Raw genomic sequence first — 53,783 nt, 5'->3', positions numbered from 1 at the left:
GGTGTTGCGGTGCAGGTGCAGTTCGTCGGCCGTGCGATGGCGGTTGTGGTCGCTGTTGATGAACGTCCGCAGCGTGTGCACCAGGTCGGGATGCTCGGAGAGCCGGTCCATCACCCGTGCCAAGCGCTTGCGGCCGGGGCCGGGGCGGCAGAGCTGGTACTCGAGCAGCACGTCGTCGAGGACGTACGCGCCGGGCTGGCGGCCGAGGCGCTGGGCGAGTTCGGCGATGTCAGCGGCCTGCCGGGCCGCCGCGGGAATGTCCTCCCTGCTCTCCGCCCCCGCGATCCCGCCGATCAGGCCGGTGCCGGCGGCGGTGTGCAGGGCGCGGACCAGGTTGGCGGAGTCCTCCAGTTCCTGGTCGAGGCCGTCCTCGGTCGTCGGCAGCAGCACCGTGCCGCCGTCGTGGTCCAACGCGGAGAGGGCGTGCTTGGGCAACTCGGCCCGTAGCCGTCGCACGAGCCCATGAACGGCGAGGCGCGCGTCAGCACCATCGGCCACCGACGGTGCCTCGACGCGCACGGCGACGACGACGTGATGGCCGGACAGCTCCAGCCCGATCCGTTCGGCGAGTGGCTCGGCCTCCCGGCCGGTCAGCAGGGCCGCGACCAGCGCACGACCGGCTTCACGGCGTTCGGCGTGCAGGGCCTGCTGCTCGGCGAGGTACGACCCTGCCACGGCCGGCACCGCGATACTCAGGTACCGCAGCAGCGCCGGCACCGTCGCCAGCAGGTCGGGAACCTCCTCGGGCTCCGCGACGGCGGCCATCGCCTCCCAGCCCACGGTCGCCGCGACGTGGTAGGTGCTGAGCACGATGTCGAGCGGAACGCCCTGCTGGGCGCGCCGCACCGCCGTGGCGATCTGCATGTCCAGCTCCTCGGGCGCGGGCGGGCGCTGTTCCCGGAGCGCGTGCAGGAATACCTGCAGGTGACGGGTCACCGCCTCGGTGATCTCGCGGTCGACCAGTTGGTGCGGCAGCTGCCGGTAAGTCGCGGATCCGGCGAAGAACGCCTCCAGCACCTTCTCGGCGATGTGCGGGATCTGGGTCGCGACACGGTCGTAGAGCGGTGCGGCGGGATCAGGTACGGGGATGTCGACCACCGCCAGAGGCTTGCGCATCCGCCCGTCATAGGCGATAGCCCGATCGAGTCCTTCTCGGCTGGTTGTCTGCACGAAAGTGGGACGCCCGCGTTGTGCACGTGCCTCAAACACTTGACCCTATCGAGTGACGGGTGATGAGGATGACCGCCGTTCACAGCCACAATCGGGTGTTGTGAGCAGCGTCGAAGAATGCATGAAGTTATTGCTGCGCAGCGGGTTCCGGCGGACTGTCGTGCGTGATCACTTCACGTGCGTCAACGCCGTGATGTTCAGGCGCGTGTGGCGTGGCACCAACGAGACGGTGCTCGCGTACTCGGAGTCGGAGGCCCTGGCCTATCGCATGGCCGAGGGCGACGCGGACCCCACGGACCCGTTCGTCGTCGATCCCGATCTGACGATGTGGCAGTGCGGGGGTGAGTTCCTCGACGTCGCGGGCCAGTTGCTGGAGTTACCGGCCGCGCCTGGTCACTCGGCGTTCGAGGCGAAGTAGTAATCTCGGCTGGTGGGTGAGACCGACCGGATCGGAGTGTTCTACGACGGCACGTGGTTCGCCTACCTGAGTGACTTCTACGCGACAGCGCACCCCAGGGGAGCGCGCGTTTCTCTCGACGGCCTGCACGACGCGTTGCGCTGGTACGTCCACACCGAGACGGGTCGTCCGCTGGACGAGTGCGTGGTCGCGGAGGCGCATTACGTCCGCGGTCGCATCGACACGCCTGCCGAGTCCTTCGACCGGGTGCTGGCCGCCGCCGGCATCACGCGGCACGACCTGCCGCTGCACAACGGCAAGGAGAAGGGTGTCGACGTCCTGCTCGCGCTGGAGGCGTGGGACCGGGCGACGACGGTGCCGCTGCAGTGGGTCGTCCTGCTGACCGGTGACTCGGACTTCACGCCTCTCGCGGAGCGGCTGACGGCGCGGGGCGTGCACGTGATCGTGCCGGTGGTGGACATCATGACGGTCAACGCGCCACCTGCCTGGACTCCGCGCACCGCCGCGCCGCTGCGTGCCGCGACGCCCTTCACACCCGGTTTCGACCAGCTGTTCGCGCCCGGTGACCAGGCCGACTACCCGCTGCGGCGGGCCTTCGTGCGGTCGTCGCAGGTGGCGGCGTCGCCGGTCGGAGCACCGCGCGGGCGCCGGAAGGGCACCGTGGCGACCTGGAAGACCGGTCAGGCGCACGGGTTCATCACGGACACGCGCGGCGGGTCGTGGTTCGTCTCGCGCGACGAGCTGCCGAACGGACTGACGCTGCTGCTCGCGGGCACGCCGGTGTCGTTCACCGGGTCGCCCGCGCCGATGCCCGGCCGCAAGTATCCGAGGGCGCAGGCCGTCCGGCCCGAATGACTTTTGTCATCCCGAGGTCGTGACGCTGCCGCACTACTGACGAGCGCCGGTTCCGACCAGGCTCGACGCCATGGAAACGGTGCTCGGAGTACGAGGGGCGCGGCACCACTACGGTGCCACGCAGGCGCTGGACGGCGTTGATCTCGACGTCGGCGCGGGGGAGTGCGTGGCACTGCTCGGGCCGAACGGCGCGGGCAAGACGACGCTGGTGAACCAGGTGATCGGGCTGCTGCCCGCCAAGGCCGGTTCGGTGCGCGTGTGCGGTGGCGATCCCCGCGTCGCGTCGACCCGCCGGCAGCTCGGGGTGGTGCAGCAGTCGCTCGGGTTCCCGAACACGCTGAAGGTGTCCGAGCTGGTCGTCGGGGCCGCGGTGCGCGCGGGGAAGCCCCGTGCGGCGGCCGGGCCGGTGATGGCCGAGCTCGACCTGACCGAGCTGGCCGGGCGGCGTGCGTCGAAGCTCTCCGGCGGCCAGAAGCAACGGCTGCAGCTCGCCATGGCCCTGGTCGCCGATCCGGCGCTCCTGGTGCTGGACGAACCGACGGCGGGTCTGGACGTGCCCACTCGCAGGCGGTTCTGGCAGATCCTCGCCGAACGGCGTGAGCGCGGCGCCGGCGTCCTGCTCACCACGCACCTCATCGAGGAGTCCTCGGCCGTCGCCGATCGCGTCGTCGTGCTCGACCGGGGCCGCGTGCTCGCCGAGGGCACGCCGGGCGAACTGGTCGCGCGGCTGCCCGACCGCACGGTGATCGCCCGAACGGTCCTCGGCTTGGAGCGCCTCCAAGCGCTGCCCGGTGTCGTGTCGCTGCGCAACGACGGTGAGCACGTCCGTCTCGGCACGCGTGCGCCGGAGGCGTTGTTGCGGGTGCTGCTCGCGCAGGACCCCGGCCTGACTGATCTGCGGGTCGAGGGTGCGGGGCTGGAAGAGGCAGTGGCGGGTCTGATCGAGAGGGGTGCGGCGTGACCGTGCACATGTCCGGGAAGGTCTTCGGTGTGGAGCTCGCGGACGAGCTGAGGGGTATCGTCCGCGAACCGGCCGCCCTGTTCTTCTCGATCATCATGCCGGTGGGGTTCTTCGCGCTCTTCGTGTCGCTGTTCGGGAAGTTCAGCGCCGGCGGGGTGTCCGCGGGCACCACGATGATCGCCACGTTCGGCGCGTTCGGCGTGATCTCGGTCGTGCTGCTGAACCCCGGCATCGGCGTCGCGTCCGACCGGGAACGCGGCTGGCTGCGGGCGAAGCAGGTGTCGGCGGTGCCGATCAGCGTGACGCTCGCGGCGAAGGTGGTGGCGGCACTGCCCTACGCGGCCGGGGTGCTGGTCGCGATGACGGCGACCGCGGCCGTCACCGGTTCGTTGACCGCGCCTCTGCCCGCGCTGCTGCGGGTGCTGGCGGTGCTGGTGGTGGGCGCGCTGCCGTTCGCGTTGCTGAGCCTCGCGATCGGGTTCCAGGTCGGCGCGGGTGCCGCGGCCGCCGTGCTCAACGCGATCCTCATCCCGGCGTCCGTCCTTTCCGGACTGTGGATGCCGCTGGAGATCATGCCCGCGTTCTTCGGTGACGTCGCGCGGTTCCTGCCGACCTACCACCTGTCGGAGCTCGCCCGTGCCCAGCTGACCGGTGGGCCCGTCCTCACGCACGTGCTCGTGCTGCTGGGCTTCGCGCTGGTGGCTGCGGTGCTCGCGGCCGTGTCGTATCGTCATGCGCGGTCATGAAAAAAGTCGCTGGGCTTTCCCACTGGTTGCACCTGATCTACCTGGGGAACCTGCTGTGGGCACCGATCTTCGACCCGGCCACGGACTGGGTGGACTGGGCGCTCGTCGCCGTCGTCGCCGTGGCCTTCGTCCCGATGTACGTGCTGGCCCGGCAGCGGCCGGATCGCGTCCGCTGGTGGTGCCTGGTGCCGACGGTGGTGCTCGGCTCCCTGACGACGCCGTTCAACACCGGCGCCGCCGTGCTGTTCGTCTACGCGGCGGTGTTCGCGGGCCTCTCGGAGTCGCGGCGGGTGGCGATGCGGTGGTTCGTCGCGCTGACCGCGCTGATCTGCCTGTTCGGTGTGGTGTCGGTGGTCGAGATGCCGTACCGGCTGTGGGGGCTGCTGCCGTCGCTGATCTTCCTCTGGCTGATCGGCATCCTCGAGGTCGAGTGGTCCGAACGGAGTCGCGAGGCCGCCGAGCTGCGCATCCGCACCGCGCGGATCGAGCATCTCGCCACCCTCGCCGAACGCGAGCGCATCGCCCGCGACCTGCACGACCTGCTCGGCCACACGCTGACCGCGATCGTCCTGCGCGCCCAGCTCGTCGCCGCGGATCCCGCACGAGCCAAGGAAGAGGCGGCGGAGATCGAACGGACGGCCCGCGCGGCGCTGGGCGAGATCCGCGACGCCGTCACCGGGTGGCGCAGCGCGTCACTGGAGACCGAACTGGAGGCGGCGCGTGCCGCGTTGTCGAGCCTCGGCGTCGAGGTGACCGTGCGCAGGGATCCGGGGCTGGTGATCGTCAGCTCGACCGAGCACGAACTGGCGCTCGCGTTGCGGGAGGCTGTCACCAACGTGGCCCGGCACGCACACGCCAGGACGTGCCACATCGGCGTCGAGGCCCGCGACGGTGAGCTGCGGCTGGTGGTCGCCGACGACGGTGTCGGCGGGCACGCGCCGGAGGGCAACGGGCTGACGGGCATGCGCGAGCGGATCGCCGCGCTGGGCGGCCTGGTCGCGCGGACGGTCTCGGCGGGCACCACCGTCACGATCGCCGTCCCGCTGAAGGTGGCCACGTGATCAGGGTCGTGCTGGCGGAGGACCAGGCGATGGTGCGCGGCGCGTTCGCCCAGCTGCTCGACCTGCAGCCCGACGTCACGGTCGTCGCGACGGCGGGGGACGGCGACGAGGCGCTCGCGGCCGTGGCGGAACACCGGCCCGACGTGCTGCTGACCGACATCGAGATGCCCGGCCGGACCGGACTGGACGTCGCCCAGGCGCTGAGCGAGCGAGGCGACCCCACCCGCGTCCTGATCATCACGACGTTCGCCCGCAGCGGGTACCTGAGGCGCGCGATGGACGCCGGGGTCGCGGGATACGTGCTGAAGGACGCGCCGATCGCGGACCTCGTCTCGGCGCTGCGCCGCGTGCACGCCGGCGAACGGGTCGTCGCCGCCGAGCTCGCAATGGCCGCGTGGGACAGCGCCGATCCCCTGACACCGCGCGAACGCGAGCTGTTGCAGGAGGTCACGACGGGCGCGAGCAACGCCGACATCGCGGCACGGCTCAACCTCGCCGAGGGTACGGTCCGCAACTACCTGTCGACCGCGATGGCGAAATTGGGCGCGCGCAACCGTTCCGAGGCGGCGAACACCGCGCGCGAACGGGGCTGGCTTTAGGGTCTGTACAGACCCTAACCCTTGCGCCGCACCAATTCGTTGATCCAGATCGGCGCGAACGGTGACGTGCAGCCCGGCGGCGTCGGGTAGTCCTTGAGGACCTCCAGGCGTTCGCCGATCTCGATCGCACGGGCGCGCAGTGAGGGGTGCTCGATCCCGATCTGCGCCAGGCAGTGGTTCATCGCCCACTGCAGACGTTGCGGGGCGTCCTTCATGTCCTTCTCGACGATGTCGAGCAGACCGTCGAGGTCGAGCCCCTCCGGCTGCTTCGCCACCCGGTCGACGGTCAGCGCCCAGCCCGCGCTCGCGACCACCGGATCAGGATCGGCGAACCACAGCACGCGCAGCTCTTCGGTGTGCGGGTTCTTCTTCACCACGTAGTTCACGAGCCAGTCGTGCACCTTGGGGCGCATGGCCTCGCGCAGCATGATGTCGAGCTCGTCGCGCCCGAACGCCTTGGGGCGGCAGATCAGCAACGCCAGCAGCCGGGCCGCGGTGTCGCCCGTCGCCCACAGTTCGAGTGAGAGGTCCTGCTGGGTCTTCAGGCGCTTCGCGATCGCGCGGAGCTTGCCGAGGTTCACGCCGTGGTCGTCGCCGTGCTTCTCGTTCACCGCGCGCGCTTTGGGGTCGTCGAGCGCGGCCAGTTCGGCCATCAGCCCGGTCACCGGGTCGTCCGCCACCGCTCGACCTCCCGTTCGTCACCGACAGCTTACGAGCTGGAACGCCTCAGTCGCTCAGCGCCGCGACCACCGGGCACTGGTCCCGGACGCCGTTCTCGGCGACGTCGAGCAACGCGAGCCGTACCCGGTCCAGGTCGTTGATCCGCTGCTCGATCTCGGCGACCTTGCCGGTGACCACGTCACCCACGTCGGGCGTGGCAGAGGCGGAGAGGAGCTGCTCGACCTCGGTGAGCGTGAACCCGAGCCGGGCCGCGCGGCGGATGAACCTCAGCCGCTTCAACGCCTCCTGGTCGTAGTGGCGGTAGCCGCCGTGGGACCGGGCCGTCGGGACGACGAGGCCGCGGCGCTCGTAGAACCGCACGGTGCTGATGCCCACCCCGGCGGCGCGGGCCAGTTCGGATATGCGCACCACCGGAAACTACCTCCGCAGCAACGCGCGGAGCTGGGCCGCGCCCCAGAACAGTTCCAGCGCCAGGAAGCCCGCCAGCGCCGGACTGTGCCCCTGCCACAACGCCCAGGCGAACCAGAGGCTGAACAGAGCACGCCCGGCCGTGTCTGCGGTGATCAGCACCCGTTCCGGCCGCAGCCACCGGACGATCGACCACATCACCACTACCGTGCCGAACAGCGTGGAGAACAGGAGCGTCTGCCCGGTGTGGGGCGTGCCGAGTAGATCCAGCACCAGTGCTCCGGTCCAGGGCGTGACGAACGCGATGCTCGCCACGAGGTCGTACGCCGCGCCGGCTTTGCCCCATCGGGCCACGTGATCTCGGGTCATGCCGATCACGATGGACTCTGCACCGTGGTGCAGAGTCAAGCCCGCTTCCCGCCGCTAACGTGGTCAGGCGAGCGTTCGTTGAGCCGAGGGAGGCGCGTGACCGGGCAGATCGTGCGTCACGCCGGCCGGATCGAGGCCGTGCGCGTGCGGTTCGCGGCCGTGCACAAGGCCAGCGCGGTCGTCGTCGGCGACGAGACCGTGTACGGGCGGCTGTGCCGGTGGATCATCCACGCCGTCCTGGAGAAGCACGCCCGGCAGGACGAACTGGTCTCCTACGTCGAGGAGAACCTGCGCCTGATCGTGGCCGGGCTGTACGACCTCTACGGCGTGCGGGCACCTGATCCCGACCTCGTGCGCGAGGCCGCCGTGCCCTCGCTGGTCGAGCCGGTCGAGGACTCCGCGCGGGCCGCGATGGAGCAGATCAGGCCGTTGCGGGACGTGCTGGACGACCTCACCGGGCTGCCGGACGTCATCGCCGCGCATGCGATGACCTGGTACAACATCGCGGCCGAGCAGCAGGACATGGCCGACGAGCTCGAGGACCTCCTGGAGCAGGACGCCCCGCGGTGGAGCGGCGCCGAGGAGCACCTACGGCTGATGGGCCACAACATCGACGCGATCCGGGGGCTGAGCTCGGTGTCGGCGGCGTTCGGGGAGATCACCGAGAGCGTCGGGGTGCTGGTCGCGCAGACCCGGCGGCTCGTGCGGGAGCTCGTGATCAGTCTGGCCGTGGCACCGACGGACGCGACGCTGTGGCGGCTGGCCTGTCGGATCGCGGTGTACGGGGTGGCGCTGGAGGCCACCCTCACGCACCTGGAGGACCGGCTCAGCGGCTAGCGCGGCGGCGGGCGAGCTGCGGCAGGAACCACATGTAGACGCCCGTTCCCATCAGGACGAACAGCGGCAGCAGCGGCACGTACGACACCCACACCACGGAGCTGTCGACAGTCAGGGCGACCGCCGTGAAGACGACGGTGGCCATGAAGACCATGCTCACCACGCGGTGGAACTGACGGATTCCCTTGCTGCGGGCCATTTCTCGGTCCTCCCGGTCGTTGTTGGATGCAACGGTAGGAGCGGCGGCCCGGCCGTGCTTCTCGATTCCTGACCAGCTTCGGAGGGCGTGGCGCAAAATCTCCTGCGCGAGATGTCGATCCCGGCGTCTACCGTTCGACACACTTATGACAGCAAGCGCGAACACCGAGGAGAACCAGATGCGTACCGTGATCGCAACCGCTTTCGTCTCGCTCGACGGCGTCGTCGAGGCACCCGGCGGCGAACCCGGCCACCGCAGCGCCGGCTGGACCTTCGAGGACATCGAGTTCGACGAGGCCGCCTACGAGATCAAGGGCCGTGAGCAGGACGAGGCCGCGGCGATGATGATGGGCCGGGTCAGCTACGAGGTGTTCTCCCCGGTGTGGCCGACGCTCGACTACTTCCCGAAGTACAACGTGATGCCGAAGTACGTCGTGTCCAGCACGCTGAAGGACGACCAGCTGGTCGACAACTGGGGCGACATCACGATCCTGCGGACGCTGGACGACGTGGCCGCGCTGAAGGAGACCGAGGGCGGGCCGATCTCCATCCACGGCAGCGCGACGCTCAACCGCAACCTCTCCGACGCGGGCCTGATCGACCGCTACCACCTGCTGGTGTTCCCGGTGCTGCTCGGCGCGGGCAAGCGGCTGTTCAGCGAGACCGACAAGGCCAAGCAGATGCTGAAGGTCGTCGAGAGCGAGACGTACTCGAACGGCATCCAGAAGCTGGTCTACGACGTCGTGCGCTGACCTCAGGCGCACTCGCGCACGGCGGCCACGACCCCGGCGAACGAGTCGACCAGCCAGGTCGGGTTCGCGCTGAGCAGCTGGTCGACGCCGTGCACGCCGTAGGTCACGGCGACGGACGCCATGCCGGCTCCGTGCGCCATGTTGATGTCGCGGGTGGTGTCCCCGATCATGACCGCGTTGCGCGGGGACACCCCGAGCCTGCGCAGCACGAGGAGACCGGATTCGGGGTCGGGCTTGGGTTTCGAGACCTGGTCCGCACCGACGACGACGGAGAACTCCTCGCGCAGACCGGCCGCGGTGAGCAGCGCCTCGGCGTTCCCGATGTACTTGCTCGTGGCGACGGCGAGCCGGAAACCGTCGTCCCGCAACGACTCCAGCCCGTCGTACACGCCCGGGAACACCAGTTGCGTCGCCATCGGCAGCACGATCTTGCGGTACGTCGCGTGGTAGAGCTCGACGCAGGCGGTGATGACCGGCTCGTCCTCGGACGTCCCGAGCACCTTCGCGAACGCGGCGGGCAGCGGGAGCCCGATCGTGGCGCGGATGGTCGGGGAGTCCACTGTGGGCAGGTCGAGCTGGGCGAACACCGCGGCGAACGTCGTGACGATCCCCCTCGGGGAGTCGACGAGCGTGCCGTCGAGGTCGAAGATCGCGCACCGGTTCATGAAGAGAATTCCTTCGCGTGGGCGGCGGCGAGTTCCCCCGCGACTTCGGCGGTGTTGACCATCACCGCCGTGGTCGCTTTCAGGGAGTCTGTCTCGTCGTCGATCGCGTCCGCGGGCTTCGTCGGTGTGGTCACGAGGAACGAGCCGGGGTTGCCGAGTGCCCAGTGGCTCTCGATCGCACGGGCCATCACCCGTGGATCGTCGACGCGGTGCGGACTGGGCAGACCGGAGGTCCCGAAGTAGAACGCGGGGAAGTCGTCCGACCGGTAGGCGACGACCGGAACGCCGTGCGTGTCCAGGAACTCCAGCGTGAGCCCGAGGTCGAGGGTGTTCCGGGCCCCCGCGCAGACCACCGCGACCTGGGAGCGGGTGAGTTGCACGAGGTCGGGGGACAGGCGCCGGGCACCTCGGTGCACGCCGCCGATCTCCGCGCTGGACAGGAACTTCAGCCCCGCGAGCCCGGCCGCGACCATCGACGCCGAGACCGTCGTCGCCCCGGTCGTCCCGCGGGCGAGGACGACCGGCAGGTCCCGGCTGTCCAGGACGCAGACTCCCTGCATGGAAGCGAACCTTTCGATGTCGGTCTCGGAGAGGCCGACGAGGATCCGGCCCTTGTCGACGCCGATCGTGGCGGGGACCGACCCGTTCGCCCGCACCGCGTCCTCGACCAGGCGCGCGGTCTCGGCGCTGTCCACACCGGACCTGAGCACGTCCGACGCCAGCGCCACGACGGGCTGGCCCGCCGTGATCGCCTCGGCCACTTCCTCGCTGTACACCAGGGGAATGCGCATCCGCACCTCAGTAGCTCGGGGTCTTGCGCAGGAGGTGGTTCCGTTCCACGATCTCCGGCGTATGGACCTGGTCCTGCCACGCCTGCTGCTCGACCGGTTCCAGTGCGATCGACACGACGCCCTCGGCACAGCCGAACGCCCGGGTCACCGCCTCGGTGATGGCCGAGACCAGCTCGGACGTCTGCTCGTCGTTGAGCAATGCAGGGAAGTGCTTGATGTTCACGTGCGGCACGCGGGCCCCCTCACGACCGGTCTCCCGCGATGGCGAGCGTCACGGCCTTGGTGACGGCCGCGATCAGTTCGGCCATCTGCCCGTCGGACAGCAGCACCGGCACCCGCGCGGCCTCCTCCTGCACGGTCGCGGTCTGCCGCATGGACGCGAGCAGCTCGTCGATGTCGGGCTCGCGCAGCAGGCTGTAGTGGTCGGCCCGCAGCTCGACGACCACCGGGTCGGTGACCGAGAAACCCTCGCTGCCCTCGATGAACGAGTAGTCGTCGCCCTGCGCCTTGAACACAGCCAGAGGCGCGGTGATGGTGCGATCTTTCAGTTCGCCGAAGGTGTACTTGAAGGAGAACGTCTCGGTGACGATCTTGATGATCCGCCGCACGAGCTCGCTGTCGAGGTCGCGGAACTCCCCGCTGACGAACGCCGCGAAGCTGTCCTCGTCCCGCGCGACCTCCAGGCACCGGGCGAGACGGGCGTCGGTGATGCTGCCCGCGAACACCGAGAAGAGGATCGTCACGAACGCGCTGTTGGCGTAGGAGGCCTCGTCGCTGTCCCGCTCCGTTCGCACCTTCGGTGAGCCCGGCGCGATCAGGAAGAGGTTCTCGACCTCCTCGCCCGCCTGTTCGAGCTGGTAGGCCGTCTCGAACGCGACCCGCGCGCCGAAGGAGTAGCCCCACAACGTGTACGGGCCCTCCGGCTGCACTTTCTTGATCGCCTCGATGTCGGCGGCGGCCATCTCTCGGATCGTGCCGTACGGCGTCTCGCCCTCGTTGATGCCGTGCGCCTGCACGCCGTAGAACGGGCGCTCCGAACGACTTGCGAGCGTGCGCAGGTTCATCGGGTAGCCGCCTAGACCCGGCCAGCAGAACACGGGAGCGCCGTCCCCGTTGGGCTGCAACGGAACCAGCCGGGATATCGGGCCCTCGTGCAGGCCGTCGACGCGCCGGGAGAGCTGCTCGATGGTCGGCGACTCGAAGAGCACCTGCAGCGGCAGGCTGGTGCCGAAGTCCTTGTTGATGCGGTTGACCAGGCCGACCGCGATCAGCGAGTTGCCACCGGTCTCGAAGAAGTCGTCGTGCGTCGAGACGGTCTCGCGCTTCATCAGCTTCTTCCACATCTCGCTGATGCGGCGCTCGGTGACGGTGCGCGGCGCGACGAACGGCCGGTCCTGGTCGTCGACGTTCGTCCTGTCCGACGCGGTCAGGGCCTTGACGTCGATCTTGCCGTTCGCGGTGACCGGCAGCGCGTCGAGCACCACGACCTTGTTCGGGATCATGTAGTCCGGCAGGAAGTTGACCAGGTCGTCGCGGATCAGCTCGGCCGGGCCCTTCATGTGGACGACGTCCTCCTTCATGCCGGGGCTGCGGCGCTGGTCGTAGGAGACCTTGCCGCCCAGGAAGAAGTACGACGGGCCGTCCTTCTCACCGGCCGCCTTCAGGATGTCGCAGATGCGCTTGGCCGACGGGAGGTCGTTGTTCGTCTTGGAGCTGTAGCCCGACGACATGAAGCCGAGGTCGACGTCGTTGGCGGACAACCGGTGCATGGTCCGGCCGAGGTCGATGTAGCGCCGCCACAGCTCCGCGGACCGGCCGATGACGCTGACACCGAAGCTCGCGCGCTCGTACACCGCCTGGTTGATCGCGATGACGTGCTTGCGCAGCACCACGTCGTCGGACACCCGCTCGAACTCGCCGCCGGCATAGCGGTACTGGCCGCCGGGCAGGTTCGCGACGCGGCCGGGGTGCGTCTGGACGTAGATGTCGACGTCGTCCTCACGGACGCCGGTGTAGGCGCACAGCTCGAACGTGCCGAGGTAGTAGTCCTCGTCGGCGACGTCGAGCAGGTCCTTGGTCTCCGGCGTGTACGCGGAGGCGGCGATGTCGAGGCCGTAGCCGGGCAGGACCTCCTCGAACAGCCCGACCATGTGGCCGGTCTCGATCTCCAGGACCTCCTGGATGTTGTTGAGGTACACCGCCTCGATCGCGGCCTTGTGCCCGATGAAGTGCAGCTTCGCCTGTACCTCGAAGCTTTCCTCGAGCGGTCTGATCAACACGAGTTGGTGGCGCAGCGGGTGGTAGTAGTACAACCCGGCCGGCAGCCCCGCGATGTGGTGCAGCTCAAGGTGGAGCTGGGTCGCGTAGAGCGAACCCGGTGATGCGTAACCGTACTTCGGCAGCAGCCGCTGGTCGCTGAAGTGCGCGCCGAAGTAGCGCAGGATCTCGCCCAGTTCGGAGACGTGGACCGACTTCGGGTCCTTGGAGCCGGCGCCGATCGGCTTGCGTTCCAGCAATCGCGCCAGGTCGGCGTCGGTGACCTGGCCGCCCTCGTAGAAGCGGTAGGACTTGCGCGAGAAGACGACCTTGCGCTGCAGGCAGGAGGCTTCCTCGCCGGGCAGTTCGAAGCTTTGCCGGCCACCGAGGTCGTCGCGCACGCCGGGGTTCGACAGCTGCGCGCGGACCTGCAGCCGGCTGGACTTCGACTGGTGGTGCGAACCGGAGTTGCCCTGGTCCATCAGGGCGGCTTCCTTGGGGTTCAGCTCGACGCACGCGATCAGGTTCTGGAACCCGGTGCGCTCGTCCTCCTTCACGATCACGGCCGCGTTGCGCACCCAGTCGTGCGTCTCGATCGCGAGCCGGATCTCGTCCAGCTCGACCCGGTAGCCCCGCAGCTTGACCTGGCTGTCCGCGCGTCCGGCGAACTGCACCGTGCCGTCGAGGTTCTGCGTCACGAGGTCGCCGGTGCGGAACATGCCGTCCACGAACCGTTCCCCGGTCAGCTCCGGCTGGTGCAGGTAGCCGCGGGCCACCTGGACGCCGCCGATGTAGAGCTCACCGATCTCGCCGGGCGTGACCATGTCGCGGTTGTCGTCGAGCACCAGATACGTCGTGTTCGCGACGGGCAGGCCGATCGAGATGGACTTCGGTGCCTCGGCGAGTGCGGCGGGATCGACCACGTACGACGACGAGTTGATCGTCGTCTCCGTCGGCCCGTAGAGGTTGATGAGACTCACGTTCGGCATGTCCGCGAAGAACGCCCGGGCCAGCGTGCGGGACAACGCCTCGCCGCCGCTGAAGACCTGCTTCAGCGAGGTGACGGTGTGGAACTCCTCGGTGTCGATCAACGCCTGGAGCAGCGTCGGCACGCACTGCAGCGTGGTGACGCCCTGCTCGCGCATGGTCTCGATCAGCATCTCGGGGTCGCGGTAGATACCGGGCCGGCCCATCACCACGGTGCTGCCGACCGCGGGGGCGAGGATCTCCCACTGCGCGGCGTCGAAGCTCATCGGCGTCTTCTGCACCACGCGCTTTGTGCCGTCGATGGCGTGCGTGTCGTGCAGCCACAGCATCTGGTTGACGATGCTGCGGTGCTCGATCATCACGCCCTTGGGCCGGCCGGTGCTGCCCGAGGTGTAGATGATGTACGCCAGGCTGTTGTGCGCGGGGGAGAAGCCGTCGTCGAACGCCTCGTCGCAGTCGTCGAGCGTGACGATCCTCGTGGTGCTCGGCGCCAGTTCGGCCAGCCGCTGCTTCAGGGCCGGCTGCGTCACGACGACCTTCGTGCGCGAGTCCTCGATCATGTACCGGAGCCGCTCCTCGGGGTACTCCGGGCTCAGCGGCAGGTACGCGCCGCCGGCACAGAGGATCCCCCACGCCCCGACCACGAGGTCCAGTGACGGCTCGACGAACATGCCGACGCAGTCGTCCTCGCTGATACCGAGCCGCCGCAGGTGCGTGGCCAGTGCGGAACTCTGCTCGAAGAGTTCGCCGTAGGTGATGCTCTGTTCGCCGAAGACGACGGCCGTGCGATCAGGGTGTTCCTCGACCTGCTTGCGCAGCAGGTCGGGAAGGCAGCCGCCGTCCACTTCAGCTTCGTGCGACATCTCAGAAATCCCCCAAGCGGTCAGCAGGCGTGAGTCGGTGCGAGGGCGTTCTCGGTTGGTTGGAAACGTATGAGTGACGGCTCGAAACCCGCTGGAGTGATTGGCCCTGTGATCAGCCGCAGAGGTCTACCGGAGCCGCCTTGAACCAGACCGGAATCTCGGTTGGTTCGGTGGCGAACGGTTGCCGCACTGTCCACAATGGTGTTGGGTTGACGCCAACTTCGAGGGCGGGGCCACGAGGATGAATGTGCTCGAGTACGTAGCCGATCGCTGGGATCGGCTGTCTTTGCAAGCGTTTCTGCACGTCAGTGCCGTTGTGCAGTGCACGGTTCTGGCGACGCTGCTCGGAGTGCTGATCGGGGTCGCGGTCTACCGCAGTCCGGCCGGATCCGCGCTGGCCACGGCGTTGGCGAGCACGATTCTCACCATTCCGTCGTTCGCTCTGCTGGCGTTGCTGATCCCGGTGTTCGGCCTGGGCGCGGACACGACGGTGGTCGCTCTGGTGCTGTACGCGTTGCTGCCGATCGTGCGCAACACGATCGTCGGACTGGCCGGTGTGGACCCGGCTGTGAGCGACGCCGCAAGAGGAATCGGGATGAGCAGACTCGGGGTGCTCACGCGCGTCGAGTTGCGGTTGGCGTGGCCCGCGATTCTGGCCGGGATGCGGGTCGCCACGCAGATGCTGATGGGGATCGCGGTCATCGCGGCCTACGTGAAAGGACCGGGGCTGGGATCAGAGGTGTTCTCCGGGCTCGCGAACGCGGGCAGTGCGAACTCGATGAACCAGGCCCTCACCGGCACGATCGGTGTGGTGGTGCTGGCCCTGCTGCTCGACGGAATTTACGTACTGGTCAACCGTTTCACCGTGTCGAGGGGCGTTCGTGGCTGAAAAAGGCATCGAGATCAGGCTCGACCACGTGACGAAGCGGTACGCGGGGCAGAAGGCGGCGGCGGTCGACGACTTCTCGATGGTCGTGCCGGCGGGGGAGATCGTGGTGTTCGTCGGGCCGTCCGGCTGTGGCAAGACCACGACCATGCGGATGATCAACCGGTTGATCGAGCCGACGTCCGGCACGATCACGATCGGCGGCGAGGACGCGCTGAAGATCGACCCGGACGACCTGCGGCGGCGCGTCGGTTACGCGATCCAGCAGGCCGGGCTGTTCCCGCACTTCACCGTGGCGCAGAACATCGGGATCGTGCCGGGGTTGCTGGGCTGGGACAGGAAGAAGACGTCGGACCGCGTCGACGAGATGATGGACCTCGTCGGGCTCGACCCCGGCGAGTTCGCCGGCCGCTTCCCGCGGCAGCTCTCCGGCGGCCAGCAGCAACGGGTCGGCGTCGCGCGGGCACTGGCCGCCGATCCGCCGGTGCTGCTGATGGACGAACCGTTCGGCGCGGTCGACCCGATCACACGGGGACACCTGCAGGACGAGTTGTTGCGGCTGCAGAACGAACTCCGCAAGACGATCGTGTTCGTCACGCACGACTTCGACGAGGCCGTGAAGCTCGGCGACCGGATCGCGGTGCTCGGCGACCGGTCCACGATCCTGCAGTACGACACCCCGGACGCCATCCTGGCCAACCCGGCGGACGACACGGTGGCCGGGTTCGTGGGCGCCGGCGCATCGCTGAAGGCGTTGACCCTCATGAGGGTTCGCGACGTCGAACTGGGTCAGGCCGTCACCGCTCGCTCCGACATCGCCCCGTCCACTGTGGAGCTGGGTGACGAGAAGTGGTTGCTGGTGCTGGACCAGCGCGACCGCCCGTCGCGCTGGGTGCAGCGCAACGAGCTGAGGCGCGTGACCTCGCTGGCCGGTGCCGGACGTCCGGTGCAGGACTCCGTGACGCTGCAGTCGACTTTGCGGGACGCCCTCGAAGCGATCGTGAACGAGGGTGGCCGTGCGGTCGTCACGGGTGGCCGCGGCGAGTACGTCGGCACCGTCGACCTCGCGACCGTGACCGACGTCGTGCAGCAGCGGCGGGCGAACTCGTGACGGCCGGGCGGATCCGGTTCTGGGCGCAACCCGTCGCGGTGCTGCTGATCGTCGGCGGTGTGCTGGCGTGGGTGTTCGGCGGCGAGCTGACGGCGACCGAGAAGAGCACGCTGAACGCCACGTCGTTGCTGACCGCGCTGCGCGACCACCTGGCGATGACGGTCGTCGTGACCGCGATCGTCGTGGTGGTGGCGGTGCCGGCGGGCATCGTCGCGACCAGGTCGTGGGCCCGCTTCCTCGCCCCGGTGTTCCTGGCGGTAGCGAACGTCGGCCAGGCCGCGCCCGCTCTGGGCGTGCTGGTGCTGTGGTTCCTGGTCACGGGTGCCTCTGGCGGGCTCTGGGTGGCCGCGCTGCCACTGGCGTTCTACTCGTTGCTCCCGGTGCTGCGCAACACGATCGTGGGCATCCAGCAGGTCGATCCGTCCCTTGTGGACGCTGGTCGCGGCATCGGCATGTCGGCGTCGGGCGTGCTGTGGCGCGTGGAGTTCCCTTTGGCGACACCGCTGATCCTGGCCGGCCTGCGCACCTCGCTGGTGCTCGCGGTCGGCACGGCGACGTTCGGCCTGTTCGTCAACGCGGGCGGGTTCGGGTTGCTGATCGACACCGGCTACAAGCTGAACCTGACGAAGGTCCTGGTGACCGGCTCGGCGCTGGCGGCGGGTCTCGCCCTGCTGGTCGACTGGGCCGGCGCGGTGATCGAGCAGTGGTTCGGCCCCAAGGGGGTCCGGTGAAAAGGGTGCTGCTGGTAGCGCTGTTGTTCTTGTCCGGGTGCGGACTGGACGTCAACAGCGCGTTGCCCTACAAGGTGTTGCCGGGCTCGATCCAACCGGAGCAGTCGCTCCAGGGCGTCGAGATCACCGTGGGATCCAAGGACTTCACCGAGAACATCCTGCTCGGCTACCTGGCCGAGATGGCGTTGTCCGCGGCCGGCGCGGACGTGATCGACCTGACCGACCTCAAGGGCTCGCAGACCGCGCGGCAGGCCCTGCTCAACGGCGAGGTCGACGTCACCTGGGAGTACACCGGCACCGGCTGGATCAACTACCAGGGGAACGTTCTTCCCGTACCCGGCGGCGAACAGGCGCAGTACGACGCGACGAAGAAGGCCGACCTGGAGAAGTTCGGCGTCGAGTGGCTCGCCTACTCACCGCTCAACGACCAGTACGCGTTCGCCGTCACCGAGGCCTACGGCGAGCAGCACGGCCTGAAGACCACCTCCGACCTGGCGGCGTTCCTCACCCAGAACCCTGACCAGGCGGTGTTCTGCCTGGAGACCGAGTTCACCAGCCGCCAGGACGGTTTCCCGGCGGCGCAACGGACCTACGGCTTCCCGACCACCGAGGTGAAGAACTTCGGCATCGGCACCATCTACTCGGCCGTCGCGGGCGGCACGTGCCCGGTCGGCGAGGTGTTCACGACCGACGGCCGCATCGCCGCGCAGAAGCTCCGCGTGCTGGAGGACGACAAGAAGGCCTTCCCGCAGTACAACGTGGCGCCGACCGTGCGCGCCGAGTTCCTCGCCCGGTACCCGCAGATCCGGGGGCCGTTGGAGAAGGTGAGCGCCGCGCTGACCAACGACCAGATGATCGAGCTGTGCCGTCAGGTCGACGTGGAGGGCAGGGACGCGGGCGAGGTGGCGCGCGACTGGATGGTGTCGAAGGGGTTCATCCGGACGGAATGATCACCGCATCGCCCGTCCGACCGGCGGCAGCACCGACACCATCGACGCGGCCAGCCACAGCATCAGCGCGATGCCCGGCACGATGATCAGCGTGCCGCCGTGGTTGATCGTCAGCCGGACGACCGCGAAGACGTAGTAGGCGCACACGAGGAACCCGAGCCCGGCGAGGACCCAGCGCGCGAACGCGAGCCGCGCGATCACCAGCGCGGCGAGCAGCAGCACCACGCCACCGGCGACGTAGGTGGCCACGATCGCCGGGTCGCCGTTGGCGATGAAACCGCGCCCGAACGCCAGCCCCAGCAAGGCGACGGCGGCCTCCGGGGTCTGCCGGATGCCCAGGCCGTCGGCGGAGTTCAGTCCTGCCAGCACGAAGCACAGCACCGCGACGAGCAGCCAGAGCCCACCCGCGAGGAACGCCGGCGCGGCGCTCGGCCGCAACGGCTGCCCCCAGCCGGGCGCCGGGCCGTAACCCGGACCGTGTCCCCGTGGTGGTTGCTGCGCCTGCCAACCCTGGTTCGGATGCACGGCCGTCACCCTACGAGCCGCCAGTCCGTGCCGCAGCGAATTCGGAAGTACAACAGCGTGGCTCGTCGTCAGGCGTCGGCTGAGTTCTTGCGGTCGGTGTGGCCCAGGGAACGCTCCGGCGCCACCCGGTCGCGCACGAGCTGCTTGAGCACGGCGAGGTCCGGAAAGCCCTCCTGGACCTTCCGCGACCACAGGGTCTCGCCGTCGAGCCGCACGTCGAACACGCCTCCGGTGCTGGGGATCAGCGCGACCTCACCCAGTTCCGCGGTGAACGTCGTCAGCAGCTCCTGCGCGGTCCAGCCCGCTCGCAGCAACCACCGGCACTGGGTGCAGTACTCGATCTCCAGGCGCGGTGTCCTCACCTCTGGGTCCTGACGGACTCGCCGGAGCGCGTCGCGTCCTTGCCCCAGCTGGCCAGCAGCTGCATCGCCTCGGCGGACGGCGTGCCGGGCTCCGCGTGGTAGGTGGTGAAGAACAGGTCCGGCTCGCTCGGCATCCGCAGCGACTCGTACGACAGCGTCATCTCGCCCACGAGCGGGTGGCGGAGCACCTTCGTGCCGAAGGACTTCTCCTTGACGTCGTGCTTGGCCCAGAGCTGCCGGAACAGCTCGCTCTTCACCGACAGCTCGCCGATCAGGGCGGTGAGCTCGGGGTCGTTCGGGTAGCACCCCGCATCCATCCGCAGGAACCCGACGACGTCGGCGGCCTTGCTCTCCCAGTTGACGAAGAGCTCCTGGTAGGACGGCTGGAGGAAGATGAAGCGCGCCCAGTTCCGGTCGCGCGGCTCCAGCGCGGCCCAGTCGCCGAACAACGCCGCGGCCATCGGGTTCCACGCGAGGACGTCCGAGCGGCGCCCGCCGATGTAGGCGGGCACGCCGACGTTGTCGAGCAGGTGTTTCAAGGCCGGCCGGACTCCGCGTGAGGTCTTTTTCTTCTTCTTGTTGTCGCGCGGGCAGGCCGTCAGGTTGCGCAGGTGCGTGTACTCGGCCTCGTTGAGCTGCAACGCGCGTGCGATCGAGTCCAGCACCTCGTCCGAGACGTTGCGGCCGTTGCCCTGCTCGAGACGTGTGTAGTACGCCACCGAGACGCCCGCGAGCTGCGCCAGTTCCTCACGGCGCAGGCCCGGCACACGGCGGGTACGGCCGTAGCGGGGCAGCCCGACGTCGTCGGGGGACAGCCGCGCCCGGCGGCTGCGCAGGAACTCGCTCAGCTCGGTGCGCGGGTCGACGTCCATGCACCCGAGTATTCCCGGCCTGGGCGAACCGTGCCTGCTACTGCTGGTGGTAGGCACGCCGGTCGTACGAAGAACAGGTGTCTGGGTAGCTCTCCCGAAGCGGAGCAGTGTCTTCAGCGACACGACAACGAGGAGAGAACCTGATGAGCACCGTCGCTGCCTACGCCGCTCCAGCACCCAAGGCACCGCTGGAGCGCACCACCATCGAACGTCGCGCGGTCGGCGCGCACGACGTCCTGATCGACATCAAGTTCGCGGGCATCTGCCACTCGGACATCCACCAGGTCAACGAGGGCTGGGGTCAGGGCATCTTCCCGATGGTCCCGGGCCACGAGATCGCCGGCGTGGTCGTCGAGGTCGGCTCCGAGGTCACCCGCCACGCCGTCGGTGACCGCGTCGGCGTCGGCTGCATGGTCGACTCGTGCCGCGAGTGCGACAACTGCCTGCGCGGCTTCGAGCAGTACTGCACGGGTGGCAACACCATGACCTACAACGGTGTCGACCGCCGCGGAGACGTCACCTACGGCGGCTACTCGAAGCAGATCGTCGTCGACGAGAACTACGTCGTGCGGATCCCCGAGGGACTCCCACTGGACGTGGCCGCGCCGCTGCTGTGCGCGGGCATCACCGTCTACTCGCCGCTCAAGCACTGGGGCGTCGGACCGGGCAAGAAGGTCGCCGTCGTCGGCCTGGGCGGGCTCGGCCACATGGGCGTCAAGATCGCCGCCGCGCTCGGCGCCGAGGTCACCGTGCTGTCGCAGTCGCTGCGCAAGAAGGACGACGGGCTCAAACTCGGCGCCCGGCACTACCGCGCGACCAGCGACCCGGCGACGTTCACCGAGCTCGCCGGCACGTTCGACGTGATCCTGTCCACGGTGTCCGCGCCGCTCGACTTCGGTGCCTACCTCGGGCTGCTCAGGAGCGACGGCGCGATCGTGAACGTCGGCGCGCCGGAGGAGCCGATCTCGCTCAACCTGTTCGGGCTGCTCGGCGGACGCAAGACGCTCGCCGGCTCGATGATCGGCGGCATCGCGGAGACCCAGGAGATGCTGGACTTCTGCGCCGAGCACGGCCTCGGTTCGGAGATCGAGCTGATCGGCGCCGACGAGATCAACACCGCCTACCAGCGGGTGCTGGCGAGCGACGTGCGGTACCGGTTCGTGATCGACACCGCCACGATCTGAGGACTGCGCCGTGCCTGCTCAGCTGGGCGGGCACGGCGTCCCGGTCGCGTAGGCCTTCGTGGCGCCCGCGATCACCGTGTCGAGCTGCAGGAGGGTCTCCTGCAGCTCTTCGATCTGCTTCACCACCGACGAGCGATGGCCCCGCAGCTTGGCCAGGACCTGCGGCGACGCGATCCCGGTGACCATGCACGGCAGCATCTCCAGGATCGACGCGCTGGAGATCCCGGCGCCGTAGAGCTGCTGGATCAGCCGCACCCGGTCGACGGCGTACGCGGTGTAGCGCCGTTGCCCGCTCTCGCTGCGTTCGGAGGCGAGAAGGCCCTGCTCCTCGTAATAGCGCAACGCGCGCACGCTCACGCCCGTGCGTTTCGCCAACTCGCCGATGCGCATGAGACCTCCACCACAAAAGCTACCTCTGACGTTAATGTCAGGTTTCTAGCCTAGCTCTCATGCTTCTCAGCAGCTACCGACTCGGAAACCTGGCCCTGCCGAACCGCCTCGTGATGGCGCCGATGACCCGTGCACGGGCCGTTGACGGCAAACCGACCGAGGCCATGGCGACCTACTACGCCCAGCGCGCCACCGCCGGACTCATCGTCACCGAAGGCGTGCACCCGAACGCGGTCGGCCAGGCCGGTCCGTTCATGCCCGGCCTCCACACCGATGGCCAGGTCGAGGCCTGGCGCGGCGTCACCGGCGCCGTGCACGCCAACGGCGGTCGCATCTTCGCCCAGCTCATGCACGGCGGCCGCATCGGTCACGTGGAGGTCGCCGGGCACCACCCCGTCGGCCCGTCGGCGATCGCGGCCGTCACCGAGGTGTTCACCCCGAGCGGCGTGCAGTCCGCGCCGGTGCCACGGGCGCTGTCGGCGGCGGAGGTCACCGAGCAGGTCCAGGCGTTCGGCGACGCGGCCCGCAAGGCCGTCGAGGCCGGGTTCGACGGCGTCGAACTGCACGGCGCCAACGGCTACCTGATCCAGCAGTTCCTGTCGTCCAGCGCGAACGAGCGCACCGACGGCTACGGCGGCTCGATCGCCGGCCGCGTCCGGTTCGCCGTGGAGGCCGTCGAAGCGGCCGTGGACGCCATCGGAGCGGACCGCGTCGGCATCCGGCTCTCACCCGGCGGCGAGATCCAGAGCATCGTCGAGGAGGACGTGCCCGCGCTCTACGGCGAGCTGCTGAAAGCGTTGCCGGACATCGCTTACGTCCACGTGATGGCCACCGCGGACGACGAGGTGCTGATGGGGTTGCGCAAGGCGTGGCCGACCGCGTTCATCTTCAACCCCGGCGGCCAGATCGGTCCGCACGAGAGCACGCGCGAGCAGGGCGAACGGTGGCTCGCCAACGGCGCCGACCTGATCAGCTACGGCCGCGCCTACCTGGCCAACCCTGATCTCGTCGAACGGTTCCGGCTGGACCTGCCGCTCGTGAGCACCGACCGCGAGACCTGGTTCCAGACCCCGCATGGTTACATCGACTACCCCAGTTATCAGCACTGAAGCGCTCGCAGCAGGTGGTCCACGAGCCGTTCGAGGTAGTCGGGCTCGACCTCGGCCCGTCGCACGGACAGGCGCCAGTAGACCGGCGCCGCGACCAGGTCCAGGGCGATCTCGACGTCGAGGTCCGGCGGTAGCTCGCCCCGGTCGACGGCCCGCCGCAACGTCACGGCACCGAGCGCGCGCCGGGGTTCGCCGATCGTCGCCGCGATCGCCTCGGACAACGCCGGAGTGCGGACGGCCTCGGCGGTGAGGTCGGGCAGGATCGTCGCGAACCTCGGGTGCGTCAGCCAGTCGTGCACCGCCGTGACCGTGGCCAGCAGATCACCGCGCAACGAGCCGGTGTCCGGAACCTCGGCCAGTGGCACGGAGAACTCCGACAGCGCCGCGACCACCATGTCCTGTTTGGACGGCCACCGCCGGTACAGCGCGCTCTTGCCGACCTCCGCGCGCTTGGCCACCGCCTCCATCGACAGCCGGCCGTAGCCGTGCAGGGCCAGCTCGTCGAACACGGCGTCGGTGATCGCCTGCGTCACGTGGGGCTGCAGGACGGCGGCGCCGGTCGGGGTGCGCTTGGTCATGACGCACATCATAGGACTGGACGAGACGGTCCCGTCCCGCCTACTGTTGTGGACGGGACGATACCGTCTCGTCCATTTCTTTCGGAGGAGCTTCCGTGGACCTCATCCCGAGGGCGCTGCAACTGCTGCTGGACAAGGACATGATCGGCTTCGCGGGCCTGTGGGCCGAGGACGGCGTGGCGGAGTTCCCGTTCGCCCCGCCCGGCTGGCCGGCCAGGCTGGAGGGCCGCGCGGCGGTCGAGGACTACGTGCGCGACTACCCGAAGATGCTCGACATCAGGGCTGTTCCGAAGCAGGTCGTCTACCAGAGCACGGACCCCGATGTCCTTGTCGCCGAGTTCGACCTCGAGGGCGTCGTGGTGGCGACGGGCGAGCCGTACCGGTACTCCTACATCGTGGTCATCACGACCCGCGACGGGGAGATCGTGCACTACCGCGACTACTGGAACCCGCTCTACGTGCAGGACTGGACGTCATGAGCACGCTGGTCATCGGCGGTACCGGCACGACCGGCAGCCTGCTCGCGGATCTACTGCCCGATGCCCGCGTCGGCACCAGAAAACCGGTGCTCCCGGGCCACGTGCGGTTCGACTGGGACGTGCCGGCGACGTTCGAAGGTGCCCTGGAAGAGGTAGATCGTGTCTACCTGATCCCCCCGATCGGAGTCGTCGACCCCGTTCCGGTGGTCGAGTCGCTGCTCGCTCGAGCGCGGCTCGTGCGGCGAGTGGTACTGCTGAGCTCGTCCGCGGTGCCGGAGAGCGCCACGGGGATGGGCGCTCTCCCCGCACTCGTGCGCACCCTGCCGGAGTGGACGGTGCTGCGGCCGTCCTGGTTCATGCAGAACTTCACCGGCGACCACCCGCTCGCGGCCGGGGTCCGGGCGGGCGAGATCGTCACGGCCACCGGAGACGGCAGGGTCGGGTTCGTCGACGCCGCCGACATCGCCGCGGTGGCCGCGCGAGCGTTGACGGATCCGTTGCCGCACAACACCGATCACGTGATCACCGGCCCGGAGGCGCTGAGCTACGCCGATGCCGCCGCGATCATCACCGACGTCACCGGGAAGCCCGTCCGGCACCGGTCGGTCAGCACCGCCGAGATGACCGAACGGATCGCCGAAGGGCTGCCCCGCGACTTCGCCGCCCTCCTCGCCGGGCTCGACGAGGACATCCGAGGGGGAGCGGAGGACCGGGTCACCACGACCGTCCAGGACGTGACGGGCAGGCCGGCGGGGTCGTTCCGGGACTTCGTCAGGCGAACGTCCAGCGCGTTGTAGGGCCCGTCGTGACTGCCACCGGTCAGCGTCGGGCGAGATCCGGCACGCGCTCGTACTTGGCCCACTGGTCAGCGGACACCGGGGTGATCTTGGACGAGTTGAGCGTCGCGATCTCGGCGGACCCGACCACCCACAGCTTGCCGGCGAGCAACAGTCCGACCTGGCCCGCCGGGTTGGTCACCGCGGGCGCGCCGGCCGGGACGGTGAACGCGAGCTTCAGCGCGTCGACGCCCTGCGGCCGGGTGCCGAGCACGCCGCGGGCGAACTTCTCGGCCACCGAACGGCGCTCGAACCGCATCACGTTGCCGCCCACGACGACGTCGAGCGTGCGTTCCGGCGAAGGCACCGCGAGGCCGTTGAGCGCCTTCGCCTCGGTCGCGGTGACGCAGCCCTTGAGCCCGACCGCGTCGAGGCCGAAGTGGGAGATGTTCGTCGGTCCGGCCGGACCCTCGACGGTGCCGCGCAGCACGTCCAGCCCCACTCGTGCGCACGGGTCCTTGGCGTCCGCCGGAGCGTGGCCCTCCGGCGTGCGCAGCAGGCCGGGGCCCTCCTTCCAGGCGCCGGGGATCAGCACGGCCTCGAACGGGTGGCGGGTGAAGTCCTTGTTCCAGAACGTGATCGTGGTGCCCTTGTCGGTCTCGTGGGCGATGGCGAACGACGACACCGCCTCGATCCACATCCAGTCCGCGCTGAACGCCTCGACCACCGAGCGGGTGCGCGGGCCGTTGTTCGACGTCACCGCCTTGAAGCCCTGCGTGCCGAGTGCCTCGACGCCCTTGGTGAACGTCGGGTCCTTCGAGCGCAGCACGTACTGGCCGGCGCCGTTGTGGTGGGAGGCGAGGCCGGTGGTGTCGGTGAACATCAGGTACACCCAGCCGTCGACGTAGATCGCCGACTGCTGGCCCGCGCCGTAGGTGTTCTCGCGAATGTTGTCGCCGGCGGGGGCGATGATCGACTGGCCGCCCGCCTCGCGCGTCCAGGTGATGCCGTCCGGGCTGGACGCGACGCCGACCGAGCTGTGGTTCGCGTGGTTGTCCCGTGCCGCGCCCGTGTAATACATGTAGTAGACGCTGCCGATTTTGATCAGCGACGGGTCGCAGGTGTGCATCGCGTCGAAGCTGCCGCCACTGCCGGAGAAGACCGGGACCGCCGTCGAGAACGGGCCGCCGACGGCCGGGCCCTCGCTGTAGAGGATGTCGTCGCCGCTGGGCGGTGCCGCGCCCAGCTGGCTGCACCACCACGCGCGCACCTTGCCGTTGTCGACCATCACGGCGGGCGCGTAGTTGTACGGCGCGTCCGCGGCCCCGGCGATGACCGTGCCGGCGCTCTGGCGACCGTTCTCGACGCTGAGCCTGATCTTGTCCCGGGGAGGCGCCGTCGCGGGTGCCTTCTTCGTTGACGTGGGCTTCTGCTGCTCGACCGGTGCTCCGACCGGGTCGCCGATCGCTGCGTTGGTGCACGCCGTGACCGCACTGACCAGCGCGAGCGCAGCGAGTAACGCGAGAGGTCGACGACTCAGGGGCACTCACTCATCATAGTGATCAAGTCCTCCGTCCGGGTGAAGTCCACCGCCTGGCCCCCGTCAGCAACGTGATTCCGCTGACCAGGAGCACGAACCCCGCGATCGAAGGCACCAGCGGAGACGCACCCGTGCTGGCCAGCCGCTGTGGCCGGAAGGTGAGTGGCGGCACCAGGTCCTGCGGGGCCTGCACGACCGGCGGCGGACCGGCGGGCCCGGGCTGCTGCGGTAGCGCTGAGCAGGACGAACCCAGGGTCAGCGTGAGGTCGTCGAGCTTGTCCCCGGCCCCGTAGAACCCGGCGAACGCCTCGGAGTTGGTGAGCGTGCTCCGCACGCCTGTGATGGTGAGCACACCCGCGTCGTCGGTGGTCTTCGCGGCGGCGAGGTCCAGGTCGGCGAGCTCGACCCCGGTCAGTTTCGCCGGCTTGCCGGGCGTGGGGCCGCTGGTGACGAGTTCCACGTCGGCCGAGAGCGTGCCCTTCGCGTCCTTGACGGTGACCTTCGGGTTCGCCAGGTGGATCGTGAAGAAGTGGCCGGGGTACGTGAACGTGATCGTGCCGCCGAAAGCGACCTCGAACTGCGTCGCGGACGTGTACCTCGCTTCCTTGAACGGGTACTGGTGCGCGCCGGTGGTCACGCCGTTGGTGTTCGGGGAGGCGTCGACGTCGGTGACGACGGCACCGTTCGTGCCGGTGATGCTGTTGCCGCTGCCCTTGCCGACGTACTCGCGGAAGCTCTTCTTGAAGCCCCACAACAGCGTGCCCTTGGTGATCGAGGTGACCTCGCAGCCGGCCGCCTTGACGGTGTAGGTGGCATCGGCCGTGCGCCGGGAGTCGAGGCCGGTGGCGGTGAGCGTGTGCCGGCCGGGTGCGGCGGTGGCGGCGAGTTCGCCCGCGACGCCGCCTTCCTGGTCGGCCGTGAAGGTCGCCCGGCCGTCGAGGCTGACCTGCTCGCCCGCGCTGAAACCCTGGCCGGTGAAGGAAAGCGTGCCGTTCTGGGGGATCTCGGTCTGGGTGAGCGTGAGGGTGGGGGCGGCGACCGGGTAGGTCATGGTCGCGGGGGCCAGTGCCGTGTTCGCGGGCAGGAAGCCGTTCAGGGCCGTGCTGCCCTTCTCGGTCAGCTCCAGCTCCATCCGGAGCGTCGCGGTGTTGCCGTTGAAGGTGGGCTGACCGGCCTTGATGCCGGCGAACGGCACGGTGACACCGTTGACGTCGACGGTCAGCGTCTTCGCTCCGAGGTCGACGCGGGGCTTGGTGATGCGCGCCTTCGGTGCCGCGAAGTCGATCCTGCCGCCGAACTCGGCGGTGGTCTGCGTGCTGCTCGTGTACGGCCAGGTCTGGCCGGTGGTGCCGGCGCTCGGGGTGCCGTTCCAGCCCGCCACCACCGGCCAGTGCAGGCTGCCCTGCCGGGGCTCGGACGGTGAGGTGATCCCGGTGAACTGCAGGGGGACGACGAGGTCGTTGCCCGTCTCCGGGTTGTCCCAGCTGAAGATCATCAGGTAGAGCTGTTCGGTCGCCGCGCTGAACTCCTCGCTGCCGGCCTTGTAGGTGGCCCTGACCGTCGGTGTGGCCTGCCAGGTGCCGTCGGGCTTGAGATCGATGCCGACCGCCCAGTTCTCCTTGAGCAGCTTGGAGTACTGGCTCGTGGTCGTCGTCCTGCCGCGCCAGCCGTCGCGCTTCGGGCCGACGCGGACGCCCCAGCCCTTGCCCTCGTTGGCCCTGGGGTCGAATCCCGTGCCGGTGATGGTGAGCTTCTCGCCGGCGGGGTCGAGTGCGCTGACGTTCGGCGAGACGGTCACCGACGGCGTCATCTGTTCCTGGGCCACGGCCGGTGCCGCTGTTGTCAGAGCCGCGGCTGTCGCGAGCACCGCGAGTGTCCTACGCATCGGTCTTGCCCCTTCTGAACCGCAGCCACCACACGAGGCCCGCCGCGAGCAGCACGGCGGCGCCGATGCCGCCGGGGATGAGCCAGCCCGGTCGTTCGTCGGGGCTGGCCTGTGCTGCCGGCTGGACCTCAGGCTGAGTCGTGGTCGTCGTTGTAGTTGTCGTCGGGGTGGTGGTTGCGGTTGTCGTCGGGGTGGTCGTTTTGGCCGGTGTCGTCGTTGTCTGTGGTGCGGGCTGGTTCGGGACTTCGAACTTGATCGGCGTGAATGTCTCGTTGTTCGCGTTCACCACGCCGTGCGCGCCGATGGTGATGACGCCGCAGATGACCTTGAGACAGTCCACTTCGGACACTGCCCCTTCACGCCCGGCCGCCTTGAACCTCGCACCGGGCACGTTGAGTTGCGCGCTCCACGTGCCGTCGGCGTTCACCGTCCCGTTCGCGGCGTGTTCGGTCTCGCCGCCGGGGAAGGAGATGAACCTCTGGTAGCCGTTGTTGTCCTTGGCCTCGCGGTCCTGGACGTAGCGCATCGTCGTGCCGGACGCCCCGCCCTGGCTGGGCCGCCACTGCTCGGACACCCAGCCGAAGAACACGTAGACGCCGCCGTAGCCGTTCTTGACAGACTGGAAACCGGTGCCGCGCAACGAGAGTGTGGTCGCGTACTCGGGATCGGCGCTGGCCGGCACGGCTGACACGCGCGCGCCCTGCGCCTGGGCCGGTGCCACGGTGAGGACCAGCAGGGCCACGGCCACCAGCGTCCGCAACCCTCGTGCTGCCTCACGCCGCGCAGCCTCACGCCGCGGGCTCGGCGTTGAAGGCTCACGCAGGGGTCCCCTCCAGGGGGTCCCCTTGCTTTTATTCTTCCAGACGACACCGACAGTTTTCGGCCTCATGCTTCCCCTCTCCACGGCAGCACGACCGGCCGCCCGGTCCGCGGATGCGCGAACACCTCGACCCGATGCCGGTAGACCTCGCTCAGCAGTTCCCCGGTGAGCACCTCGTCCGGCGGCCCGTCCGCGACGATCGAGCCTCCGGACATCACCGCGACCCGGTCCGCGTGCGCCGCGGCCATCCCGAGGTCGTGCAACACCACCAGCACCGCGTTGCCCTGCGCCGCCTGGCTCGCGGCCGTGCGCAGCACCAGTTCGGAATGCCGAATGTCCAGGGCGGCCGTCGGTTCGTCCAGCAGCAGCACCCCGGCCCGTTGGGCGAGCACGCGAGCGAGCGCGGCCCTGGCCTGCTCGCCGCCGGAGAGCGTCGTGAACTTCCGCCCGGCGAACGCGGCCATCTCGGTCTGCTCCATCACCTCGGCGACCACGTCCTCGTCGTCGTCCCACGGCGCCCGGCCCATCCGGACCACGTCGGCCACCGTGAAGGGGAACGACAGCGTGATCCGTTGCAGCAGAACGGATCGGCGCCGGGCGGTCTCGCGCGCGGACCACTCGCCGAGCGGTTTCCCGTCCAGCCACACCGAACCGGCGTCGGCCCGGACGTCGCCTGCCAGCACCGCGAGCGCCGTGGACTTGCCCGCGCCGTTCGGCCCGACCAGCGCCAGCACCTCACCGGAGGCCACCGTCAGGTTGAGGTCGCGCAGCACCTGCTGCCCGCCCAGCCGGACCGACACGTTCTCGCAGCACATCTCCGGCTTCACGCCCAGCCACCCGCCTGCTGCCGTGTCCTCCTGAGCAGCCAGAAGAAGAACGGCCCGCCGACGAGCGCGGTCAGCATCCCGATCGGCAGGTCGACGAAGGTGATCACGCCACGCGCGCCCAGATCCGCCGCGACCAGCAGCAACGCGCCGCCGAGCGCGCTGGCAGGCAGCAGCACGCGGTGGCCGGGGCCGGCGATCATCCGGATCAGGTGCGGCACCACGAGTCCGACGAACCCGATCACGCCGGTGAACGACACCGCGGCCGACACCATCAGCGCCACCAGCACGATCGAACCGAGCCTGAGCACCTCGACGTTCACGCCGAGGTGTCGCGCGGGCCGTTCGCCGAGCGACAGCAGGTCGAGCCTCCGGGCGAGGACCGCGGCGAGCGCGATGCCGGCGACCGCGAGAGGCAGCACCGTCCAGACGTAGCTCCACCGCGCGCCGGCGATGCTGCCGAGTTGCCAGAACACGATCTGCTCGCGTGCCTGCTGGTCGCCGAGGAACGTCAGGAACGCGATCCCCGCGCCCGCCACCGCGTTGATCGCGACACCGGTCAGGATCAGCGTGACCACCTCGGTGCGGCCGCCCGACCGCGCGAACGAGTACACGAGCAGCGTCGCGGCCAGCCCGAACGCGAAGGCGATGACCGGCGTCGTGAACTGGCCGAAGAAGGTCAGCTGGAACACGATCGTCAGGCACGCGCCGACCGCGGCACCGCTCGACACCCCGACCACGCTCGGTTCCGCGAGCGGGTTGCCGAACACGCCCTGCATCAACGCGCCCGCGACCCCGAGCACGGCGCCGACGACGATCGACATCACCACGCGCGGGAACCGGACGTTCCACAGCGTCGCCTCGGCCATCGGATCACTCGACGGGCTCCCGAACAGCGACGCGAAGACCTCGCCGACGGGAATCGGGAACTGGCCGACGGACGCGGACAGCAGCACGGCCCCGAACAGCAGGACGGCGAGCGTCAGGAAGAGCAGCGACCTCACGTGTACAGCGCCCTGGCCAGGCCGTCGATCACGGAGGCGGTCAGCGGTCCGAAGCTCAGCACCTGGTAGTCGTTCATGTCGATGATCCGGCGCTTCTGCCCGGCCGGCGTCTGCGCGACACCGGGCACGCCGACCATGCCGTCGACCCCGCCGACGGACGCGAGTCCCTTCGACATCACCAGGATCACGTCCGGCGCCGCCCTGGACAACGCCTCCGGGTTGATCGGCTTGGAGCCCTGCAGTCCGACCTCGGTGGCGACATCGACCCCGCCGATCGCGGTGATCAGCTCGTCCGCGCCGGTGCCCTGACCGAACATCTGGTAGACCCCGGATTGGCCTCTGACGTAGAGAAACACGATCCGCAGCCCCGATCCGTTCGCGAGCCGCTGGGCCGTGATCTTGGCCTTCTCGATCTCGATCGTCGTGCGGTAGGCCAGTTTCTCGCCCTCTCCCGGCACACCGAGGGCGTCGGCGACCTGCTTGATCAGCTCGCCGACGTTGTTGACGGCTCGCCGCGACTCCGTGACGACGACGGGGATGCCGGAATCCCTGAGTTGCAGCACCACGTCCCACGGCCCGAGCGTGGTGTCGGTGATCACGACGGTCGGCCGCAGCGCGAGGATCGCCTCGGCGTTGAGCTGGTGCCCGTTCGTCGTGACGAGCGGAAGCTGTGCGGCGGCGGGAAAACCGGTCGACGTGTCGCGCCCGACCATCCGGCTGCCCAGGCCCAGCCCGAACACCGTGGCGCCAAGCGTGCCGTACTGGTCGAAGGCGAGAATCCGGTCCGCGCTGGTCACCGTGACCTTGGTGTCCTGCGCGTCGGTGATCGTCGTGGGCAGCACCGGGGATGTCGTGTCGCTGATCGGTACGACGTCCGGCACCGCCACCGTCGCGGTGCTCGGCCCGGACTTCTGCCGCGGGTCCTGCACCGGTTCCAGTTGTTCCAGCGGAGTTCTGCCCGGATCGCCCTGCGGTACTTCCGGCGCGTTGCGGTTCGCCGGTCCGGTGCATCCCGCGACCAGCGCGACCGTGAGCACAGCCACCCAGATTCTCACGCTTTGAACTTAACTTAGGCTTACCTAACAGTCTAGGGTGAAGCTCCCACCACATCCGAAGTCCCCATTCACACCAAGGACAAGTGATGGCAAGAAAGATCCTGGCAACGGCAGCAGTAGCGGCCGCCCTCGTGACGACCGCCGTGCCTGCCGCGGCCGCTCCGGGAAGCGCTTCCCGCAACGGTCACACCCTGAGCGCGTCCAACGCCACCGACCTCGTCGTGGCCGGTGAGACGATCACCGTGACCGGCACCGGCTACGACCCGGCCAAGGGCTACTACGTGGCGTTGTGCCAGGTGCCCGACGACTACAGCTACGGCACGACCCCGACCCCGTGCCTGGGCGGCGACGGCCAGGGCGGCAGCGGTGTCGGCCCGTCGGCGTGGGTGACCAACACGCCGATCGGCACCAACCCGAGCGTGCCGATCGCGGCGGACGGCTCGTTCACCGCGCAGATCCACGTCAAGCAGGCCGGGGGCAACCTCGACTGCGCGCAGGTGACGTGCGCGATCGTCACCAGGCGCGACCACTGGGGCCTCTCCGACCGCAGCTTCGACGTCTTCGTCCCGGCGTCCTGGAGTTAGTGCCCGGCTCGTTCTTTCAGCTGGCCGGTGGGTGTTCGCGGACCGCGCAGCGGCGGCGGAACCAGGCGAGGAACCTCGCCGGGTCGCTGTGCCGGCGGATCGCGGACACCGCGCCGGTCGTACAGGTCTGGCCTGACCCGCTGGACCAGGGGCCAGCCGTAGTTCGCGAACGCGGCGGCGTCGAGTGCGGGATCGCCCGCGCAGGCGAAGTCCCAGTCGATGATCCCGCTGACTTCTCCCTTGTGTCAGCGCAGGTTCACCGGTGCCAGGTCGCCGTGCACGAAGCCCGTCGCCGGTGGCATCTCCGCGAATCGTCGCAGGACTTCCCCGGCGCGTTTGTCGGCGTCGAGTAGCGGGGACACCAGCTCCGTGATCGTCTCCGCTGCGTGCCGCCCGCCCGCGTGGTGCAGCGGTTCGTCAAGCAGGGCAACGAGTTCGGCGTCCAGCTCGACTTCCGCGAGGGCATCGAGCACATCGCGGACCGCGTCGTCGCTCACGGTCCGCGCCTGCTTGCCGGGCAGGTACGAGATGACGACGTGGGCCTGGCCCAGCGGCAGGTCCAGCCGGTCCTCGATGACCTCCGGCACGGCGAACGGCAGGCCGAGCCGCAAGATCCGCCTGAGCGCCTGCGCGCGCCGCCGTGCGTCGTGCAGGTCCTGGCGGGGGAACCTCGCGACCCACTTCCCCTTCACCACAACGGCATCGTTGAACGTGCCGCGCTCGAGTTTCGCGCCCCGCGTCGTGAGCAGCTCCTCGACGGTCATCAGCTGCCCAGGTAACGGACGACGGCCACCACCCGGCGGCTCAGGCCGGACGAGCCGGAGAGGCCGAGCTTGTCGAAGATCGCGTTGATGTGCTTCTCCGCGGCGCTCTGCGAGATGTGCAGCTGGGCGGAGATGCGGGCGTTGGTGAGGCCCTGGGCCATCAGTTCGAGGACCTCCTTCTCCCGCGCGGTCAGCGTTTCGAGCGGGTCGACGTGCGTCGTCCTGGTCAGCAGCCTGCGCACGACCTCCGGGTCGAACGCCGCGCCGCCCGCCGCGACCCTGTCCAGTGCCTCCAGGAACTCGTCCACCTGCGCCACCCGATCCTTGAGCAGGTAGCCGACCTTGCCACCGGTGCTGGTGATGAGCTCGGTGGCGTAGCGGTTCTCGACGTACTGCGAGAGCACCAGCACGCTGACCTCCGGCCACCGCTCCCGGATCTCCAGCGCGGCGCGCATGCCGTCGTCCTTGTGGTCCGGCGGCATCCGGACGTCCGTCACCACTATGTCCGGCCGGTGTTCTTCGGTGGCCTTCAACAACTCCGGCGCGGTGCCGACGGCGGCCACGACGTCGTGCCCCTCCTCGGCGAGCAACCGGATCAGGCCCTCGCGCAGCAGCGTCGAGTCCTCGGCCAGGATCACTCGCACGGCACCCTCGCGTAGATCGTGGTGGGACCGCCGGGCGGACTGGTCACCTCGAAGTCCCCGTCCACCGCCTTGACCCTCCTCGCCAGCCCCGACAGCCCGGTGCCGGTGGGGTCGGCACCACCGATGCCGTCGTCCCGCACCACGATCGCGATGCCGCCCTTGCCGTCCGGCCGCACGTGAACCTCGACCAGCGACGGGTCCGCGTGCTTCGCCGCGTTGGTGACGGCCTCGGACGTCACGAAATAGATCACCGTCTCCAGTGCGGTGCCGGGCGACGACCCGAGCCGGTTGCTGATCTCGACGCGCACGCTCGACCGTTCCGCCAGCACCTCGAGTGCCGCGTCCAGCCCCGAGTCGTCCAGCACGGCCGGGTAGACGCGCGTCGCGACCTCGCGCAACTCGTCGATGGCCTCGCCCGCCGTGTCGTGCGCCTGCCGCAACAACTCCTGCAACTGCTCCTCACCCCTGGCCCGCTTCGCCCGGCCGATCAGCATGCCGAGCGCCACGAGCCGCTGCTGGACGCCGTCGTGCAGGTCGCGTTCGATGCGCCGCCGTTCGTCGTCGATCGCCTCTATGACCTCGGCCCGCGTGCTGGTCAGTTCCGCGACCCGCTCGCGCAGCAGCGTCTGCTGGCTGGTCCCGAGCATCGTGGTGGCGAGCCACCGGTCCAGCACCGCCACACCGACCACGCCGGCCGTCGTCACGAAGATGACCAGCGCTCCCGGGATCGCCATCAGTGCGATCAGCCCCAGGGTTACCTGGTCCGCGTCCTCGATGAGCGCCCAGTCGCCGTCGAACAGCCACGCCGTCACCACCGAGATCCCGATGACGTACCAGAACGTCAGCAGGCAGATCACGCCGGCGCCGAGCGCGCCGACCAGCCACCGCACCGCGAGGTAACGACGGCATCCCTGACGTGTCAGCAGGTTCGTGTGCACGGCCCGGTCGAACCGCGTGATCCTGTCGAGCTCGTACTCGGTCAGCCGGACCACGCCCACGCCGGCGGCCGCGGCGGCGAGACCGGCCATTCCCGTCAGCGACCCGATCGTGAGACCCACGAGCATCCGGAACCAGCCACGCACCAACGAACCCGCGCTGAGCCGCTCCACCTGATGCACGTTCGCCACCGTACTGACCCCTCCGGCGCCCGGCATTGCGGTTTACCACAGTATCGCCCTGCGGTTTCCCCCACGATTTCCGACGGACAACCTCATGGTCCCGCCCAGTCCCCATTCCTAACGTGGACCCCGACCGATTTCACTGTCACCTGAGGGGAAAACCGATGCTGGCTGAATGGGCCGTCTCGCTGATGGAGTCACTGGGAGGCGTGGGCGCGGCCGTGGTCGTGGGCCTGGACAATCTGTTCCCGCCGATCCCGAGCGAGCTGGTGCTGCCCCTGGCCGGCTTCTCGGCGAGCAAGGGCGTGTTCAGCCTGCCCGCGGCCCTGTTCTGGACCACTGTGGGCTCGGTGGCGGGAGCCGTCATCGTCTACTTCGCGGGAATGCTCCTGGGCCGCACCAGAACTCGTAACCTGGTGGCCCGGATCCCACTGGTCCGCGTGACCGACTTCGACAGGACCGAAGCCTGGTTCACCCGCCACGGCACCAAAGCCGTCTTCTTCGGCCGAATGGTGCCGCTGTTCCGCAGTTTCATCTCCCTGCCCGCGGGAGTGGAACGCATGAACTTCCCGAAATTCCTCGTGCTCACCACATTGGGCAGCCTGATCTGGAACACCATCTTCGTGGGAGCCGGTTACCTGCTGGGCGAGAACTGGCATCGGGTCGAGTCCTACGCCGGCGTCTTCCAGAAACTGGTGCTGCTCGCCGTGGCCGCGGCCGTCGTCCTCTTCGTCGTCACCCGCCTGCGCCAGCGCTCCAAGGGCGACCCGGAGGCGACGCAGGTTTTACCGCGCGTCAAGCGATGACGTTGCCGCACAACCCAACTGGGCCGTGTTGTACCGGGGCTGGACACGAAGGTGCCCCAGGCCGGGAGAGTGGCCTGGGGCACCTGGGTAAGGCTGGATCAGACGTCGTAGCGGTCCGCGTTCATGACCTTGTTCCACGCGACGACGAAGTCCTGCACGAACTTCGAGGCGACGTCGTCACTCGCGTAGACCTCGGCGACGGCGCGCAGTTCGGAGTTCGAGCCGAACACCAGGTCGTTGCGGGTGGCGGTCCAGCGGACGGCACCGGTGGCGCGGTCGCGGCCCTCGAAGTTCTCCTGGTCCTCGGTGACCGACTTCCACTCCGTCTCCATGTCGAGCAGGTTGACGAAGAAGTCGTTGGTCAGCGTCTCCGGCTTGGCCGTGAGCACGCCCGCCTGCGAACCGCCGTGGTTGGCGCCCAGCACGCGCAGGCCGCCGATCAGCACGGTCAGCTCGGGCGCCGAGACGCCGAGCAGGTTCGCCCTGTCGATCAGCAGGTACTCCGACGGCAGCGGGGTGGCCTTGCCGCCGTAGTTGCGGAAACCGTCGACCTTCGGCTCCAGGACGGCGAACGACTCGGCGTCGGTCTGCTCCTGGGACGCGTCCACGCGGCCCGCGAGGAACGGCACCTCGGCGTCGTGGCCGGCGGCCTTGGCGGCCTGCTCGATCGCCGCGGCACCGCCGAGGACGATCAGGTCGGCCAGCGAGACCTTCTTGCCGCCGGTCGCGGAGCTGTTGAACGCCTCCTGCACGCCTTCCAGCGTGCGCAGCACCTGGGCGAGCTGGTTGGGCTCGTTGACCTCCCAGCCGCGCTGCGGCTCGAGGCGGATGCGGGCACCGTTGGCGCCACCGCGCTTGTCGCTCTGGCGGAACGACGAGGCCGAGGCCCACGCGGTCTTGACCAGCTGCGAGACCGAGAGGCCGGTCTCGAGGATCTTCGCCTTCAGCGACGCGACGTCGTCGGCGGAGATCAGCTCGTAGTCGCGGACGGGCAGGCGGTCCTGCCAGATCAGCTCCTCCTGCGGCACCTGCGGGCCGAGGTAGCGCTCGATCGGGCCCATGTCGCGGTGGGTCAGCTTGAACCACGCGCGGGAGAAGGCGTCGGCGAACGCCTCGTGGCTCTCCGCGAACTTGCGCGAGATCGGCTCGTAGATCGGGTCGAAGCGCAGCGCGAGGTCCGTGGTCAGCATCATCGGCGTGCGGTCGAGCGTGCCGTCCTCGGGGTCCGGCACCGTGTTGGCGCCCGCGCCGTCCTTCGGCTTCCACTGGTGCGCGCCGGCGGGCGACTTGGTGAGCTCCCACTCGAACGCGAACAGGTTCTTGAAGAACAGGTTCGTCCACTTGGTGGGCTGCTGCGTCCAGGTCACCTCCAGGCCGGAGGTGATGGCGTCGCGGCCCTTGCCGGTGCCGTGCGTGCTGATCCAGCCGAAGCCCTGCGCGTCCATCAGGGAGCCCTCGGGCTCGGCACCGACCAGCGACGGGTCGCCGGCGCCGTGCGCCTTGCCGAAGGTGTGGCCGCCGGCGATGAGCGCGACGGTCTCCTCGTCGTTCATGCCCATGCGGCCGAACGTCTCGCGGATGTCGCGGGCGGAGGCCAGCGGGTCCGGGTTGCCGTTCGGGCCCTCGGGGTTGACGTAGATCAGACCCATCTGGACGGCCGCGAGCGGGCTCTCCAGGTCGCGCTCACCGCTGTAGCGGGTGTCGCCGCCGAGCCACTCGGTCTCCGGGCCCCAGTAGACGTCCTCGTCCGGCTCCCACACGTCGGCGCGGCCACCGGCGAAGCCGAAGGTCTCGAAGCCCATGGTCTCCAGCGCGCGGTTGCCCGTGAAGATCATGAGGTCGGCCCAGGAGACCTTCTTGCCCCACTTCTTCTTGACCGGCCACAGCAGACGGCGGGCCTTGTCCAGGTTGCCGTTGTCCGGCCAGCTGTTGAGCGGGGCGAAGCGCTGCATGCCCGCGCCGGCACCACCGCGGCCGTCGTGGGTGCGGTAGGTGCCCGCGCTGTGCCACGCCATGCGGATCATGAACGGGCCGTAGTGCCCGAAGTCCGCGGGCCACCAGTCCTTCGACTCCGTCAGCACGGCGTCGACGTCGCGTGCCAGCTCGTCGAGGTCGACGGTCAGGAACTCCTGGCCGTAGTCGAGCTCACCACCGAAGGGGTCTGCCTGGACGGGGTGCTTGCGCAGGATCCGGAGGTTGAGCTGGTTGGGCCACCAGTCTCGGTTGCCGCCGCCCTCGCTGGGGTGGCTGCGTCGGCCGTGCGCGACCGGGCAGCCGCCGGCCTCCTCCTCGTTCAGCTCGCTCAGCTTGGCGTCAGTGCTGTCGGACACGGGAATCCTTCCGGGTGTTCAGGAACTTTTCGCGGCGGTCGTGCACTCGGGGCAGGAGCCCCAGTAGATGACCTCGGCCTCGTCGATGGCGAAGCCGTGGTCGTCGGATGCGTCCAGGCATGGCGCGTGGCCGACTGCGCAGTCGACGTCGGCGATGGCACCGCAGGATCTGCAGACGACGTGGTGGTGGTTGTCCCCGACGCGCGCCTCGTAACGGGCGACCGAGCCCTGGGGCTCGATCTTCCGCAGCAGGCCGGCTCCGGTCAGCGCGCGGAGCACGTCGTACACGGCCTGGTGAGAGACCGCGCCGAGGTTCTGACGCACGACGCCGATGATCGAGTCCGTGTCGGCGTGCGGGTGGGAGTGCACTGCGGACAGCACTGCTATCCGCGGGGCCGTCACCCGAAGCGACGCTCCACGCAACAGGCGCTCGAAATCGGAAGCCGTGGGCACGGACTCACCATGCCGCCTTTTCTGGAGTGAGTCAAGTTAATGAACGATGCAATTCACCTGAAGCGGTCACCGCCGCACGGCGAACATGGCGTCGGCCAGCCGCCGGACACCCTCGGCGAGTACGTGCTCGGGTGCGCCGCCGTAGGTCAAACGGAGAAAACTGCCCGGTGGTTCAGCGGCGAACCACGGCCGGCCGGGGAACACCACGACGTCACGCGCGGCGGCGGCCGTCGTCAGCTCCAGGTCGTCGACGCCGTCCGGCAACGTCGCCCACAGGTGCAGCCCGCCGGACGACCTGGCGAGCTCCAACTCCGGCAGGTGCTCGCCGAGTGCGCGTGTCAGAGCGTCACGCCTGGACCTCAAGGACTGCTGGAGCGTGCGCAGATGCCGGCGCCACACAGGCGAGGTCACGAAGTCGATCGCCGCCTCCTGCAGCGGCCCCGCGACGTACAGGTCCTGCCGGGACCGGGTGTTCTTCAGCCTGGTGCCCGCCGGGCCGCGGGCACCGATCGCGGCGACGCGCAGACCGGGCGCGGCGACCTTGGTGAGCGAGCGGACGTAGACGACGTGGCCGTCGGTGTCCTGCGAGACCAGCGTCGGCGGCGCGGTGCCGTCGATGGTGAAGCCGCGCGCCCAGTCGTCCTCGACGAGGAACGCGCCCACGCCGCGAACGATCCGCATGACCTCGGCACGCCGCTCGTCGGACAGCACGGCGCCGTGCGGGTTCGCGTGCAGCGGCTGGCAGTAGAAGACCTTCGCGCCCGTGCGTTCGAAGGCGGCTTGGAGCAGGTCCGGCCGCACGCCGTCCTGGTCCGCCGGCACCGGAACGACCTTGAGCCCGGCGTCGCGCGCCGCCGCGATCGCGCCGAGGTAGGTGGGGGACTCGACCAGTACGGCGTCACCGCGCTCGCCAAGCCCGCGGAACACCGTCGCGAGTGCTTCCTGAGCGCCCGCGCACACTGTGATGTCACCGGCCCGGAGCTCGCCGCCGGCCTCCTTCGCGAACCACGCGCGCAGCTCTTCCTTGCCCTCCACCGGGACGCGTCCCCACGAGGCGGGGCGGCGTGCGGCACGGCTGAGCGCGGCGCCGAGCGCGTCGGTCGGCTGCAGGCCGGGATCGAGGTAACCGCTGGTCAGCGGGATCGCCTCGGGTTTCGGCACCGCGACGAGGTTCGCCACCAGGTCCTCACCGGGCCTGCCCTCGCCGAGCGCGACGGCCTGCCACGACAGGTCGTGGCTCGTCGCGGCCGTCCGCGGGGCGACGTAGCTGCCGCGGCCGGGGCGCACCTCGACCAGCCCCTCGGCGGCCACGCGCTGGATCGCCTGCTGGACCGTCGCGGGCGACGCCCGGTGCCGCGCCATCAGCTCGCGCACCGAGGGCATGCGGTCGCCGGCGCGACCGGACCGTGCCGCTGCTCTCAGGTGCTCGATAACGCGGACGGCTGCGTTATCCTCGTTCATGAGAGCCAAGAGTAACGTTATCGTGCCAGCGGGGGTAACACTCGGCGCGCTCGGCGTCCTGGGTTTCAGCTTCTCGCTGCCCGCGACCCGCCTGGCAGTGGCGGGACTGGACGCGTGGTTCGTCGCGTTCGGCCGCGCCTTCGTCGCCGGGCTCCTGGCGATCGCTTATCTCGCGTTATCGCGAGCGCCTCTTCCTTCGGTAACGCAGGTCCGCCGCCTGCTCATCGTCGCCCTTGGCATCGTGGTCGGCTTCCCGCTCCTCACGTCCCTGGCCCTCACTACGCAGACCTCGGCCCACGGCGCCGTCGTGATCGCGGTGCTGCCCATGTCCACGGCGATCTGGGCGGTCCTGCGCGCCTCCGAACGCCCACCCGTCAAGTTCTGGCTCGCCAGCGGTGCCGGTCTGCTCGCGGTGCTGGCGTTCGTGGCCACCGGCGGCGGCTTCTCCGGCTCGCTGAGCCTGGCCGACGGCTACCTGCTGGTCGCCGTGGTGCTGTGCGGCCTGGGATACGCCGAGGGAGGCGCGCTCTCCCGCGAACTGGGTGGCGCCAGGACCGTCTGCTGGGCGCTGGTCGTCTCGCTGCCGGTGACGATCCCGATCTCCTTCTACACAGCCGACTTCTCGCGCGCCGACAGCGTCGTGTGGCTCAGTTTCGCTTACGTGTCACTGATTTCGATGTTCCTGGGCTTCTTCGCCTGGTACGCGGGCCTGGCCGCGGGCGGTGTGGCCAAGATCGGCCAGATCCAGCTGGCCCAGCCGGTGCTGACGCTCATGTGGTCGGCGCTCGTCCTGAGCGAACCGGTCGGCTGGCCGGCCCTCGCCACGGCGGCCGTCGTGCTCGTCTGCGTCGTGCTGACCCAACGAAGCCGTGTCACGTCAACGACAGTCGCAACCGCCCAGCCGGTGCGCTGACCGTCCGAAAACCTGGGGAGGCTCACCCCGCCCGCGTCCTGAAGGCCGGATTTATACTTTCCGCCTTCGGCTTTGGGGGTCGGCAGTGGCGACATCGAACAACCAGCTCTTCAAGATCGTGGACGGGCTCGCCGAGGCGCAGCGGTCTTCCGGTCAGCAGTACGACACGTTGCGCGTGCGCGGCAAGGTGTTCGGCTACTACTGGCCGCGCACGCAGACGGTCGGGCTGAAGCAGACGCTGTCCGAGCAGCGGGCTCTCGTGGCCGAACGGCCCGAGGTGTTCGAGGAGCAGTTCACGGCCGGTGGCTTCGGCTGGGTCGTGGTGTACCTCGAAGGCATCGAGGCCGACGAGATGAGGGAACTGGTGTACGAGGCCTGGCGGTTGTCCGCGCCGGAGGAACTCGTCGCCCAGGTTCCGGACCTCGCGCGATGAGCAGGGTCAAGTTCGAGCTGCCCGCTGACGACCTCGGCCGTGCGACGGCGTTCTACCGCGACGTCTTCGGGTGGTCGGCGCAGCAGTTGCCGTTCGACTACGTGCTCGTCGACACGGACGGGGAGCCGGTCGACGTGGCCGACGCGGACGGCGGGATCTCACCCCGGACCGAGTTCGTGCAGGGACCGGTGCTGATCATCGAGGTGCCGGCCATCGACGCCGTGGCGAGCAAGGTCGTGGAAGCGGGCGGCACGGTGCTCAACGCCAAGGAACGCGTGGGCGACTACGGGTTCTCGCAGTACGTCAAGGACAGCGAGGGCACTGTGCTCTGCCTGTGGGAGTCGGTTCAGGGCTGACGGCGCACGCTGTTCGCGCGGCTTGACCTCCACCGGGATCGAGGGTGCAGCATCTCGGTCATGAACGTGGTGATCACAGGTGGTGGCAGGGGTTTCGGGCGCACGATCGCGCGGCGGTTCGCCGAGCAGGGGGCGACGGTCGTCGTGACGGCCCGTGACCTCGTTGCCGCGCAACGCACTCGCGACCTGCTGACCGATGCGCACGCGGTGCAGTGCGATCTCACGGATCCGGCGTCGGTCCGGCGTTGTGCCGCACAGGCCGGCGAGCTGCTCGGCCACGTCGACGTGCTGGTCAACAACGGCGCGGCGTTCCTGGCGGAGTCCCAGGTGGACGACGACGCGATCGTGCGCACGATCTTGTCCGGCACGGCGGGAACGGTGCTGATGACCGAGAGTTTCCTGCCCCTGCTGCGGCGTTCCGAACGTCCGGACGTCGTCACGCTCGTGTCGCTGGAAGCCGAGTCACGCAGCGATCCCGCGCACATCGCGCACGCCGCGTTCCACGCGGCCAAGGCGGGTCAGGGGCGGTACGCGGAGATCATGTCGCAACGGCTGCGCCCCGAAGGCATCCGCATGATCGCGTTGTACCCGCCGGACTTCGACAACAGCGACGACGCGGCGCGCGACGGCATGCTCACCGCGCGGTCCGTGGCCGACTGCGTGCTGTTCGCGGTGAACCAGCCGCGGGACTGCTTCATCCGCTCGTTCCACTTCGAACCGATGCCGCGCTAGCGGAACAGGATGCGCGTGATCTCGGTGTCGGTCGCGCGGCCCTCGTCGTAGGCGCCCTCGCCCTTGAGGTTGTTCATGATCGCGAGCGTGTACCGCTCGTCCTTGCCGACGAACCCGACCGAGTTCATCACCCAGCCGCCGTCCTCCTCCGACCAGCCGTTCTTGACGCCGGAGTCGGGGCCCCAGACGCCCCACTGCTGCACGGGCCCGACCTCACGCATCTGCCCGAGGATGTACGCGCGGTCGTCCGCGGGCACGGCGTCGAGGATGTGGTTCATCAGGCGGTCGAGGTCGTTGGCCGTGCACTTCTCGAAGCCCCAGTAGGGGAACGAGGTCGAATAACCCTTCTGTGGCACCAATTCGGTCATTCCGTACTTGTCGAACGCCGCGTTGAACGTCGCGCCCGTGTAGCGCTTCCACAGCGTGTCGGCCGCGTCGTCGTCAGACGTGTGCAGCATCGCGCTCATCAGGCTGCGGTCCTCGGCGCTGAGCTTGATCTTGCCGGCGCGGTGGCGTTCCAGCAGATTCACGACCATCGCGAGCTTGATCGTCGACGCGGTCCACGTCATGTCGCCGGAGTGGTCGTTGCGCCAGATCGCGCCGGACTTGCGGTCGCGCAGCACGAAACCGGTGGTCCCCGGCCTGGTCTCGGCGTAGTCCTGGGCGGCCTTGATCCGCTTCTGGAAGTCGCACTCGAACCCGCTGTCGGGCAGTGGGCAGATCCCGGGCGTCACGACGAGAGGTGCTGCCGCGAGGGTGTGCGACTGGGGCTGCGTGCGTGCGACGGCGGGAGGTTCCGCCGTCACTGCGTGGCCACACGCCGTGAGGGCGAGCGCGCACGCAACAAGGATCGGACGGAGCATGCGCCGCACGCTAATGGGTCTGATCGGAAGCGGTCGACCGCCATACGGACGCGTTGATCACGAGAAGGTTAAGTCAAAGATGTTTGACATGGTGTCTGGTTCGCTTTACCTTGGTGATGTCAGGTTTCTTTGACATCAGGAGCGGGACCATGGCGTTCGAGGAGAAGCGGGCGTGGGCCTTGGCGGTCATCGCCGTGGCTGGTTATGCCGTGTATGTCCTGCTCGTCCTGAACGGGGCGGCGGGACGTCCGCTGGTCGAGGCACCGTACGTGGGCGCGTTGCTGTGGACGATCCTGCTCGGGATCGTCGCCGGCATCGTGTCCGGGATCTGGTTCGGCATCACCGCGCGCAACGACGGGCTGCAGGCCGACGAGCGGGACCGGGAGATCGGCCGGTTCGGTGACCACATCGGCCAGTCGTTCGTCGTCATCGGTGGCGTGTCCGCCATGGCGCTGGCGATGGCGGAGGCGCCGTACTTCTGGATCGCCAACGTGCTCTACCTGTGCTTCGTGCTGTCCGCGGTGCTCGGGTCGGCGGCGAAGATCGTGTTCTACCGGCGGGGAATGCTGTGAAGCCCACCAAAGTCACGAACTCCATCCGTGCGTTGCGTTTCGCGCACGGCGAGATGAAGCAGGCCGATCTCGCCACGGCCATCGGCGTGACGCGGCAGACGTTGATCGCCGTCGAGCAGGGCAAGTACTCGCCCTCGCTGGAGGTGGCCTTCAAGATCGCGCGCGTGTTCGGAGTGTCGCTCGAAGAAGTGTTCCAGTACCCGGAGGAGGAAGAGCTGTGAAGGCTGTAGTGCAACGAAGATACGGATCGGCGGTGTTCGGTGACCTCGATGTGCCTGTGCCTGGGCAGGGCGAGGTTCTGCTGGAGGTGCGGGCGGCGGGCGTCGACATGGGCGTCTGGCACCTGCTCACCGGCAAGCCGTACCTGCTGCGGTTCCTCGGGTTCGGGTTCCGCGGGCCGAAGTCGCCGGTGCCCGGACGGGACGTCGCCGGTGTGGTGAAGGAGATCGGGCCCGGCGTGACCGGGTTCGCGGTCGGCGACGAGGTGTTCGGCACGTGCGAGGGATCGTTCGCCGAGTACGCGGTCGCGCCGGTCTCACGGCTGGCGCGCAAGCCGGAGGGGATCTCGTTCACGGAGGCGGCCGCGGTGCCGATCTCGGGCGGGACGGCGCTGCAGGGGTTGCGCGGAGTCCAGGCGGGACAACGAGTCCTGGTGCTCGGCGCGGGTGGTGGTGTCGGCTCGTACGGGGTCCAGATCGCGAAAGCTCTTGGCGCACATGTGACCGGTGTGTGCAGCACCAGCAAGGTCGAACTGGTGCGGTCTCTGGGTGCCGACGAGGTCTTCGACTACACCGTCGCGGACTTCACCGGCACGTACGACCTGATCCTGGACTGCGGCGGCGCCAGGCCGTTGTCCAGGTTGCGCGGAGCCACGAACGAGCGCGGCAGGATCGTGCTGGTCGGCGCGGAGACCGGGGGTTCGATCACGGGCGGATTCCAGAAGTCGCTGGGCTCGCTGTTGCTGAACCCGTTCTCGTCCAAGAAGTTCGTCCCGCTGATGTCCACCGAACGCGCTGACGTCTTCGACGAGCTGCGTGTGCTCATCGAGGCGGGCTCGGTGAAAGCCGCCGTGGGCAAGGTCTTCCCGCTGTCCGAGGCACTCGACGCGGTGGACCACGTCTACTCGCGGCGGTCCGTCGGCAAGACGGTCGTCACGATCTGACCTCCGATCACCACGGTCGTCACGTGGTGCAACGCCGTGATGTCCCGCACGGGATCTCCTTGCACGGCGATGATGTCCGCATCCCAGCCGGGTTTCAGCACGCCCTTGCTCACGCCGCACGCCTTGGCGGCCTGACTGGTCGCGCTCGCCAGCACGGCGGTGTTCGGGATGCCCGCCTCGATCATGTTCTGCAGGGCGTGGGCGGTGATCCCGTGTGGTTTGCCCGCGCCGATACCCCCGTCCGTGCCGGAGACCGTGCGCACGCCGTGGTCGTACATGCGCCCGGTCGCGTGGATCTTGGCGGCCAGGCTCATCCCCATGCGGTCGAACGCCTCCTGGATGTGGGGAGGCGGTTCCATGGTGACGCCGAGGGTGTGGCAGACGGCGACGTCGGCCTTCGCCAGCGCGTCCATCAGTTCGGCGGGGACGACCATGGCCCCGCCGGACAGGCACGTGCAGTGCTCGATGCCGTCCACGCCGGCTGCCACGGCCTGCTGGACGGCTCTGAGGCTGTGGGCGTGCGCGGTCACCGGGAGGCCCAGCGAATGGGCCTCCTCGACGACCACGCGCAGTTCGTGCTCGGTGAACTGGCAGTCGTCGACGATCGTGCCGGGGGTGGCGAACCCGCCGCTGGCCATGATCTTGACGACGTCGACGTTGCGTTCGGCTCTCGCGCGCACGGCCTCGCGGAGCGCGTCGTCCCCGGACGCTTCACCACCCATCGACCAGCAGTGACCCCGTGGGCTGGTGATGGGCGGGCCGGAGGCGAGGATGCGTTGCCGGTGCTTCGCGCGCTGCTCCACCACGGCCCACGCGCGGTCACCCAGATCGCGGACGGTGGTGACGCCTGCCCGGAGGTGGCGCTCGAGGCTGTCCCTGATCACCGCGTCGAGGTGCTCGGAGGTGAAGCCGGGCAGGCGGTCCAGCGCGCCGTTCTCGCTGTCCGCGCACAGGTGGACGTGGGTGTCGATCAGTCCGGGAAGGACGGTGGCGGTGCCGAGGTCGACCACCTCGGCACCGGCGACGTCGGGACGCCCCTGCTCGACGGCCTTGATCTTCCCGTCCTCGACGAGGACCGTGACGGGGCCCGCGATGGACCGCTCACCGTCGAACGCACGCCCTGCCCGCAGCGCCAGCATCGGCCCAGTCTGAGCGCCACATGCTGGGAAAGCAATGGTCAGCGGGCGTGCGGCAGCGTCGTGAACTCCTCGACCTGAGGCAGGTCGTGACCGAGCCGGTCCCGCTTGGCCGTCAGGTACGCGATGTTGTGCGCGTTGGGCGTCATCAGCGACGGCACGCGCGCGGTCACGGAGATCCCGTGGGACTCCAGCGCCGCGATCTTGTCCGGGTTGTTGGACATCAGCCGCACGGACTGCACGCGCAGGTGCTTGAGCACGCGAGCCGCGGGGGAGTAGTCACGGACGTCGACGGGCAGGCCGAGCGACGTGGCCGAGTCCAACGTGTCCAGTCCCTCGTCCTGCAGCACGTGGGTGCGGATCTTCGACACCAGACCGATTCCGCGCCCTTCGTGCCCACGCAGGTAGACGAGGATCCCGCTGCCTTCGCGCACGATCGTGTTCAGCGCGGCGTCGAGTTGCTCGCCGCACTCGCAGCGCATCGCGGCGAAGATGTCGCCGGTCATGCACTCGGAGTGGATGCGCACGAGGACGTTCTCGCGCAGCTTCGTCTTGCCGTACACCAGGGCCATGTGCTCGTGGCCGTCCGCTCGGAACGCGACTGCGCGGAAGGTGCCACGCCGTGTCACCAGATCGGATTCCGCCACGTCTTCGTCACTGAAGGCCTGCTCGAACATCTCCGGTCCCCTCGTCGCCAGGCGCCTTCCGAACGTGCAGCTACGCTCGGATGGAGTCGCACCGTAACCCGACCGCACAGCGGAGGTCACCCTGTTCAGCATCACCGTCCGCGATCACGTGATGATCGCCCACAGTTTCCGCGGCGAGGTCTTCGGTCCGGCACAACGTCTGCATGGAGCAACGTTTCTGGTGGACGCAACGTTCAAACGGGCTGAACTCGATTCGGACAACATCGTCGTCGACATCGGACTCGCGACCCAGGAGCTGAACAAGGTCCTGGCCGCTTTCAACTACCGCAACCTGGACGAAGAACCCCAGTTCGCGGGTATCAACACGTCCACGGAGTGGCTCGCGAAACACATCGCGGACCAGCTCGCGGACAGGATCTCCGAGGGTGCCCTGGGTGAGGGCGCTCACGGGATCGATGCGATCGCCGTCACACTTCACGAGTCACATGTGGCGTGGGCCGGCTACGAACGTGCACTTCGTCCTTCCGGCTGACGTCGGGGATCCGGGCAGTCCCAGCGGCGGCAACATCTACGACCTGCGCGTGAGCGCGGGCCTGAACCGTCTGCTCGTCGCTGGTGACTGGCCGCGTCCGAGCGACGCCACCGCGTTGGAGCAAACGCTTGCGGCGATCCCGCACGGAGACGTCGTGCTCCTCGACGGCCTCGTGAGCTGTGGACTACCCGAAATCGTCGTTCCTCACACACGAAGACTGAACATCGCTGTCCTCGTGCACCTGCCGCTCGCCGACGAGACGGGCCTCGACCCCGCCACCGCACGTGCCCTCGACGCCCGCGAAGGTCAGGTCCTGAGAGCCGCGAGGGCGGTCATCGCGACGAGTCCGACGGCCGCGCGCGACCTCGAGCGCAGGCACGGGCTCGACCACGTCCACGTCGTCGTTCCAGGTACCGATCCGGCGCCGCGAGCGCACGGCACGGACGGCGTGCACCACCTGCTGTGCGTCGCGTCCATCACACCCCGCAAAGGCCACGACCTGCTGGTCAGAGCGTTGCGGAGGATCGAACGCGACTGGCGGCTCACGTGCGTGGGCCCGCATCGGCCGTTCCTGCGCGAACTCCCGGGAGACGATCGGGTCAGCTTTCCCGGACCACTTGCCGGCAAGGCTCTGACCAGCGCGTACGCCAGCGCCGACCTCTTCGTGCTGGCCTCCCGCGCCGAGACCTACGGCATGGTCGTCACCGAGGCGCTCGCGCACGGTCTGCCGGTCATCGCGAGCGCGGTCCCGGACGCCCTCGGTGACGGCGGTCTGCTCATTCCTGTCGGGGACGAATATGCATTGGAAGCTGCGCTGACGCGCTGGTTCGAAGATCAGGATTTCCGGGCCGAACTGCGTGCGAAGGCTCTCGCCCGACGGGCTGTTCTGTCTACTTGGGACGAATCCACAGAGGACCTGCGGAGGGTGCTGGCTACGCTCCGGCCATGACCTTCGCCCCGGAATGGCTGGCACTGCGCGAAATCGCCGACGCTGACGCGCGCTCTGAGGAGCTCGCGGACGTGGTCCGCGAAACTCTGGTGAACCGAAACCCCCTGACGATCCGTGACCTCGGTTGTGGAACAGGATCGATGGGACGATGGCTCGCCGGGAGGCTCGGCGGCGTACAGCACTGGGTGCTGCACGATCGCGACCCCCGGCTGCTCGGGCTGGCGGAGGCCGGCATGAACGAGCTGGAGAACGTCACCGCCGAAACGCGTGAGGGTGACCTCACGTCCCTGAAAGCCGCCGACATCGCGGGCGCCGACCTGGTCACGTGCTCCGCTCTGCTCGACCTGCTCACCGCCGAGGAGATGAACGCTCTGGCGCTGGCCTGCGTAGAAGCACATGTGCCCGCACTGTTCACGCTCTCGGTGGCAGGCCGGATCGACATCGATCCGGCCGAGCCGCTCGACGTCGCCTTCCAGGACGCGTTCAACGCTCACCAGCGTCGCGTCGTGGACGGGCGCCGTCTGCTCGGACCTGATGCACCGGCTGTCGCCGAAGAGGCGTTCGTGGCAGCAGGCGCTTCGGTTCGCACGGCTCAGAGCCCCTGGCGCATGAATGGCGACGCCCTGCAGCGGGAATGGCTGAAGGGCTGGGTCGACGCCGCGGTGGAGCAGGAACCCGCACTCGCCGCCGAGGCCCCCGAGTACCTGCACCGCAGGTCAACGGCCTCCGTGACGGTCCACCACGTCGACCTGCTGGCACTACCGGGAGCTGTGTGATGAAGAAGTTGTGGCCGTGGCTTCGCCTGGTGCTGGCGTTGGGCATCCTGGTGGCTCTGGGCGTGCGCCTGGGCACCGGGGCGTTCCTCGACGGACTGCGCGCGATCGATGCGTTCTCCGTCGCCGCCGCACTGGTGATCGGGCTCGTGACGACGGTGCTCAGCGCGGGTCGCTGGGTCCTCGTCGCGCGCCGCCTCGGCCTGCCGCTGACCCTGCGCACCGCGGTCAGCGACTACTACCGCGCCCAGCTCGTCAACGCCGTACTGCCCGCGGGCGTGCTCGGCGACGTGCACCGCGCGGTCAACCACGGCCGTGAGTCGGGCGACGTCGGACGGGGCGTGCGCGCCGTGTTCTTCGAGCGCTTCGCCGGCCAGATCGTGCTCATCGGGATCGGGCTCGCGGTGCTGCTCACGCACCCCGCGCCCGGTCTCGACCTCGCGCCGGACGGCACCACCGTCGCACTGGTCCTCGCCGGTCTGGCCGTTCTCGTCGCTGTCGGCTGGAACATCCGGCCGGTGCGAAAGGCGCTGGTCAACACCCTCGCGGACGGCATCAGGCTGCTGTCGTTGCGGACCTGGCCCGCCGTCATCGGGCTGTCGGCCGCCACGGTCGCCGGTTACGTCGCGCTGTTCCTGGTGGCCGCCCGCGCCGCCGGATCCGACGCGACGGTCGCCCAGCTCGCACCGGTCGTCGTGCTGGCGCTGCTGATCATGGCGATCCCGGTCAACATCGGCGGGTTCGGCCCGCGCGAGGCGTTCCTCGCGGTGGCGTTCGGTGCCGCCGGTCTGGGCGCCGCGCAGGGCTTCACCACGGGCATCGTCTACGGCGTGCTGGCGCTCATCGCCGCACTGCCCGGCGCGGTCGTGCTGTTCCTGTCACGCCGGAAGACCGAACAGGTCGAGGTAGTGGCGGAAGGACTCGGCCAGCCCCGCGAGCAGGAGCTCGCCCTTGCGCGCTGACGCCAGGGACGGACGCCCGATGACGCCGGACTCCGTGTACGGCGCCAGACCCAGGGTGAGCATGTGCCGCCTGTCCTCCGCCAGGTGGTCAGAGGTTTCGTAGCCGGGACGGATCAGATCGGGGTGCGCGTGCAGCAGGATCGACGTCTCCAGCTCGCCCGCGTGCATGTCGCTGTACGCCGAGGTCTCGATGCCGGCCTTCTCCCGCGCGAACGCCCAGTCGTCCCGGCCGGGGAACAGTGCCAGGCCTTCGCCCTCCTGCACGATGTTCGACAGCACGTAGTTGCCGCCGTGGCCGTTGACCAGCACGACGTTCGTGACACCGTTGCGCCGCAGGGACTCCGCGATGTCCGTGACCACTGAGATCAACGTGCGCGCGGAGATGCTGACGGTCCCCGGCCAGTCGGCGTGCTCCTGCGAGCACGAGAACTGGATGGGCGGCAGCAGCCGGACCGGGTACCTCGCCGCGATCTCCGACGCGATGGCCCACGCGATCACCGAGTCCGTGGCCAGCGGCAGGTGCGGACCGTGCTGCTCGGTGCTGCCGACCGGGAGCACGGCCACGCTCTTACCGTGGACGTCGACTGTGGTGTCACTCGGGAACATGAGCCTGACCGTAGTCAATCCGGTGGCACAGCGCCGGAATCCCGCCGTCGGCCAGCCTGGGCATCACGTCGGGCAGTTCCTCGAACGCGCTGTGGCCGGTGATCAGCGCGTCGAACCTGTCGTCGGCCAGCAGGTCGAGGGCGACCGCCATGCGTTCGGCGTAGGTGCGGTCGGGACGGCCGACCGTGCCGACCTGGCTGCTGCGGATCGTCAGCCTGCGCGAGTGGAAGAACTCGCCCAGCGGCACGGAGATCTTCCTGTCGCCGTACCAGCTCAGCTCGATCACGCGGCCTTCCGGCGCGAGCAGGCCGAGAGCCGTGGTGAGGCCCGGTTCGGTCGCGCTCGCGTGGAAGACCAGATCGCACCCGTCGAGAGCATTGCCCGGCAAGGCGAAGCCGACGCCGAGCTTCCTGGCGACGGCCTCGCGGGCGGGATCGGCGTCCACGAGCTCCACGCGGGCGCCGGGGAACGTGGCGAGCACCGCCGCGATGCTCGACCCGACCATGCCGCCGCCGACCACCGCGATCCGGTCGCCGATCAGCGGACGCGCGTCCCACACGGCGTTGACCGCGGTCTCGACGGTGCCCGCCAGCACCGCCCTGGCCGCCGGCACCGCATCGGGCACGAGCGTGACCGAGGTTTCCGGTACCACGTAACGAGTCTGGTGTGGGTAGAGACAGAACACCGTGCGCCCCCTCAGATGCCCGTGTTCGACGACGCCCACGTTGAGGTACCCGTACTTCACCGGCCACGGGAAGTCGCCCTCCTGGAAGGGAGCCCTCATCACCGCGTACTGGTTCTCCGGCACACCACCGCGGAACACGAGGGTCTCCGTGCCGCGGCTCACGCCGGAGAACAGCGTGCGCACCTCGACCTCACCCGGACCGGGTTCGGGCAGTGTGACCTGCCGGACTTCCCCGTTTCCGGATTCGTTGAGCCAAAAGGCACTCGCCGTACGTGTCACTCACAACACCTCCGCCGCACGAAGTTCGTTAGGGGCACCTGATGATCACACTTCAGCACACCAGGACCGCACCCGTCCTGCGGGAGCCTGCCATCTGGGCGGCGCTTCAGGTCCTCGCGCTGGGCATGGTCGGTGCCACCGCCGGTCTCGGCCCGCTCGGCTGGGCCGCCGGTCTCGCCTACGGGTTCGCCACGTGGGCGTTCCTCGGTTACGGCATGCAACGGCACCGCACCTCTGCCCTGGGGCCCGCTGACCGCGTCACGCTGGCCCGCGGCCTGATGGTCGGCGCGGTGACCGCCCTGGTCGCCGACCGTGCCGGGCAGGACGTCCCGGTCGCGCTGGTCGTGACGCTGGCGGCCGTCGCGCTGTCACTCGACTGGGTGGACGGTCAGGTCGCTCGCCGCACGGGCACCTCGACCGCGCTGGGCGCCCGGTTCGACATGGAGGTCGACGCCTTCCTGATCCTGGTGCTGAGCGCGTACGTGGCCGTGCACATGGGTCCGTGGGTGCTCGCGATCGGACTCATGCGGTACGTGTTCGTCGCCGCTTCCTGGCGGTTGCGCTGGATGAACGCGCCGCTGCCCGCCAGCTACGCCCGCAAGGTCGTGGCCGCGATCCAGGGGATCTTCCTCGTCGTGGCAGCGTCCGGCCTGCTTCCGGCAGCGGGGGTCCTCGTTGGTCTCGCGCTGGCATCGCTCGTGTGGTCGTTCGGTCGCGATGTGCTCTGGCTGTGGAACAACGCGGCCGTTTCGGTGGGAGAATCCCGCCATGCCTGAGCAGACCTCAACCGCGGCGAAGATCGGCAACATCGTCGTCTGGATCCTGCAGATCGTGCTCGCCGTGCAGTTCGTGATGAACGGCTACGCGCTGTTCACCGACTCGTTCGTCGCCAAGTTCGACGACATCGGCTTCGGTCAGTGGTTCCGCTACTTCACCGGTGTGCTGGAGATCGCCACCGCGATCGGCCTGCTCATCCCGCCCATCTGCGGCCTCGCCGCGCTGGGCCTCGCGGGCATCATGGCCGGCGCGGCGCTCACCGAGCTCACCCTGGTCACCAACGGTGGTCTCGACGACGCGAAGATGCCGCTGATCTTCATGGTGTGGGCACTGGTGATCGCGGTCTACCGCCGAGAGCAGATCTTCGGAGTGTTCAAGCTCGTCAGGAAGTGACTTTCGGGAAGTAGCGGAGCACCGCGACGTCCCCGACTTTCGTGACGTCCTCCAGGTGGAATCGGCGGGCCGGTCCACCGGGGAATTCGGCGGGATTCACGAAACGCGGGGCCGTCGCCTGGCCGATCAGCATCGGTGCCACCGCCACGCGGATCTCGTCGGCCAGTCCGGCTTCGAGGAACGCGGTGTGAATGCTCGTGCCGCCTTCGACCATGAGCTTTTTCACGCCACGCGCGCCGAGATCATCCAGAATCTCCGGGAATTCGCTGAAGGTCTTCGTCTCGGTGAGGTGCCTGACCGTGGTCTCTGGAGTGCGCGAGTACACCAGGCTGGCGCCGCCGCAGTGCCAGAACCGCAGGTCAGGATCCAGATCGCCGCTCCTGGTGACGGTGACGCGCAACGGGAACTCCGGCTTGCCGTCCGCGATTCTCCGCGCACGTCGCTCGTCGCTGTAGACGAGCAGTCGCGCGTTGTCACGGCGCAGCGTCTCGGCTCCCGCCAGAATCGCATCCGACTCCGCGCGCATCCGGTCGACGTGGTCGAAGTCCTCGGCGTTCGAAAGAGGAAACCTCTCGGTGCCGCGATCGTCGATGTGGCCGTCGAGGCTGACGGCGACGCTGAGCAGAACGTGCGGGCGGGTCACGAACCAGATAGTAGTTCAGTTGAACCTGTCGCGGGCTGTGCCGCGTTTACCTCATAGGGACTGGAAAGGAGATTCTCGGTGAGGATGTTGCTGCGGCGGACGGTCACGGTCCTGGCGGGGCTGTTCGTGTTGTTCGTGCTCATCGCACCGAGCGACTTGGAGAAGTTCTCGTTCGAGGCGTTCCTGCGGGTGCCGCTCGAAGGCCTCGCCGGCGTGCTGGTGCTGGTGCTGCTGCCGGACCGGTTCCGCAAGCCCGCGGCCGTCGCGGGCGGTGTCGCGCTGGGGCTGTTCGCGGTCGTCAAGATCATGGACATCGGCTTCGACATGGTGCTGTACCGGCCGTTCGACCTCGTGCTGGACTGGCCGTTGCTGGTGCCCGCCATCGACTTCGTGGACGTGACGTTCGGCCGCTTCGCCTCCGTTCTCGCCGTGGGCCTCGTGGTCGCGCTGGTCGCCGGGATCGTGTTCGTCGCGGCGGTTTCGGTGCAGCGCCTCGGTTCTGTCGCCGCCGG

Annotated in this window: 63 protein-coding genes and 2 pseudogenes (1 of these 65 running past the window's edge); 32 read left to right on the top strand and 33 right to left on the bottom strand. The window is 69.1% G+C overall.

Annotated elements, in window-relative coordinates:
• Positions 1-1,116, bottom strand: partial view of a PucR family transcriptional regulator gene (locus tag IG04_RS0137405; protein WP_051771530.1) — the 5' portion only. The gene continues 111 nt to the left of window position 1, outside the view; 1,116 of the gene's 1,227 nt are visible here — the first part of the coding sequence; the start codon lies at positions 1,114-1,116; the stop codon falls past the left edge of the window.
• A 175-nt stretch (positions 1,117-1,291) separates the two neighbouring features.
• Between IG04_RS0137405 and IG04_RS0137400 the strand changes: the two genes are divergently transcribed.
• The 6 genes from IG04_RS0137400 to IG04_RS0137375 all read left to right on the top strand — a co-directional run bounded on the left by IG04_RS0137400 (position 1,292) and on the right by IG04_RS0137375 (position 5,810).
• Positions 1,292-1,588 (top strand): hypothetical protein, encoded by a 297-nt coding sequence (locus IG04_RS0137400; RefSeq protein ID WP_144065564.1) that lies wholly within the window; start codon positions 1,292-1,294, stop codon positions 1,586-1,588.
• Between the two features lie 12 nt (positions 1,589-1,600).
• Positions 1,601-2,443 (top strand): NYN domain-containing protein, encoded by an 843-nt coding sequence (locus IG04_RS0137395; RefSeq protein ID WP_030481483.1) that lies wholly within the window; start codon positions 1,601-1,603, stop codon positions 2,441-2,443.
• Between the two features lie 70 nt (positions 2,444-2,513).
• Complete coding sequence (locus tag IG04_RS0137390) at positions 2,514-3,404, top strand: ABC transporter ATP-binding protein (protein ID WP_030481482.1); 891 nt, start codon at positions 2,514-2,516, stop codon at positions 3,402-3,404.
• Positions 3,401-4,150: an ABC transporter permease gene (locus tag IG04_RS0137385; RefSeq protein ID WP_338043654.1), complete on the top strand. Its 750-nt coding sequence runs from the start codon at positions 3,401-3,403 to the stop codon at positions 4,148-4,150. The genes IG04_RS0137390 and IG04_RS0137385 overlap by 4 nt, the downstream gene beginning before the upstream one ends.
• On the top strand, positions 4,147-5,211 hold the full coding sequence (locus IG04_RS0137380) for a sensor histidine kinase (protein WP_036016684.1): 1,065 nt from the start codon (positions 4,147-4,149) through the stop codon (positions 5,209-5,211). Before IG04_RS0137385 ends, IG04_RS0137380 begins: the two co-directional genes overlap by 4 nt.
• The gene (locus tag IG04_RS0137375; protein WP_030481479.1) at positions 5,208-5,810 is read left to right on the top strand and encodes a response regulator transcription factor; all 603 of its coding nucleotides are present in this window, start codon (positions 5,208-5,210) and stop codon (positions 5,808-5,810) included. The genes IG04_RS0137380 and IG04_RS0137375 overlap by 4 nt, the downstream gene beginning before the upstream one ends.
• Before the next feature lie 14 nt (positions 5,811-5,824).
• On the opposite strand, the gene IG04_RS0137370 is transcribed toward IG04_RS0137375, so the two are convergent.
• The 3 genes from IG04_RS0137370 to IG04_RS0137360 form a co-directional block, all read right to left on the bottom strand.
• Positions 5,825-6,463 (bottom strand): DNA alkylation repair protein, encoded by a 639-nt coding sequence (locus tag IG04_RS0137370; RefSeq protein WP_084401947.1) that lies wholly within the window; start codon positions 6,461-6,463, stop codon positions 5,825-5,827.
• A 73-nt stretch (positions 6,464-6,536) separates the two neighbouring features.
• Positions 6,537-6,899: a MerR family transcriptional regulator gene (locus IG04_RS0137365; RefSeq protein ID WP_030481477.1), complete on the bottom strand. Its 363-nt coding sequence runs from the start codon at positions 6,897-6,899 to the stop codon at positions 6,537-6,539.
• A gap of 9 nt (positions 6,900-6,908) precedes the next feature.
• On the bottom strand, positions 6,909-7,268 hold the full coding sequence (locus tag IG04_RS0137360; protein WP_030481476.1) for a hypothetical protein: 360 nt from the start codon (positions 7,266-7,268) through the stop codon (positions 6,909-6,911).
• A gap of 96 nt (positions 7,269-7,364) precedes the next feature.
• Here IG04_RS0137360 and IG04_RS44580 point away from each other — a divergent pair, with 96 nt between their 5' ends.
• A complete protein-coding gene (locus IG04_RS44580) occupies positions 7,365-8,105 on the top strand; it encodes a hypothetical protein (RefSeq protein ID WP_051771523.1) in 741 nt (246 codons plus the stop codon).
• Here the strand turns inward: IG04_RS44580 and IG04_RS0137345 are convergent.
• Positions 8,095-8,304, bottom strand: a complete 210-nt coding sequence (locus tag IG04_RS0137345; RefSeq protein WP_030481475.1) for a hypothetical protein — start codon at positions 8,302-8,304, stop codon at positions 8,095-8,097. The genes IG04_RS44580 and IG04_RS0137345 overlap by 11 nt on opposite strands.
• 178 nt (positions 8,305-8,482) lie before the next feature.
• On the opposite strand from IG04_RS0137345, the gene IG04_RS0137340 reads away from it, so the two are divergent.
• On the top strand, positions 8,483-9,055 hold the full coding sequence (locus IG04_RS0137340; RefSeq protein ID WP_030481474.1) for a dihydrofolate reductase family protein: 573 nt from the start codon (positions 8,483-8,485) through the stop codon (positions 9,053-9,055).
• A gap of 2 nt (positions 9,056-9,057) precedes the next feature.
• Here the strand turns inward: IG04_RS0137340 and IG04_RS0137335 are convergent, their stop codons facing one another.
• The 4 genes from IG04_RS0137335 to IG04_RS0137320 are packed head-to-tail and all read right to left on the bottom strand — an operon-like array spanning position 9,058 to position 14,617.
• Positions 9,058-9,720, bottom strand: a complete 663-nt coding sequence (locus IG04_RS0137335) for an HAD family hydrolase (protein WP_030481473.1) — start codon at positions 9,718-9,720, stop codon at positions 9,058-9,060.
• Positions 9,717-10,511 carry a pseudouridine-5'-phosphate glycosidase gene (locus IG04_RS0137330; RefSeq protein ID WP_030481472.1) on the bottom strand — a complete coding sequence of 265 codons (795 nt, stop codon included), beginning with the start codon at positions 10,509-10,511 and terminating at the stop codon, positions 9,717-9,719. The genes IG04_RS0137335 and IG04_RS0137330 overlap by 4 nt, the downstream gene beginning before the upstream one ends.
• Before the next feature lie 7 nt (positions 10,512-10,518).
• Positions 10,519-10,743 carry a tautomerase family protein gene (locus tag IG04_RS0137325; RefSeq protein ID WP_030481471.1) on the bottom strand — a complete coding sequence of 75 codons (225 nt, stop codon included), beginning with the start codon at positions 10,741-10,743 and terminating at the stop codon, positions 10,519-10,521.
• Between the two features lie 10 nt (positions 10,744-10,753).
• Positions 10,754-14,617, bottom strand: coding sequence for an amino acid adenylation domain-containing protein (locus IG04_RS0137320; RefSeq protein WP_051771521.1), 3,864 nt, complete (start codon positions 14,615-14,617; stop codon positions 10,754-10,756).
• A 241-nt stretch (positions 14,618-14,858) separates the two neighbouring features.
• On the opposite strand from IG04_RS0137320, the gene IG04_RS0137315 reads away from it, so the two are divergent.
• Genes IG04_RS0137315 through IG04_RS0137300 form a run of 4 tightly spaced genes read left to right on the top strand, consistent with a single transcriptional unit; the run spans position 14,859 to position 18,295 of the window.
• On the top strand, positions 14,859-15,506 hold the full coding sequence (locus IG04_RS0137315) for an ABC transporter permease (RefSeq protein WP_030481469.1): 648 nt from the start codon (positions 14,859-14,861) through the stop codon (positions 15,504-15,506).
• Complete coding sequence (locus IG04_RS0137310; protein ID WP_030481468.1) at positions 15,499-16,614, top strand: ABC transporter ATP-binding protein; 1,116 nt, start codon at positions 15,499-15,501, stop codon at positions 16,612-16,614. The genes IG04_RS0137315 and IG04_RS0137310 overlap by 8 nt, the downstream gene beginning before the upstream one ends.
• Positions 16,611-17,345 (top strand): ABC transporter permease, encoded by a 735-nt coding sequence (locus IG04_RS0137305; RefSeq protein ID WP_051771520.1) that lies wholly within the window; start codon positions 16,611-16,613, stop codon positions 17,343-17,345. Before IG04_RS0137310 ends, IG04_RS0137305 begins: the two co-directional genes overlap by 4 nt.
• Positions 17,342-18,295: a glycine betaine ABC transporter substrate-binding protein gene (locus IG04_RS0137300; RefSeq protein ID WP_030481466.1), complete on the top strand. Its 954-nt coding sequence runs from the start codon at positions 17,342-17,344 to the stop codon at positions 18,293-18,295. The genes IG04_RS0137305 and IG04_RS0137300 overlap by 4 nt, the downstream gene beginning before the upstream one ends.
• On the opposite strand, the gene IG04_RS0137295 is transcribed toward IG04_RS0137300, so the two are convergent.
• From IG04_RS0137295 to IG04_RS0137285, 3 genes are all read right to left on the bottom strand, one after another.
• Positions 18,296-18,820, bottom strand: a complete 525-nt coding sequence (locus tag IG04_RS0137295) for a hypothetical protein (RefSeq protein ID WP_144065563.1) — start codon at positions 18,818-18,820, stop codon at positions 18,296-18,298.
• A gap of 68 nt (positions 18,821-18,888) precedes the next feature.
• The gene (locus IG04_RS0137290) at positions 18,889-19,182 is read right to left on the bottom strand and encodes an Rdx family protein (RefSeq protein ID WP_030481464.1); all 294 of its coding nucleotides are present in this window, start codon (positions 19,180-19,182) and stop codon (positions 18,889-18,891) included.
• Positions 19,179-20,054: a helix-turn-helix domain-containing protein gene (locus IG04_RS0137285; protein WP_030481463.1), complete on the bottom strand. Its 876-nt coding sequence runs from the start codon at positions 20,052-20,054 to the stop codon at positions 19,179-19,181. The genes IG04_RS0137290 and IG04_RS0137285 overlap by 4 nt, the downstream gene beginning before the upstream one ends.
• 143 nt (positions 20,055-20,197) lie before the next feature.
• Between IG04_RS0137285 and IG04_RS0137280 the strand changes: the two genes are divergently transcribed.
• Positions 20,198-21,238 (top strand): NAD(P)-dependent alcohol dehydrogenase, encoded by a 1,041-nt coding sequence (locus tag IG04_RS0137280; protein WP_030481462.1) that lies wholly within the window; start codon positions 20,198-20,200, stop codon positions 21,236-21,238.
• An 18-nt stretch (positions 21,239-21,256) separates the two neighbouring features.
• Here IG04_RS0137280 and IG04_RS0137275 read toward each other — a convergent pair whose 3' ends face one another.
• Positions 21,257-21,628: a MerR family transcriptional regulator gene (locus IG04_RS0137275; RefSeq protein WP_030481461.1), complete on the bottom strand. Its 372-nt coding sequence runs from the start codon at positions 21,626-21,628 to the stop codon at positions 21,257-21,259.
• 59 nt (positions 21,629-21,687) lie between these two features.
• On the opposite strand from IG04_RS0137275, the gene IG04_RS0137270 reads away from it, so the two are divergent.
• Positions 21,688-22,737 (top strand): alkene reductase, encoded by a 1,050-nt coding sequence (locus tag IG04_RS0137270; protein ID WP_030481460.1) that lies wholly within the window; start codon positions 21,688-21,690, stop codon positions 22,735-22,737.
• Here the strand turns inward: IG04_RS0137270 and IG04_RS0137265 are convergent.
• Entirely contained in the window at positions 22,728-23,315 is a 588-nt protein-coding gene (locus tag IG04_RS0137265) for a TetR/AcrR family transcriptional regulator (RefSeq protein WP_211257884.1), read from the bottom strand. The genes IG04_RS0137270 and IG04_RS0137265 overlap by 10 nt on opposite strands.
• A gap of 95 nt (positions 23,316-23,410) precedes the next feature.
• On the opposite strand from IG04_RS0137265, the gene IG04_RS0137260 reads away from it, so the two are divergent.
• Positions 23,411-23,794, top strand: coding sequence for a nuclear transport factor 2 family protein (locus tag IG04_RS0137260; protein WP_030481458.1), 384 nt, complete (start codon positions 23,411-23,413; stop codon positions 23,792-23,794).
• A complete protein-coding gene (locus IG04_RS0137255) occupies positions 23,791-24,591 on the top strand; it encodes a Rossmann-fold NAD(P)-binding domain-containing protein (RefSeq protein ID WP_030481457.1) in 801 nt (266 codons plus the stop codon). Before IG04_RS0137260 ends, IG04_RS0137255 begins: the two co-directional genes overlap by 4 nt.
• Before the next feature lie 22 nt (positions 24,592-24,613).
• Here IG04_RS0137255 and IG04_RS0137250 read toward each other — a convergent pair whose 3' ends face one another.
• From IG04_RS0137250 to IG04_RS46925, 6 genes are all read right to left on the bottom strand, one after another.
• Entirely contained in the window at positions 24,614-26,116 is a 1,503-nt protein-coding gene (locus IG04_RS0137250; protein ID WP_144065562.1) for a glycoside hydrolase family protein, read from the bottom strand.
• 16 nt (positions 26,117-26,132) lie between these two features.
• On the bottom strand, positions 26,133-27,995 hold the full coding sequence (locus tag IG04_RS0137245; RefSeq protein ID WP_084401921.1) for an HtaA domain-containing protein: 1,863 nt from the start codon (positions 27,993-27,995) through the stop codon (positions 26,133-26,135).
• A complete protein-coding gene (locus tag IG04_RS47825) occupies positions 27,988-28,737 on the bottom strand; it encodes a hypothetical protein (RefSeq protein ID WP_144065561.1) in 750 nt (249 codons plus the stop codon). Before IG04_RS47825 ends, IG04_RS0137245 begins: the two co-directional genes overlap by 8 nt.
• 143 nt (positions 28,738-28,880) lie before the next feature.
• Positions 28,881-29,642: a heme ABC transporter ATP-binding protein gene (locus IG04_RS0137235; protein ID WP_245816504.1), complete on the bottom strand. Its 762-nt coding sequence runs from the start codon at positions 29,640-29,642 to the stop codon at positions 28,881-28,883.
• Positions 29,639-30,643, bottom strand: a complete 1,005-nt coding sequence (locus IG04_RS46930; RefSeq protein WP_051771513.1) for a FecCD family ABC transporter permease — start codon at positions 30,641-30,643, stop codon at positions 29,639-29,641. The genes IG04_RS0137235 and IG04_RS46930 overlap by 4 nt, the downstream gene beginning before the upstream one ends.
• On the bottom strand, positions 30,640-31,698 hold the full coding sequence (locus tag IG04_RS46925; RefSeq protein ID WP_030481451.1) for a heme/hemin ABC transporter substrate-binding protein: 1,059 nt from the start codon (positions 31,696-31,698) through the stop codon (positions 30,640-30,642). Before IG04_RS46925 ends, IG04_RS46930 begins: the two co-directional genes overlap by 4 nt.
• An 86-nt stretch (positions 31,699-31,784) precedes the next feature.
• On the opposite strand from IG04_RS46925, the gene IG04_RS0137220 reads away from it, so the two are divergent.
• Positions 31,785-32,282, top strand: a complete 498-nt coding sequence (locus IG04_RS0137220; RefSeq protein ID WP_030481450.1) for a hypothetical protein — start codon at positions 31,785-31,787, stop codon at positions 32,280-32,282.
• Here the strand turns inward: IG04_RS0137220 and IG04_RS49040 are convergent.
• The 4 genes and pseudogenes from IG04_RS49040 to IG04_RS0137205 all read right to left on the bottom strand — a co-directional run.
• Positions 32,279-32,512 (bottom strand): annotated as a pseudogene (locus IG04_RS49040) (phosphotransferase); the annotation flags it as partial. The gene IG04_RS0137220 and the pseudogene IG04_RS49040 sit on opposite strands and share 4 nt — an antisense overlap.
• 15 nt (positions 32,513-32,527) lie before the next feature.
• Positions 32,528-33,046 (bottom strand): phosphotransferase, encoded by a 519-nt coding sequence (locus IG04_RS0137215; RefSeq protein ID WP_030481449.1) that lies wholly within the window; start codon positions 33,044-33,046, stop codon positions 32,528-32,530.
• The gene (locus IG04_RS0137210; RefSeq protein WP_030481448.1) at positions 33,046-33,690 is read right to left on the bottom strand and encodes a response regulator transcription factor; all 645 of its coding nucleotides are present in this window, start codon (positions 33,688-33,690) and stop codon (positions 33,046-33,048) included. The genes IG04_RS0137215 and IG04_RS0137210 overlap by 1 nt, the downstream gene beginning before the upstream one ends.
• Entirely contained in the window at positions 33,681-34,808 is a 1,128-nt protein-coding gene (locus IG04_RS0137205; RefSeq protein ID WP_030481447.1) for a sensor histidine kinase, read from the bottom strand. The genes IG04_RS0137210 and IG04_RS0137205 overlap by 10 nt, the downstream gene beginning before the upstream one ends.
• 164 nt (positions 34,809-34,972) lie before the next feature.
• Between IG04_RS0137205 and IG04_RS0137200 the strand changes: the two genes are divergently transcribed.
• Entirely contained in the window at positions 34,973-35,614 is a 642-nt protein-coding gene (locus tag IG04_RS0137200) for a DedA family protein (protein WP_051771503.1), read from the top strand.
• Positions 35,615-35,712: 98 nt separating this feature from the next.
• Here IG04_RS0137200 and katG read toward each other — a convergent pair whose 3' ends face one another.
• The 3 genes from katG to IG04_RS0137185 form a co-directional block, all read right to left on the bottom strand.
• On the bottom strand, positions 35,713-37,944 hold the full coding sequence (gene katG, locus IG04_RS0137195) for a catalase/peroxidase HPI (RefSeq protein ID WP_030481445.1): 2,232 nt from the start codon (positions 37,942-37,944) through the stop codon (positions 35,713-35,715).
• Positions 37,945-37,962: 18 nt separating this feature from the next.
• Complete coding sequence (locus IG04_RS0137190) at positions 37,963-38,397, bottom strand: Fur family transcriptional regulator (protein WP_030481444.1); 435 nt, start codon at positions 38,395-38,397, stop codon at positions 37,963-37,965.
• Positions 38,398-38,463: 66 nt separating this feature from the next.
• Positions 38,464-39,858: an aminotransferase-like domain-containing protein gene (locus IG04_RS0137185; protein ID WP_030481443.1), complete on the bottom strand. Its 1,395-nt coding sequence runs from the start codon at positions 39,856-39,858 to the stop codon at positions 38,464-38,466.
• A 22-nt stretch (positions 39,859-39,880) separates the two neighbouring features.
• Between IG04_RS0137185 and IG04_RS0137180 the strand changes: the two genes are divergently transcribed.
• The 4 genes from IG04_RS0137180 to IG04_RS0137165 all read left to right on the top strand — a co-directional run bounded on the left by IG04_RS0137180 (position 39,881) and on the right by IG04_RS0137165 (position 42,292).
• Entirely contained in the window at positions 39,881-40,771 is an 891-nt protein-coding gene (locus IG04_RS0137180; protein WP_211257883.1) for a DMT family transporter, read from the top strand.
• A gap of 85 nt (positions 40,772-40,856) precedes the next feature.
• Positions 40,857-41,204 carry an MmcQ/YjbR family DNA-binding protein gene (locus IG04_RS0137175; RefSeq protein ID WP_030481441.1) on the top strand — a complete coding sequence of 116 codons (348 nt, stop codon included), beginning with the start codon at positions 40,857-40,859 and terminating at the stop codon, positions 41,202-41,204.
• Positions 41,201-41,560 carry a VOC family protein gene (locus IG04_RS0137170; protein ID WP_030481440.1) on the top strand — a complete coding sequence of 120 codons (360 nt, stop codon included), beginning with the start codon at positions 41,201-41,203 and terminating at the stop codon, positions 41,558-41,560. The genes IG04_RS0137175 and IG04_RS0137170 overlap by 4 nt, the downstream gene beginning before the upstream one ends.
• Before the next feature lie 60 nt (positions 41,561-41,620).
• A complete protein-coding gene (locus IG04_RS0137165) occupies positions 41,621-42,292 on the top strand; it encodes an SDR family oxidoreductase (RefSeq protein WP_030481439.1) in 672 nt (223 codons plus the stop codon).
• On the opposite strand, the gene IG04_RS0137160 is transcribed toward IG04_RS0137165, so the two are convergent.
• On the bottom strand, positions 42,289-43,155 hold the full coding sequence (locus IG04_RS0137160; protein WP_144065560.1) for a serine hydrolase: 867 nt from the start codon (positions 43,153-43,155) through the stop codon (positions 42,289-42,291). The genes IG04_RS0137165 and IG04_RS0137160 overlap by 4 nt on opposite strands.
• 149 nt (positions 43,156-43,304) lie before the next feature.
• Between IG04_RS0137160 and IG04_RS0137155 the strand changes: the two genes are divergently transcribed.
• Genes IG04_RS0137155 through IG04_RS0137145 form a run of 3 tightly spaced genes read left to right on the top strand, consistent with a single transcriptional unit; the run spans position 43,305 to position 44,889 of the window.
• On the top strand, positions 43,305-43,727 hold the full coding sequence (locus tag IG04_RS0137155) for a hypothetical protein (RefSeq protein WP_030481437.1): 423 nt from the start codon (positions 43,305-43,307) through the stop codon (positions 43,725-43,727).
• Positions 43,724-43,948, top strand: a complete 225-nt coding sequence (locus IG04_RS0137150) for a helix-turn-helix transcriptional regulator (protein WP_030481436.1) — start codon at positions 43,724-43,726, stop codon at positions 43,946-43,948. The genes IG04_RS0137155 and IG04_RS0137150 overlap by 4 nt, the downstream gene beginning before the upstream one ends.
• Positions 43,945-44,889: an NAD(P)-dependent alcohol dehydrogenase gene (locus IG04_RS0137145; RefSeq protein ID WP_030481435.1), complete on the top strand. Its 945-nt coding sequence runs from the start codon at positions 43,945-43,947 to the stop codon at positions 44,887-44,889. Before IG04_RS0137150 ends, IG04_RS0137145 begins: the two co-directional genes overlap by 4 nt.
• Here IG04_RS0137145 and IG04_RS0137140 read toward each other — a convergent pair.
• Positions 44,847-46,028 (bottom strand): amidohydrolase family protein, encoded by a 1,182-nt coding sequence (locus IG04_RS0137140; RefSeq protein ID WP_030481434.1) that lies wholly within the window; start codon positions 46,026-46,028, stop codon positions 44,847-44,849. The genes IG04_RS0137145 and IG04_RS0137140 overlap by 43 nt on opposite strands.
• A 38-nt stretch (positions 46,029-46,066) precedes the next feature.
• Positions 46,067-46,702: a GTP cyclohydrolase II gene (gene ribA / locus IG04_RS0137135; RefSeq protein ID WP_030481433.1), complete on the bottom strand. Its 636-nt coding sequence runs from the start codon at positions 46,700-46,702 to the stop codon at positions 46,067-46,069.
• A 91-nt stretch (positions 46,703-46,793) separates the two neighbouring features.
• Between ribA and IG04_RS0137130 the strand changes: the two genes are divergently transcribed.
• Genes IG04_RS0137130 through IG04_RS0137115 form a run of 4 tightly spaced genes read left to right on the top strand, consistent with a single transcriptional unit; the run spans position 46,794 to position 49,888 of the window.
• The gene (locus tag IG04_RS0137130) at positions 46,794-47,204 is read left to right on the top strand and encodes a 6-pyruvoyl trahydropterin synthase family protein (RefSeq protein WP_030481432.1); all 411 of its coding nucleotides are present in this window, start codon (positions 46,794-46,796) and stop codon (positions 47,202-47,204) included.
• The gene (locus tag IG04_RS0137125; RefSeq protein ID WP_030481431.1) at positions 47,158-48,153 is read left to right on the top strand and encodes a glycosyltransferase family 4 protein; all 996 of its coding nucleotides are present in this window, start codon (positions 47,158-47,160) and stop codon (positions 48,151-48,153) included. Before IG04_RS0137130 ends, IG04_RS0137125 begins: the two co-directional genes overlap by 47 nt.
• On the top strand, positions 48,150-48,929 hold the full coding sequence (locus IG04_RS0137120; RefSeq protein ID WP_030481430.1) for a class I SAM-dependent methyltransferase: 780 nt from the start codon (positions 48,150-48,152) through the stop codon (positions 48,927-48,929). Before IG04_RS0137125 ends, IG04_RS0137120 begins: the two co-directional genes overlap by 4 nt.
• Positions 48,929-49,888 carry a lysylphosphatidylglycerol synthase transmembrane domain-containing protein gene (locus IG04_RS0137115; protein WP_030481429.1) on the top strand — a complete coding sequence of 320 codons (960 nt, stop codon included), beginning with the start codon at positions 48,929-48,931 and terminating at the stop codon, positions 49,886-49,888. The genes IG04_RS0137120 and IG04_RS0137115 overlap by 1 nt, the downstream gene beginning before the upstream one ends.
• On the opposite strand, the gene IG04_RS0137110 is transcribed toward IG04_RS0137115, so the two are convergent.
• Together IG04_RS0137110 and IG04_RS0137105 are read right to left on the bottom strand one after the other, a co-directional pair.
• A complete protein-coding gene (locus tag IG04_RS0137110; protein WP_036016679.1) occupies positions 49,805-50,494 on the bottom strand; it encodes a creatininase family protein in 690 nt (229 codons plus the stop codon). The two genes, IG04_RS0137115 and IG04_RS0137110, sit on opposite strands and share 84 nt — an antisense overlap.
• Positions 50,481-51,458, bottom strand: a complete 978-nt coding sequence (locus IG04_RS0137105; protein WP_030481427.1) for a zinc-dependent alcohol dehydrogenase — start codon at positions 51,456-51,458, stop codon at positions 50,481-50,483. Before IG04_RS0137105 ends, IG04_RS0137110 begins: the two co-directional genes overlap by 14 nt.
• A 41-nt stretch (positions 51,459-51,499) precedes the next feature.
• Between IG04_RS0137105 and IG04_RS0137100 the strand changes: the two genes are divergently transcribed.
• The gene (locus tag IG04_RS0137100) at positions 51,500-52,234 is read left to right on the top strand and encodes a CDP-alcohol phosphatidyltransferase family protein (protein ID WP_144065559.1); all 735 of its coding nucleotides are present in this window, start codon (positions 51,500-51,502) and stop codon (positions 52,232-52,234) included.
• Positions 52,227-52,628: a DoxX family protein gene (locus IG04_RS0137095; RefSeq protein WP_030481425.1), complete on the top strand. Its 402-nt coding sequence runs from the start codon at positions 52,227-52,229 to the stop codon at positions 52,626-52,628. Before IG04_RS0137100 ends, IG04_RS0137095 begins: the two co-directional genes overlap by 8 nt.
• Here IG04_RS0137095 and IG04_RS0137090 read toward each other — a convergent pair.
• Positions 52,618-53,271: a RibD family protein gene (locus IG04_RS0137090; RefSeq protein WP_030481424.1), complete on the bottom strand. Its 654-nt coding sequence runs from the start codon at positions 53,269-53,271 to the stop codon at positions 52,618-52,620. The two genes, IG04_RS0137095 and IG04_RS0137090, sit on opposite strands and share 11 nt — an antisense overlap.
• Positions 53,272-53,355: 84 nt before the next feature.
• Between IG04_RS0137090 and IG04_RS0137085 the strand changes: the two are divergent.
• Positions 53,356-53,783, top strand: a pseudogene (locus IG04_RS0137085) (sulfatase); the annotation flags it as partial.

Source organism: Lentzea albidocapillata, from assembly GCF_000719115.1.
Lineage (GTDB): Bacteria > Actinomycetota > Actinomycetes > Mycobacteriales > Pseudonocardiaceae > Lentzea > Lentzea albidocapillata.
The sequence above is the reverse complement of the archived record's forward strand: the minus strand, read 5'-3'. Positions and strand labels throughout refer to the sequence as shown.

Excerpts from the sequence above, each read along its gene's own strand:
- IG04_RS0137400 (WP_144065564.1), top strand. The coding sequence starts at position 1,292 with ATGAAGTTATTGCTGCGCAGCGGGTTCCGGCGGACTGTCGTGCGTGAT.
- IG04_RS0137390 (WP_030481482.1), top strand. The coding sequence starts at position 2,514 with ATGGAAACGGTGCTCGGAGTACGAGGGGCGCGGCACCACTACGGTGCC.
- IG04_RS0137380 (WP_036016684.1), top strand. The coding sequence starts at position 4,147 with ATGAAAAAAGTCGCTGGGCTTTCCCACTGGTTGCACCTGATCTACCTG.
- IG04_RS0137370 (WP_084401947.1), bottom strand. The coding sequence starts at position 6,463 with ATGGCCGAACTGGCCGCGCTCGACGACCCCAAAGCGCGCGCGGTGAAC.
- IG04_RS0137360 (WP_030481476.1), bottom strand. The coding sequence starts at position 7,268 with ATGACCCGAGATCACGTGGCCCGATGGGGCAAAGCCGGCGCGGCGTAC.
- IG04_RS0137345 (WP_030481475.1), bottom strand. The coding sequence starts at position 8,304 with ATGGCCCGCAGCAAGGGAATCCGTCAGTTCCACCGCGTGGTGAGCATG.
- IG04_RS0137340 (WP_030481474.1), top strand. The coding sequence starts at position 8,483 with ATGCGTACCGTGATCGCAACCGCTTTCGTCTCGCTCGACGGCGTCGTC.
- IG04_RS0137335 (WP_030481473.1), bottom strand. The coding sequence starts at position 9,720 with ATGAACCGGTGCGCGATCTTCGACCTCGACGGCACGCTCGTCGACTCC.
- IG04_RS0137330 (WP_030481472.1), bottom strand. The coding sequence starts at position 10,511 with ATGCGCATTCCCCTGGTGTACAGCGAGGAAGTGGCCGAGGCGATCACG.
- IG04_RS0137320 (WP_051771521.1), bottom strand. The coding sequence starts at position 14,617 with ATGTCGCACGAAGCTGAAGTGGACGGCGGCTGCCTTCCCGACCTGCTG.
- IG04_RS0137315 (WP_030481469.1), top strand. The coding sequence starts at position 14,859 with ATGAATGTGCTCGAGTACGTAGCCGATCGCTGGGATCGGCTGTCTTTG.
- IG04_RS0137285 (WP_030481463.1), bottom strand. The coding sequence starts at position 20,054 with ATGGACGTCGACCCGCGCACCGAGCTGAGCGAGTTCCTGCGCAGCCGC.
- IG04_RS0137280 (WP_030481462.1), top strand. The coding sequence starts at position 20,198 with ATGAGCACCGTCGCTGCCTACGCCGCTCCAGCACCCAAGGCACCGCTG.
- IG04_RS0137275 (WP_030481461.1), bottom strand. The coding sequence starts at position 21,628 with ATGCGCATCGGCGAGTTGGCGAAACGCACGGGCGTGAGCGTGCGCGCG.
- IG04_RS0137270 (WP_030481460.1), top strand. The coding sequence starts at position 21,688 with ATGCTTCTCAGCAGCTACCGACTCGGAAACCTGGCCCTGCCGAACCGC.
- IG04_RS0137265 (WP_211257884.1), bottom strand. The coding sequence starts at position 23,315 with ATGACCAAGCGCACCCCGACCGGCGCCGCCGTCCTGCAGCCCCACGTG.
- IG04_RS0137255 (WP_030481457.1), top strand. The coding sequence starts at position 23,791 with ATGAGCACGCTGGTCATCGGCGGTACCGGCACGACCGGCAGCCTGCTC.
- IG04_RS0137245 (WP_084401921.1), bottom strand. The coding sequence starts at position 27,995 with ATGCGTAGGACACTCGCGGTGCTCGCGACAGCCGCGGCTCTGACAACA.
- IG04_RS0137220 (WP_030481450.1), top strand. The coding sequence starts at position 31,785 with ATGGCAAGAAAGATCCTGGCAACGGCAGCAGTAGCGGCCGCCCTCGTG.
- IG04_RS0137215 (WP_030481449.1), bottom strand. The coding sequence starts at position 33,046 with ATGACCGTCGAGGAGCTGCTCACGACGCGGGGCGCGAAACTCGAGCGC.
- IG04_RS0137200 (WP_051771503.1), top strand. The coding sequence starts at position 34,973 with ATGCTGGCTGAATGGGCCGTCTCGCTGATGGAGTCACTGGGAGGCGTG.
- IG04_RS0137185 (WP_030481443.1), bottom strand. The coding sequence starts at position 39,858 with ATGAACGAGGATAACGCAGCCGTCCGCGTTATCGAGCACCTGAGAGCA.
- IG04_RS0137170 (WP_030481440.1), top strand. The coding sequence starts at position 41,201 with ATGAGCAGGGTCAAGTTCGAGCTGCCCGCTGACGACCTCGGCCGTGCG.
- IG04_RS0137165 (WP_030481439.1), top strand. The coding sequence starts at position 41,621 with ATGAACGTGGTGATCACAGGTGGTGGCAGGGGTTTCGGGCGCACGATC.
- IG04_RS0137160 (WP_144065560.1), bottom strand. The coding sequence starts at position 43,155 with ATGCTCCGTCCGATCCTTGTTGCGTGCGCGCTCGCCCTCACGGCGTGT.
- IG04_RS0137155 (WP_030481437.1), top strand. The coding sequence starts at position 43,305 with ATGGCGTTCGAGGAGAAGCGGGCGTGGGCCTTGGCGGTCATCGCCGTG.
- IG04_RS0137140 (WP_030481434.1), bottom strand. The coding sequence starts at position 46,028 with ATGCTGGCGCTGCGGGCAGGGCGTGCGTTCGACGGTGAGCGGTCCATC.
- ribA (WP_030481433.1), bottom strand. The coding sequence starts at position 46,702 with ATGTTCGAGCAGGCCTTCAGTGACGAAGACGTGGCGGAATCCGATCTG.
- IG04_RS0137125 (WP_030481431.1), top strand. The coding sequence starts at position 47,158 with ATGTGGCGTGGGCCGGCTACGAACGTGCACTTCGTCCTTCCGGCTGAC.
- IG04_RS0137120 (WP_030481430.1), top strand. The coding sequence starts at position 48,150 with ATGACCTTCGCCCCGGAATGGCTGGCACTGCGCGAAATCGCCGACGCT.
- IG04_RS0137115 (WP_030481429.1), top strand. The coding sequence starts at position 48,929 with ATGAAGAAGTTGTGGCCGTGGCTTCGCCTGGTGCTGGCGTTGGGCATC.
- IG04_RS0137110 (WP_036016679.1), bottom strand. The coding sequence starts at position 50,494 with ATGTTCCCGAGTGACACCACAGTCGACGTCCACGGTAAGAGCGTGGCC.
- IG04_RS0137100 (WP_144065559.1), top strand. The coding sequence starts at position 51,500 with ATGATCACACTTCAGCACACCAGGACCGCACCCGTCCTGCGGGAGCCT.
- IG04_RS0137095 (WP_030481425.1), top strand. The coding sequence starts at position 52,227 with ATGCCTGAGCAGACCTCAACCGCGGCGAAGATCGGCAACATCGTCGTC.